37 protein-coding genes, 1 pseudogene and 1 riboswitch (1 of these 39 cut by a window edge) are annotated in these 46,818 nt (G+C 70.2%); of the genes and pseudogenes, 26 read left to right on the top strand and 12 right to left on the bottom strand.

Annotated elements, in window-relative coordinates:
* A protein-coding gene (locus ACFYY2_RS13045) for a terpene cyclase (RefSeq protein WP_388741142.1) crosses the window boundary here: on the bottom strand, positions 1 to 211 show its 5' end (the start). 851 nt of this gene lie to the left of the window's left edge; 211 of the gene's 1,062 nt are visible here — the first part of the coding sequence; it begins with the start codon at positions 209 to 211; the stop codon falls past the left edge of the window.
* A gap of 315 nt (positions 212 to 526) precedes the next feature.
* On the opposite strand from ACFYY2_RS13045, the gene ACFYY2_RS13050 reads away from it, so the two are divergent.
* The 5 genes from ACFYY2_RS13050 (at position 527) to ACFYY2_RS13070 (ending at position 7,134) form a co-directional block, all read left to right on the top strand.
* Positions 527 to 1,993, top strand: coding sequence for a GuaB1 family IMP dehydrogenase-related protein (locus ACFYY2_RS13050; protein ID WP_388741145.1), 1,467 nt, complete (start codon positions 527 to 529; stop codon positions 1,991 to 1,993).
* A 209-nt stretch (positions 1,994 to 2,202) separates the two neighbouring features.
* The gene (locus tag ACFYY2_RS13055) at positions 2,203 to 3,663 is read left to right on the top strand and encodes an aldehyde dehydrogenase family protein (protein WP_388741147.1); all 1,461 of its coding nucleotides are present in this window, start codon (positions 2,203 to 2,205) and stop codon (positions 3,661 to 3,663) included.
* Positions 3,664 to 3,774: 111 nt separating this feature from the next.
* Positions 3,775 to 4,230 carry an Lrp/AsnC family transcriptional regulator gene (locus ACFYY2_RS13060; RefSeq protein ID WP_388741150.1) on the top strand — a complete coding sequence of 152 codons (456 nt, stop codon included), beginning with the start codon at positions 3,775 to 3,777 and terminating at the stop codon, positions 4,228 to 4,230.
* 277 nt (positions 4,231 to 4,507) lie between these two features.
* Positions 4,508 to 5,305, top strand: a complete 798-nt coding sequence (locus ACFYY2_RS13065) for a carbon-nitrogen hydrolase family protein (protein ID WP_388741153.1) — start codon at positions 4,508 to 4,510, stop codon at positions 5,303 to 5,305.
* Between the two features lie 122 nt (positions 5,306 to 5,427).
* The gene (locus tag ACFYY2_RS13070; protein ID WP_388741156.1) at positions 5,428 to 7,134 is read left to right on the top strand and encodes a flavin monoamine oxidase family protein; all 1,707 of its coding nucleotides are present in this window, start codon (positions 5,428 to 5,430) and stop codon (positions 7,132 to 7,134) included.
* A gap of 75 nt (positions 7,135 to 7,209) precedes the next feature.
* On the opposite strand, the gene ACFYY2_RS13075 is transcribed toward ACFYY2_RS13070, so the two are convergent.
* The 3 genes from ACFYY2_RS13075 to ACFYY2_RS13085 form a co-directional block, all read right to left on the bottom strand.
* Positions 7,210 to 8,298 carry an alpha/beta fold hydrolase gene (locus tag ACFYY2_RS13075; RefSeq protein WP_388741158.1) on the bottom strand — a complete coding sequence of 363 codons (1,089 nt, stop codon included), beginning with the start codon at positions 8,296 to 8,298 and terminating at the stop codon, positions 7,210 to 7,212.
* Positions 8,299 to 8,505: 207 nt separating this feature from the next.
* Complete coding sequence (locus ACFYY2_RS13080; protein ID WP_388741160.1) at positions 8,506 to 9,888, bottom strand: uracil-xanthine permease family protein; 1,383 nt, start codon at positions 9,886 to 9,888, stop codon at positions 8,506 to 8,508.
* Between the two features lie 393 nt (positions 9,889 to 10,281).
* Positions 10,282 to 11,511 carry an MFS transporter gene (locus tag ACFYY2_RS13085; protein ID WP_388741163.1) on the bottom strand — a complete coding sequence of 410 codons (1,230 nt, stop codon included), beginning with the start codon at positions 11,509 to 11,511 and terminating at the stop codon, positions 10,282 to 10,284.
* 142 nt (positions 11,512 to 11,653) lie between these two features.
* Here ACFYY2_RS13085 and ACFYY2_RS13090 point away from each other — a divergent pair, with 142 nt between their 5' ends.
* From ACFYY2_RS13090 to ACFYY2_RS13140, 11 genes are all read left to right on the top strand, one after another.
* Positions 11,654 to 12,886 (top strand): ROK family transcriptional regulator, encoded by a 1,233-nt coding sequence (locus tag ACFYY2_RS13090; RefSeq protein ID WP_388741166.1) that lies wholly within the window; start codon positions 11,654 to 11,656, stop codon positions 12,884 to 12,886.
* Positions 12,887 to 12,953: 67 nt separating this feature from the next.
* Positions 12,954 to 13,084: riboswitch (FMN riboswitch) on the top strand.
* A 188-nt stretch (positions 13,085 to 13,272) separates the two neighbouring features.
* The gene (ribD, locus tag ACFYY2_RS13095) at positions 13,273 to 14,346 is read left to right on the top strand and encodes a bifunctional diaminohydroxyphosphoribosylaminopyrimidine deaminase/5-amino-6-(5-phosphoribosylamino)uracil reductase RibD (RefSeq protein ID WP_388741339.1); all 1,074 of its coding nucleotides are present in this window, start codon (positions 13,273 to 13,275) and stop codon (positions 14,344 to 14,346) included.
* Positions 14,347 to 14,967 (top strand): riboflavin synthase, encoded by a 621-nt coding sequence (locus ACFYY2_RS13100; protein ID WP_388741168.1) that lies wholly within the window; start codon positions 14,347 to 14,349, stop codon positions 14,965 to 14,967.
* Complete coding sequence (locus ACFYY2_RS13105; RefSeq protein ID WP_388741173.1) at positions 14,964 to 15,608, top strand: nicotinamide riboside transporter PnuC; 645 nt, start codon at positions 14,964 to 14,966, stop codon at positions 15,606 to 15,608. Before ACFYY2_RS13100 ends, ACFYY2_RS13105 begins: the two co-directional genes overlap by 4 nt.
* A complete protein-coding gene (locus ACFYY2_RS13110) occupies positions 15,605 to 16,894 on the top strand; it encodes a bifunctional 3,4-dihydroxy-2-butanone-4-phosphate synthase/GTP cyclohydrolase II (RefSeq protein ID WP_388741176.1) in 1,290 nt (429 codons plus the stop codon). Before ACFYY2_RS13105 ends, ACFYY2_RS13110 begins: the two co-directional genes overlap by 4 nt.
* Before the next feature lie 28 nt (positions 16,895 to 16,922).
* The gene (ribH, locus tag ACFYY2_RS13115) at positions 16,923 to 17,408 is read left to right on the top strand and encodes a 6,7-dimethyl-8-ribityllumazine synthase (RefSeq protein ID WP_073751806.1); all 486 of its coding nucleotides are present in this window, start codon (positions 16,923 to 16,925) and stop codon (positions 17,406 to 17,408) included.
* 35 nt (positions 17,409 to 17,443) lie between these two features.
* A complete protein-coding gene (locus ACFYY2_RS13120) occupies positions 17,444 to 17,716 on the top strand; it encodes a phosphoribosyl-ATP diphosphatase (protein WP_388741179.1) in 273 nt (90 codons plus the stop codon).
* Between the two features lie 50 nt (positions 17,717 to 17,766).
* On the top strand, positions 17,767 to 18,615 hold the full coding sequence (gene hisG / locus ACFYY2_RS13125) for an ATP phosphoribosyltransferase (RefSeq protein WP_388741182.1): 849 nt from the start codon (positions 17,767 to 17,769) through the stop codon (positions 18,613 to 18,615).
* Positions 18,616 to 18,656: 41 nt separating this feature from the next.
* On the top strand, positions 18,657 to 19,136 hold the full coding sequence (locus ACFYY2_RS13130; protein WP_388741184.1) for a PH domain-containing protein: 480 nt from the start codon (positions 18,657 to 18,659) through the stop codon (positions 19,134 to 19,136).
* A gap of 190 nt (positions 19,137 to 19,326) precedes the next feature.
* Positions 19,327 to 20,691 carry a hemolysin family protein gene (locus ACFYY2_RS13135; RefSeq protein WP_388741186.1) on the top strand — a complete coding sequence of 455 codons (1,365 nt, stop codon included), beginning with the start codon at positions 19,327 to 19,329 and terminating at the stop codon, positions 20,689 to 20,691.
* On the top strand, positions 20,688 to 21,773 hold the full coding sequence (locus ACFYY2_RS13140; protein WP_388741189.1) for a hemolysin family protein: 1,086 nt from the start codon (positions 20,688 to 20,690) through the stop codon (positions 21,771 to 21,773). Before ACFYY2_RS13135 ends, ACFYY2_RS13140 begins: the two co-directional genes overlap by 4 nt.
* Before the next feature lie 57 nt (positions 21,774 to 21,830).
* Here the strand turns inward: ACFYY2_RS13140 and ACFYY2_RS13145 are convergent, their stop codons facing one another.
* Together ACFYY2_RS13145 and ACFYY2_RS13150 are read right to left on the bottom strand one after the other, a co-directional pair.
* On the bottom strand, positions 21,831 to 23,732 hold the full coding sequence (locus ACFYY2_RS13145; RefSeq protein WP_388741192.1) for an AAA family ATPase: 1,902 nt from the start codon (positions 23,730 to 23,732) through the stop codon (positions 21,831 to 21,833).
* Between the two features lie 364 nt (positions 23,733 to 24,096).
* Positions 24,097 to 24,711 (bottom strand): uridine kinase, encoded by a 615-nt coding sequence (locus tag ACFYY2_RS13150; RefSeq protein ID WP_388741194.1) that lies wholly within the window; start codon positions 24,709 to 24,711, stop codon positions 24,097 to 24,099.
* 184 nt (positions 24,712 to 24,895) lie between these two features.
* Here ACFYY2_RS13150 and ACFYY2_RS13155 point away from each other — a divergent pair, with 184 nt between their 5' ends.
* On the top strand, positions 24,896 to 26,251 hold the full coding sequence (locus tag ACFYY2_RS13155; RefSeq protein WP_388741196.1) for a peptidase C39 family protein: 1,356 nt from the start codon (positions 24,896 to 24,898) through the stop codon (positions 26,249 to 26,251).
* Between the two features lie 73 nt (positions 26,252 to 26,324).
* Here ACFYY2_RS13155 and ACFYY2_RS13160 read toward each other — a convergent pair.
* Positions 26,325 to 27,158, bottom strand: a pseudogene (locus tag ACFYY2_RS13160) (hypothetical protein); the annotation flags it as partial.
* Here ACFYY2_RS13160 and ACFYY2_RS13165 point away from each other — a divergent pair.
* Positions 27,154 to 33,252, top strand: a complete 6,099-nt coding sequence (locus ACFYY2_RS13165; RefSeq protein ID WP_388741199.1) for a polymorphic toxin-type HINT domain-containing protein — start codon at positions 27,154 to 27,156, stop codon at positions 33,250 to 33,252. The pseudogene ACFYY2_RS13160 and the gene ACFYY2_RS13165 overlap by 5 nt on opposite strands.
* An 82-nt stretch (positions 33,253 to 33,334) precedes the next feature.
* Complete coding sequence (locus tag ACFYY2_RS13170) at positions 33,335 to 34,012, top strand: DUF6193 family natural product biosynthesis protein (RefSeq protein WP_388741202.1); 678 nt, start codon at positions 33,335 to 33,337, stop codon at positions 34,010 to 34,012.
* A gap of 375 nt (positions 34,013 to 34,387) precedes the next feature.
* On the opposite strand, the gene ACFYY2_RS13175 is transcribed toward ACFYY2_RS13170, so the two are convergent.
* The 3 genes from ACFYY2_RS13175 to ACFYY2_RS13185 all read right to left on the bottom strand — a co-directional run bounded on the left by ACFYY2_RS13175 (position 34,388) and on the right by ACFYY2_RS13185 (position 36,812).
* Positions 34,388 to 34,681 carry a transposase gene (locus ACFYY2_RS13175; RefSeq protein ID WP_388741205.1) on the bottom strand — a complete coding sequence of 98 codons (294 nt, stop codon included), beginning with the start codon at positions 34,679 to 34,681 and terminating at the stop codon, positions 34,388 to 34,390.
* Between the two features lie 60 nt (positions 34,682 to 34,741).
* The gene (locus tag ACFYY2_RS13180; protein WP_388741342.1) at positions 34,742 to 34,915 is read right to left on the bottom strand and encodes a hypothetical protein; all 174 of its coding nucleotides are present in this window, start codon (positions 34,913 to 34,915) and stop codon (positions 34,742 to 34,744) included.
* Positions 34,916 to 35,426: 511 nt separating this feature from the next.
* Positions 35,427 to 36,812 carry an LCP family protein gene (locus ACFYY2_RS13185; RefSeq protein WP_388741208.1) on the bottom strand — a complete coding sequence of 462 codons (1,386 nt, stop codon included), beginning with the start codon at positions 36,810 to 36,812 and terminating at the stop codon, positions 35,427 to 35,429.
* Positions 36,813 to 37,090: 278 nt separating this feature from the next.
* Here ACFYY2_RS13185 and ACFYY2_RS13190 point away from each other — a divergent pair, with 278 nt between their 5' ends.
* Together ACFYY2_RS13190 and ACFYY2_RS13195 are read left to right on the top strand one after the other, a co-directional pair.
* Positions 37,091 to 37,495, top strand: a complete 405-nt coding sequence (locus ACFYY2_RS13190) for a BlaI/MecI/CopY family transcriptional regulator (RefSeq protein ID WP_388741211.1) — start codon at positions 37,091 to 37,093, stop codon at positions 37,493 to 37,495.
* A 4-nt stretch (positions 37,496 to 37,499) separates the two neighbouring features.
* Positions 37,500 to 38,432 carry a M56 family metallopeptidase gene (locus ACFYY2_RS13195; RefSeq protein WP_388741214.1) on the top strand — a complete coding sequence of 311 codons (933 nt, stop codon included), beginning with the start codon at positions 37,500 to 37,502 and terminating at the stop codon, positions 38,430 to 38,432.
* Between the two features lie 190 nt (positions 38,433 to 38,622).
* On the opposite strand, the gene ACFYY2_RS13200 is transcribed toward ACFYY2_RS13195, so the two are convergent.
* Positions 38,623 to 39,885, bottom strand: a complete 1,263-nt coding sequence (locus ACFYY2_RS13200; protein ID WP_388741216.1) for a glycoside hydrolase family 18 protein — start codon at positions 39,883 to 39,885, stop codon at positions 38,623 to 38,625.
* A gap of 342 nt (positions 39,886 to 40,227) precedes the next feature.
* Here ACFYY2_RS13200 and ACFYY2_RS13205 point away from each other — a divergent pair, with 342 nt between their 5' ends.
* Entirely contained in the window at positions 40,228 to 41,400 is a 1,173-nt protein-coding gene (locus ACFYY2_RS13205; protein WP_388741220.1) for an acyl-CoA dehydrogenase family protein, read from the top strand.
* Between the two features lie 408 nt (positions 41,401 to 41,808).
* On the opposite strand, the gene ACFYY2_RS13210 is transcribed toward ACFYY2_RS13205, so the two are convergent.
* Positions 41,809 to 42,219, bottom strand: coding sequence for a hypothetical protein (locus ACFYY2_RS13210; RefSeq protein ID WP_327120708.1), 411 nt, complete (start codon positions 42,217 to 42,219; stop codon positions 41,809 to 41,811).
* Positions 42,220 to 42,421: 202 nt separating this feature from the next.
* Between ACFYY2_RS13210 and ACFYY2_RS13215 the strand changes: the two genes are divergently transcribed.
* The 4 genes from ACFYY2_RS13215 (at position 42,422) to fxsA (ending at position 46,642) form a co-directional block, all read left to right on the top strand.
* Entirely contained in the window at positions 42,422 to 42,862 is a 441-nt protein-coding gene (locus ACFYY2_RS13215) for an Lrp/AsnC family transcriptional regulator (RefSeq protein ID WP_388741230.1), read from the top strand.
* Between the two features lie 147 nt (positions 42,863 to 43,009).
* Positions 43,010 to 44,650 carry an amidohydrolase gene (locus ACFYY2_RS13220; protein WP_388741233.1) on the top strand — a complete coding sequence of 547 codons (1,641 nt, stop codon included), beginning with the start codon at positions 43,010 to 43,012 and terminating at the stop codon, positions 44,648 to 44,650.
* Positions 44,651 to 45,198: 548 nt separating this feature from the next.
* Positions 45,199 to 45,966: a polyprenol monophosphomannose synthase gene (locus tag ACFYY2_RS13225; RefSeq protein ID WP_388741235.1), complete on the top strand. Its 768-nt coding sequence runs from the start codon at positions 45,199 to 45,201 to the stop codon at positions 45,964 to 45,966.
* A gap of 79 nt (positions 45,967 to 46,045) precedes the next feature.
* Complete coding sequence (fxsA, locus tag ACFYY2_RS13230; RefSeq protein WP_388741237.1) at positions 46,046 to 46,642, top strand: FxsA family membrane protein; 597 nt, start codon at positions 46,046 to 46,048, stop codon at positions 46,640 to 46,642.
* Positions 46,643 to 46,818 lie beyond the last annotated feature (176 nt).

Here is a 46,818-nt window from a genome sequence, read left to right on the forward strand (position 1 = left end):
CGACGAGATCGAGGTGTTCGCTGTTCGCCGTGGGATAGACCATCCCCACGAAGGCGCCGAAGTCGGCCTGCTCGAAGCGCTGTCTCGCGGACTCCCGGTGCACCAGGCCGGTGCGCCGGATCCAGGTGTCGAGATGCTCGCGGGTGTGCCCCACATACGGATTGCTCCGCTGGGGGAACGGGCAGAAGATGTCCGGCAGTTCGTTCTCCACAGGCGGATCCCCGTCCTCTCCGGTCAAACACGTGTCAGGTGTTCCGGGCCCATCGGCGGCGTTGCCGCTACCGTAGAGACCTGCGGATTTCAAGCTACCTGACACTCTGTCACCCGGTCTAGCGATAGTGATCGCTCGGAACCGAATCCTGACCGCTCGGCGGCGAAACCTGTTCGGGTAGGGTCCATGGGTAAGGCAGGTTTCCACTTGCCCGACCCTCGGGCGGTCTCCTTGGAGGAACCGACGAACGCGGGGGTCCATTGCTGTGTCTTCGTGGAAGCGACCTGCACCGTTTCGTATGAAAATATGGGTGTTATGCGTTTTCTTGAGCCCGGCACCGGTCGGTACACGGCCGCCCCCTCGGTCCCCCACGACCTCACGTACGACGACGTCTTCATGGTTCCCGGCCGCTCCTCGGTCGGCTCCCGGCAGGCCGTGGACCTCTCCTCGCCGGACGGCAGCGGCACGACCATCCCCCTGGTGGTCGCCAACATGACCGCGATCGCCGGCCGCCGGATGGCCGAGACGGTCGCCCGCCGCGGCGGACTGGTCGTGATCCCCCAGGACATCCCGATCGAGGTCGTCACCGAGGTCATCGGCTGGGTCAAGAAGCGCCACCTCGTGCTCGACACGCCGATCGTGCTCGCCCCCGGCCAGACGGTCGCCGACGCGCTGTCCCTGCTGCACAAGCGGGCGCACGGCGCGGGTGTCGTCGTGGACGCCGAGAACCGGCCCGTCGGGGTCGTCACCGACCACGACCTGACCGGCGTGGACCGCTTCACCCAGCTCTCCGAGGTCATGTCGAAGGACCTGGTCGTGCTCGACGCGGGCATCGACCCGCGCGAGGCGTTCAACAAGCTCGACGGCGCGAACCGCAAGCTCGCTCCCGCCGTCGACGCGGACGGCCGGCTCGTCGGCATCCTCACGCGGAAGGCCGCTCTGCGCGCCACGCTCTACACCCCGGCGACCGACGCCGACGGCAGGCTGCGGATCGCGGCGGCCGTCGGGATCAACGGCGACGTGGCGGGCAAGGCCAAGCAGCTCCTCGACGCGGGGGCCGACACGCTCGTCGTCGACACCGCGCACGGGCACCAGGAATCCATGATCAGCGCGGTCGCGGCCGTGCGGGCGCTCGACCCTGCCGTGCCGATCGTCGCGGGCAACGTGGTGGCCGCCGAGGGCGTCCGCGACCTGATCGAGGCCGGCGCCGACATCGTCAAGGTCGGTGTGGGCCCCGGCGCCATGTGCACCACCCGGATGATGACCGGTGTCGGCAGGCCGCAGTTCTCCGCGGTGCTGGAGTGCGCCGCCGAGGCCAGGAAACACGGCAAGCACGTCTGGGCCGACGGAGGAGTCCGGCACCCGCGCGACGTCGCCATGGCGCTCGCGGCCGGCGCCTCCAACGTGATGATCGGGTCCTGGTTCGCCGGCACGTACGAGTCGCCCGGTGACCTCCAGCAGGCCGCCGACGGGCGGTTCTACAAGGAGTCCTTCGGGATGGCCTCGGCCCGCGCGGTCAAGAACCGGACCTCGGACGAGTCCGCCTACGACCGGGCGCGCAAGGCGCTCTTCGAGGAGGGCATCTCCACCTCGCGGATGTTCCTGGACCCGAGCCGTCCCGGTGTCGAGGACCTGATCGACTCGATCGTCGCCGGTGTGCGTTCCTCCTGCACGTACGCGGGCGCCGCCTCGCTCGACGAGTTCTCCGAGAAGGCCGTCGTGGGTGTGCAGAGCGCCGCCGGTTACGCGGAGGGCAAGCCGCTGCACGCCAGCTGGAGCTGACGCCGACGGGCCCCGGCGGCCCGTCCTGCCACAGGTGCCCCTCCCGGGCGGTCGATTCCCGGGCGGGGCACCTGTGCGTAGGGACCTCCGCACGGCGCGCGTGATCGATGTCTTTCGTGTTCGAGCGTTCTTGTTCGCCTTCAACTCACTTGCAGAATAAGTAATATGAGCTTCCTTCAACTGCCTGCTTCTCTGCGGTAAGGGATCTCATGTCCACCTTCTTCACCGACCTGGCCCAGCAGTACATCGACGGCGAGTGGAGGCCGGGCAAGGGGTCCTGGGACATCATCGACTTCAACCCGTACAGCGGGGAGAAGCTCGCGTCGATCACCGTGGCCACGTCGGGTGAGGTCGACCAGGCCTACCGCGCCGCCGAGCGGGCCCAGCAGGAATGGGCCGACACCAACCCGTACGCCCGCCGGGCCGTGCTGGAGAAGGCGCTGCGGATCGTCGAGGAGCGCGAGGCCGAGATCGGCGAGGCCATCGTCGCGGAGCTCGGCGGAACCCGGCTGAAGGCCGGCTTCGAGCTGCACCTGGCCAAGGAGTTCCTGCGCGAGGCCGTGCACCTGGCCCTGCGGCCGGCCGGCCAGATCCTCCCCTCGCCCACGGACGGCAAGGAGAACCGCGTCTACCGGGTTCCCGTCGGCGTCGTCGGCGTCATCAGCCCCTTCAACTTCCCCTTCCTGCTGTCCCTCAAGTCGGTCGCGCCCGCACTGGCGCTCGGCAACGCGGTCGTCCTCAAGCCGCACCAGAACACCCCGGTCTGCGGCGGCACGCTGATCGCGAAGGTCTTCGAGGAGGCCGGGCTGCCCGCCGGGCTGCTGAACGTCGTGGTCACCGACATCGCCGAGATCGGCGACACACTGCTGGAGCACCCCGTCCCGCGGGTCATCTCCTTCACCGGCTCCGACAGGATCGGCCGCCACGTCGCGACGGTCTGCGCCGCCAACCTCAAGCGCGCGGTGCTCGAACTGGGCGGCAACAGCGCACTGATCGTCCTGGACGACGCCGACGTCGACTACGCCGTCGACGCGGCCGTCTTCAGCCGCTTCGTCCACCAGGGCCAGGTCTGCATGGCGGCCAACCGCATCCTCGTCGACCGCGCGGTCGAGCGGGAGTTCACCGAGAAGTTCGTCGCCAAGGTCGCCTCCCTGCGCGTCGGAGACCCGGCCGACCCCGCCACCCACATCGGCCCGCTGATCAACTCCTCGCAGGCCGACGCCGTGTCCAGGCTCGTCGACGAGACGGTGGAGGCCGGTGCCACCGCGCTCCTGCACGGCCGTGCCGACGGCAACGTCGTCAGCCCCTCCGTGCTGACCGGCCTCGCTCCTGGCTCTCCCGTCCTGCACCAGGAGATCTTCGGTCCCGTCGCCCTGCTCATCCCGTTCGACGGCGAGGACGAGGCCGTGCGCATCGCCAACGACACCCCGTACGGACTGAGCGGCGCCGTCCACACCGGGAACATCGAGCGCGGCGTACGCGTGGGACAGCGGATCCGCACCGGCATGGTCCACATCAACGACGGCACGGTGCACGACGAGCCGATCGTCCCCTTCGGCGGGGAGAAGAACTCCGGCCTCGGGCGGCTGAACGGCGACTCGATGATCGAGGCGTTCACCACCCAGAAGTGGATATCCGTCCAGCACGGGCGCTCGCGTTTCCCCTTCTGACCGGCCGCGTTCCGCGGCGGGCGCGCCCGGCCCGGGTGCGCGCGTGGTCTACTTCGGGGGCGGCACGTGCCGCCCCCGAACCGTCCGCCGCAGAGAAGTGATCCGCCCGACGTGCGCCTGAACGACCTCGACGAACGCATCGTCCACGCCCTCGCCGAGGACGCCCGCCGCTCCTACGCCGACATCGGCGCGCTCATCGGTCTCTCCGCGCCCGCGGTGAAGCGCCGTGTGGACCGACTGCGGGCCGAAGGCGCGATCACCGGCTTCACCGTCCGGGTCGACCCGGCGGCGCTCGGCTGGCAGACCGAGGGCTTCATCGAGATCTACTGCAGCCGCAACACCGCACCCGAGGCGATCAAACAGGGCCTCGCCGCCTATCCGGAGGTCGCGTCCGCGTCCACCGTGACGGGTGACGCGGACGCGATCGTGCAGGTCTTCGCCGCGGACATGCGCCACTTCGAACAGGTGCTGGAGCGGATCGCCGGAGAGCCGTACGTCGAGCGCACGAAGTCCGTGCTCGTCCTGTCCCCGCTCCTGCGGCGGTACTCCTCGGCCCCGCCGGCCTGAGGACCGGGCCACCCCGGCCGGCGTCCGGGCCCGTGCGGTCCGCGCACGGCGGCACGTCTCGGCCGGGCTGCTTCCGGGGGTGCGCCGACGGCCCCCACGGAGACGGAAATCACTCACCTGACCTGCGGCGACGCGGCACGCAACGAATCACCGCCGCAAGGCCTTGCCACGCAACGGATCGACGGTGGACGCGCAACATTCCCGCCTTGTCCGGCGTGATCCCCGCGCCGTACCGTCAATACGTCTCCCCACCCCACCCGCCCCGCCGAGGTCAGCCATGCCGTCGTTGCGCACCGCCCTGCTCCAGAGCTCCGGACGGCCCGGTGCCGTCGCGGAGAACCTGAAGGCGCTGGACGAGGCAGCCGCGCGGGCCGCCGGAGCGGGTGCCCGGCTGATGGCCGCGCCCGAACTGTTCCTCACCGGGTACGCCGTCGGCGACGCGCTCCCCGAGCTGGCGGAACCGGCCGACGGGCCCGGCGCGCGAGCGGTCGCCGAGATCGCCGTACGCCACGGACTCGCCGTCCTGTACGGCTACCCGGAACGCGACGGAGACCTGATCTTCAACAGCGCCCTGCTCATCGGACCCGACGGCGCTCCGCGCGCCAACTACCGCAAGACCCACCTCTTCGGCTCCTTCGAGCGGACGTGGTTCACCCCCGGTGACCTGCCCGTCGTCCAGGCCGAGCTCGACGGCGTCCGGATCGGGCTGCTGATCTGCTACGACGTCGAGTTCCCGGAGAACGTGCGCGCCCACGCACTGGCCGGGACGGAACTGCTGCTCGTGCCGACCGCGCTGATGCACCCCTTCCCGTTCGTCGCCGAATCCCTGGTGCCGGTCCGCGCGTTCGAGAACCAGATGTACATCGCGTACGCCAACAGGACCGGTACGGAGGGCGAGTTCGAGTTCACCGGGCTCAGCTGCCTGGCCGGCCCCGACGGCACGGCCCGCGCCAGGGCGGGCCGGGGCGAGGAACTCGTCGTGGGAGACGTCGATCCCGGGTTCCTGGCCGCCTCGCGGGCCGCCAACCCTTATCTCCACGACCGCCGTCCCGGCCTGTACGGCTCACTCGGCTGACGGACCTCGTCCGGATCAGGCGCCGGGGCACGCGAGCCCAGCCCGATCCGGACGGAAGACCCCAGCCCGTACACCCCGCCCCGAGCCCCAGCCACGCTCATTTCGCAAGGAGTCCGTACCCCATGACGTCCACGGTGCCCAACGCCGTCCAGCACACCGACGCGCAGCCGCCGATCACCATGTTCGGGCCGGACTTCCCCTACGCGTACGACGACTTCCTCGCGCACCCGGCCGGCATCGGCCAGATACCCGCCACGGAGCACGGGGCCGAGGTCGCCGTCATCGGTGGCGGGCTCTCCGGCATCATCGCGGCGTACGAACTGATGAAGATGGGGCTGAAGCCCGTCGTCTACGAGGCGGACCGGATCGGCGGGCGGCTGCGCACCGTCGGCTTCGAGGGCTGCGACCCCTCGCTCACCGCCGAGATGGGCGCCATGCGCTTCCCGCCCTCGTCCACGGCGCTCCAGCACTACATCGACCTGGTGGGCCTGGAGACCCGGCCCTTCCCCAACCCTCTCTCCCCGGCGACCCCCTCGACCGTCGTCGACCTCAAGGGGGAGTCCCACTACGCGGAGACCATCGACGACCTGCCTCCGGTGTACCGCGAAGTGATGGACGCCTGGAACTCCTGCCTGGAGGAGGGCGCCGACTTCTCCGACATGAACCGCGCCATGCGCGAGCGCGACGTGCCGCGCATCCGCGAGATCTGGTCGAAGCTCGTCGAGAAGCTCGACGACCAGACCTTCTACGGCTACCTCTGCGCCTCCGACGCCTTCTCCTCCTTCCGCCACCGCGAGATCTTCGGCCAGGTCGGCTTCGGCACCGGGGGCTGGGACACCGACTTCCCCAACTCGATCCTGGAGATCCTGCGCGTCGTCTACACCGAGGCCGACGACCACCACCGGGGAATCGTCGGCGGCAGCCAGCAGCTGCCGCTGCGCCTGTGGGAGCGGGAGCCGCAGAAGCTCGTGCACTGGGCGCCGGGGACGTCGCTGTCGTCCCTGCACGGGGGAGAGCCGCGCGGGGCGGTCACCCGGCTCGACCGCACGGCCGGGAACCGGATCACCGTCACCGACGCCACGGGCGACATCCGCACCTACCGGGCTGCGGTGTTCACCGGTCAGTCGTGGCTGCTGCTCTCCAAGATCGCCTGCGACGACGCGCTCTTCCCGATCGACCACTGGACGGCGATGGAGCGCACCCACTACATGGAGTCGTCCAAGCTGTTCGTCCCCGTCGACCGGCCGTTCTGGCTCGACGAGGCCGTCGACGGCGAGGGCAACCCCACCGGCCGGGACACGATGTCCATGACGCTGACGGACCGGATGACCCGGGGGACGTACCTCCTCGACGACGGGCCGGACAAGCCGGCCGTCATCTGCCTCTCCTACACCTGGTGCGACGACAGCCTGAAGTGGCTGCCGCTGTCTCCCAGGGAGCGCATGGACGTCATGCTCAAGTCCCTCGGCGAGATCTATCCGGGCGTCGACATCCGCAAGCACGTCATCGGCAACCCGGTCACCGTCTCCTGGGAGAACGAGCCCTACTTCATGGGAGCGTTCAAGGCCAACCTGCCCGGCCACTACCGCTACCAGCGGCGGCTGTTCACCCACTTCATGCAGGACCGGCTGCCCGAGGACAAGCGCGGCCTGTTCCTGGCCGGCGACGACATCTCCTGGACCGCAGGGTGGGCCGAGGGCGCGGTGCAGACCGCGCTGAACGCCGTGTGGGGCGTGATGGCCCAGTTCGGCGGCGCCACCGACCCGGCGAACCCGGGGCCGGGCGACGTCTTCGACGAGATCGCACCCGTCGAACTCCCGGAGGGCTGATGCGGCGGCGCTCCGGGAGCCCGACGGGTCGCCGGACCCGTATCGCCCCGTCGTGTCTTCAGGAGGCCCGGTCGGTCACTTTCCCGTTCCCGTTCCCGTTCCCTTGGCTCCGCCGGCGAGCCCGGCGGCGTCGACGACGGCCTGCGCGAAGGCCTGGGGGGCTTCCTGCGGCACGTTGTGGCCGATGCCCTTGAGCGTTCGATGCGCGTACGGACCGGTGAACTTGTCCCGATAGGCGGAACCGTTGCCCGGGGGAGTGAAGGGATCCTCCGCACCGTCGAGTGTGACCGTCGGGACCGTGATCACGGGGCCTGCCTGAAGCTTCTGTTCGAGGGAGGCATAGCGCGGATCGCTCTTCGACAGGCTGAGCCGCCAGCGGTAGTTGTCGATGACGATCGGAACGTAGTCGGGATTGTCGAAGGCCGCGGCGGTGCGATCGAAGGTCGTCTCGTCGAAGTTCCAAGTCGGCGAGTTGAACGTCCAGATGAGCTTCGCCAGGTCCTTCCTGTTCTGTTCGAGCCCGAGCCGCCCTCGCTCCGTGGAGAAGTAGTACTGGTACCACCATGCCCATTCGTTCTTGGGAGGCAGGGGCTTCTTGTTGGCGGCGAGGTTGGTGATCAGGTAACCCGTCACGGACACCAGGGCCTTCACCCGCTGAGGCCAGAGCGCTGCGATGATGTCGCCCGTCCGCGACCCCCAGTCGAAACCGCCGAGGATCGCCTTGTCGATGTTCAGGGCGTCCATGAGGGCGATGATGTCGAGGGCGAACGCCACCTGCTCCGCTGTCCTGGGTGTCCCGTCCGACAGGAACCGGGTCGTACCGTGCCCGCGGAAGTACGGGACGATGACGCGGTAGCCCTGCTTCGCGAGCAGCGGCGCGACCTTCTCGTAACTGTGGATGTCGTAGGGCCAGCCGTGCAGCAGGATCACGGCCTGCCCGTGCCGGGGCCCCCGCTCCACGTAACCGACGTTCAGTTCGCCCGCCTTGATCTGCTTCAGCGGGCCGAAGGCCGTCGCCTCTCCCGGGGTCTCCTCGCCCGGACCGCCGCCGAGGGCGCGGCCCGCTTCGGACGTGCCACTGGCGCAACCGGTGGTGAGGCCGGCGAGAGCCGCTGCTCCTACTCCCGCCCCGAAGACCGTGCCGAAGGTGCGTCTGTCGATCATGTGATTCTCCGAGGCCGATGCGCGTCGCATGACGGGGGGTTCCGTTCGCTGACGCAGGGTTCCTTGCCCGATTCATCGCCCACTCGTCGCCATCCGGCTCGATGTCAGGCCAACGGACCACATGCGTCAGCTCGCCCCGGGATCCTCACGGTGGAGGCATCTGCCCTCGGTCGTCCCGGGTCCACGGGACTTCACATACGCCCGGGATCAGGATTCGCCCGGACCTCGGTCGTACCCAGGACCGTCCGATTCGGCGAGCGGCGGCTCGGTCTTCATGTGCGCGGGCGCCAAGGCCCGAAGGGCGTGGTAGCCGACGACCACGATCAGCGTTCCCAGAGCGATGCCGCTGAGCTCGAAGTTGTCCGTGAGCGTCAGGCTGACGTTGCCGATCCCCACGATGAGCCCGGCGGCCACGGGCACGAGGTGGAGCGGGTTGGACAGGTCGACGCGGGAGCGGACCCAGATCTGGGCGCCCAGCAGGCCGATCATGCCGTAGAGGATGACGGTGATTCCGCCGAGGACCCCGCCGGGGATGGCGGCCACGACAGCCCCGAACTTGGGGCAGAGACCGAACAGGATCGCGAAACCGGCGGCGCACCAGTAGGCGGCGGTGGAGTAGACGCGGGTGGCGGCCATGACGCCGATGTTCTCGGCGTACGTGGTCGTCGCGGGGCCGCCGACCGACGTCGACAGCACGGTGGCCGCACCATCGGCCATGATCGCCGTGCCGAGTTTGTCGTCCAGCGGGTCGCCGGTCATCTCACCGACGGCCTTCACATGTCCGGCGTTCTCGGCGATGAGCGCGATGACGACCGGGAGCGCGACGAGAACCGCGGAGAGGGAGAAGCTCGGGGCGTGGAAGGCGGGAAAGCCGATCCAGTCGGCCTCGGCCACCCCCGAGAGGTCGAGGCGCCAGTGGTCGACCGACTCGGCGCCTCCGGCGGGGGAGTGGATCCTGCCGAAGACGCGGTCGAAGACCCAGGAGATCAGGTAGCCGAACGCCAGACCGAGGAAGATCGCAATACGGGACCAGAAGCCGCGCAGCACGACGAGGGCGAAGCCCGTGAAGAGCATCGTGAGCAGCGCGGTCCACTGGTCCTGGGGCCAGTACGTGCCGGCGGTGACGGGAGCCAGATTGAACCCGATCAGCATGACCACCGCGCCCGTGACCACCGGCGGCAGGACGGCGTGGATGATGCGGGCGCCCAAGGCGCGGACGACCGCCCCGCAGAGCAGGAGGACCGCGCCGACGACCAGCAGTGCGCCGGTGAGGGTGGCCGCGTCGCCGCCCTGGGTCTTGATGACGGCGGCCACGCCGATGAACGACAGGCTGCTGCCGAGATAGCTGGGGATGCGGCCACGGGTGATGAGCAGGAAGAGAATGGTGGCCGCACCGGATGCCATGATGGCAAGGTTGGCGTCCAGGCCCATCAGGATCGGAGCGACGAAGCAGGCCCCGATCATCGAGACCACGTGCTGCGCACCGAGGCCGGCGGTACGCCCCCAGGTGAGCCGCTCATCCGGTCGTACGACCTCGCCCGGTGCGAGGCTCTTGCCGTCGCCGTGCAGCTTCCAGCCGAAGCCCGCCATGGTCTTGCTCCTTGATGTGTTGCCGGGCGGTGATGAGGTCCGGCCCGCGAGCCCGGACGGTTTCGATCATTGGCGGGACATCCGGTCCAGCGGTACGACGACAGGGCCCGCCGCGTGGGGTGAGCACCGGTCGGCACACCTCATGGTCAGGGGCGCACCACGGCCCCCGGGGCGGGCGTCCTCCCGCCGCTGTGCGACGGCCGGCGCACGCCGAGGGCCATGGCCGCTCCTGACCGGTTGTCCGGTGCGCCCGATGGGTCCACCCGCGGAAAGATCAGAGCCACCCTAGTGCCGCCCGGCCTCGGTCACGCGGCCGGGCCCGCCGCTGCCCCGGCACGGCCGGGGCGGCGCGAGGACCCGTGCCGACGGCGCCGGCGGCCGCCCCGCTGCCGGTCAGCCGCCGGCCGGGCTCTTGGCCGGGGCCGACTGCGTCACTCCGCCCTGCGTGACCTTGCGGTCTCCCGCCCGCAGCACGCCGGCGCCGAGGACCAGCCCGAACGCGAGCACCGTGACCAGGCCGAAGGACACGATCAGCGAGGTCGCCTCGGCGAGCGAGCCGATGGCGGACGGTGCGATGAGTCCCGAGGTGTAGGTGATCGTGGCGACACCCGCGATGGCCCGGCTGGGATTCGTGCCACTGCGGCCGGCCGCGGCGAACGCGAGCGGCACGACGACCGCCACACCGAGACCGATGAGCCCGAAGCCGCAGAGGGCCAGGGCCGGTCCGGACGCCAGGACCACGAGCAGCCCGCCGGCCGTGGCCAGGAAGCCGCCGGCCCGTGCGGTGCGTACCGCCCCGAACCGGTCGACGATCCTGTCCCCGGCGATGCGGGCCACGGCCATGGTCAGGGCGAAGGCCGTCGTGGACGCCGCTCCGAGCCCTGCGGAACTGCCCATGACGTCCCGGAGGTAGACGGCCGACCAGTCCAGGCTGGCCCCCTCGGCGAACACCGCGCAGAAGCCGACGGCGCCGATGACCAGTGCGGACTTGGGCGGCAGGGTGAAACGCGGCGGCGGCTCCTCGTCGGGCCGGCTGCGCAGGTCGAGCACACCCTGGCAGGCGGCCAGGCCGAGCGCGGTGAGGACCAGCGCGGCCAGGGTGTGGTGCAGCCGGGCGTCCGCCCCGATGTGCGCCGCGACCGTGCCGGCCGCCGAGCCGATCAGGGCCCCCATGCTCCACATGCCGTGCAGCCCGGACATGATCGACTTGTCGAGCCGGTTCTCCACCTCCACGCCGAGCGCGTTCATCGCCACGTCCGACATTCCCGCGGTGGCGCCGTAGACGAACAGCGCGGCGCAGAGCGTGAGCAGATTCGGGGCGAGCGCGGGCAGGATCAGGGCAAGGGTCCACAGCGCCAGCAGTCCGCGCAGGGCGGTGCGCGCACCGAAGCGGTGACTGACGCTCCCGGCCAGCGGCATGGCCAGCGAGGCTCCGATCGCGGGGAAGGCGAGGGCGAGGCCGAGCTGGCCCGCGCTCACTCCCGCGTGGTCCTGGATCCACGGGACGCGGGTCGCGAAGCTGCCGGTCACCGCTCCGTGCACGGCGAAGACCGCGGCCACCGCGTATCTGGCCCGCCTGACCCTCTCCGCGTCGAAGACCGGGACCGCTGAATCCTGTGTCATGCGCCGTGCCCCTCCCCTGGGAAATGCGCGGCCGCCGGCCTGCCCGGCGCCCGTCGCGCGGTGCGGCCGTAAACTATCAGGAACCCTGCCTGATAAATAACCCCACGGAGGCGGGGCGGCAGCGATCTGGAAGGATCCCGGCATGCCCGCATCCCCGAGCACCGCCCGGGCCATCAACGACCGGCTCGCCCTGCGACTGCTCCAGCAGGACGGCCCGTTGACGGCCACGCAGCTGAAGGCCATGACCGGCCTCTCCCGTCCCACGGTCGCCGATCTGGTGGAGCGGCTGCAGGACGCCGGTCTGGTCAGGGTCGTCGGGGAGAGCGGCTCCGACCGCCGCGGACCGAACGCCCGGCTGTACGGGATCGTCGCCGACCGGGCCCATCTGGCCGCCCTCGACGTGCGTACGGACAGCGTGGCCGTGGCCGTGGCCGATCTGCTCGGCGTGACGCTCGCCGAGGCCACCCTGCCGATCGGCAGTGACACCGGCACGCAGTCCGCCGTGGAGCTGGCCGCCGCCATGGTCGAACGCGTCGCGAGGACCGCGGGCACCGCACCGCTGCACAGCGTCGGCATCGGCGCCCCCGGCCTCATCGACCCCGCGAGCGGTGAACTCAGGGAGACCGCCGGGCTTCCGGCCTGGCACCGCGGCCTGGTCAAGGAACTCCAGCGGCGGCTGTCCGCGACCGTCCTCGTGGAGAACGAGACCAACCTCGCCGCCGTCGCCGAACACCGCATCGGCGCGGCCCGGGACCGGGACACGTTCGTGCTGCTCTGGCTGGGCCACGGCGTCGGCGCGGCCGTCATGCTCGACGGACGACTGCGCCGGGGCGCCTCGGGCGGAGCCGGGGAGATCGGCTTCATGCCGGTGCCCGGAACCTCTGGGGTCCCCTCCGCCGTCAACTGCGACGGCGGATTCCACTCCTTGGCGGGATCCGGTGCGGTCTGCGCACTCGCCGCCGACCACGGCATCAGGGCGTGGGGCCCTCCGGTGAACGGCGGTCAGGAGCAGGACCCCGCGGCCGCCTTCGCCGTCAGGGCCGCCCTCCGGGCCGGCGGGAAGGACGCCGAGGCGTTCCTCGAAGCGCTCGCCGGCCGCCTCGCGCTCGGCGCCGCCTCCGTCGTGTCCGTGCTCGACCCCGGATGCCTCGTCCTGGCGGGCGAGGTCGGCCGCGCCGGCGGCGAGGCGCTCGCCGCCCGCGTGGAGGACCGCCTGGCCCGGATGTCACCCCTGCGTACGGAGGTGAGGGCCGGGACGCTGGGCGGCGGCGCGGTCCTGCGCGGAGCGCTCTTCGCCGCCCGTGAGGCCGCCCAGGACGCCCTCTTCGCCCCCGGGGAGCAGGACGTCGGGGGAGCCGCCGGCCTCCTCCTGTGAGCTGTTGCACAGAGGGCGCCCGTATGGGTGAAGGTACTTCGTGGCACAATGTGTCGTGTACCAGTAGCAGCGCACTCCGGGGTCGGTGCAATTCCGAACCGGCGGTTATAGTCCGCGACCCGTCCGCATCCAGCGGTCGGTTGACCAGGTGGGATTCCTGGACCGACGGTTAAAGTCCGGATGGGAGGCAGTGCGCGGCGGGCCGTCACAGGTACGCCGCCGTCGGCGGACGCGTTGTCCCGGATCTCCGGGGCTCCCGTGTCCTCGTCCTCGGTTTCCGGCGTTCCCCTGTTGCGTTCCGTCTCTCTGTCGTCATCGACAGGCCCCGGAGTCCGTGCCCCAAGAGGCAGGAGAACCCGGTGGCCACCACGGCCGAACACACCGCCATGCGGCGTGCTGTCGCACTCGCCGCACGCGGACTCGGCGCCACCAGCCCCAACCCGGTCGTCGGGAGCGTCATCCTGGACGCCGCCGGTGAGCAGGTGGGCGAAGGCTTCCACCAGCGCGCCGGAGGGCCGCACGCCGAGATCCACGCCCTGCGCGAGGCCGGCGAGAGGGCCCGTGGCGGTACCGCGTACGTCACCCTCGAACCGTGCAACCACACCGGACGCACCGGCCCCTGTGCCCAGGCGCTCGTCGAGGCCGGCGTCCGGCGCGTCGTGTACGCGGTCGGAGACCCGAATCCGCAGGCCACAGGCGGTGCGGACACCCTGCGCGCCGCAGGGGTCGAGGTGGAGCAGGGGCTCCTCGCCGAAGAGGCGGAGGCCGTCAACATCGCCTGGCTCACCTCGGTGCGCCTGGGCCGCCCCTACGTCCTGTGGAAGTACGCGGCGACGCTCGACGGGCGGGTCGCCGCCGCCGACTCCAGCAGCCGCTGGATCACCTCCCCCGAATCCCGCGCCGACGTCCACCGGCTGCGCGCCGAGGCCGACGCGGTCGTGGTCGGCTCCGGCACCGCGCGGAGCGACGACCCGCAGCTCGCCGTACGCGGCATCGAGGGAGCGGTTCAGCCCCTCCGCGTGGTCGTCGACACCGACGCCACCGCGGTACGGCCCGGAGCCCGCGTCCTCGACGCGACGGCGCCCACCCTCGTCGCCGTCGCCGACGACGCCCGGACGGACCACCTCCCCGCCGAGAACGTGCTGCGCCTGCCCCGTGCCGAAGCCGGCCCCGGCCTCGACGTCGAGGCCCTGCTCGCGGCCCTCCACGCGCGAGGCGTCCGCTCCGTGCTCCTGGAAGGCGGCCCGGTCCTCGCCGGTTCCTTCGTCTCCGCGGGAGCCGTCGACACCGTCGTCGGCTATATCGCCCCGGTGCTCCTCGGCGCGGGCCCCGCCGCTCTCGCCGACGCCGGAATCTCCACCCTCTCCCAGGCGTTGCGCCTCGATGTGACGGACACCGTCCGTCTCGGTCCCGACTTGCGCATCACCGCCGTCCCCGCCCCTGCTCGGAAGGGAAACTGAGTGTTCACCGGAATTGTCGAAGAACTGGGTGAGGTCACCGCCGTCGAGACGCTCGGCGACGCCTCCCGCTTCCGGCTGCGTGGCCCCGTGGTCACCGAAGACGCCAAGCACGGCGACTCCATCGCGGTGAACGGCGTCTGCCTCACCGTCGTGGAGACCGGGGACGGCGAGTTCACCGCCGACGTCATGGCCGAGACGCTGAAGCGCTCCAGCCTCGGTGCGCTGAGCACCGGCTCCCGGGTCAACCTCGAACGTCCCATGGCGCTCGGCGGCCGGCTCGGCGGACACATCGTCCAGGGCCACGTGGACGGCACCGGGCACATCGTCGAGCGGACGCCCTCCGAGCACTGGGAGCTCGTGAAGATCTCCCTGCCCGGCAACCTGACCCGCTACGTGGTGGAGAAGGGCTCGATCACGGTCGACGGCGTCAGCCTCACGGTCGTCGACGCGGGCCCGGACCACTTCACCATCAGCCTCATCCCCACCACCCTCGGACTGACCACGCTCGGCCTCAAGCAGCCCGGCGACCCGGTCAACCTGGAAGTGGACGTCCTCGCGAAGTACGTCGAGCGGCTGCTCGGGACGAGCACACCGCCCCTGCCCGGGGGGCCGGTCTCATGATCACGGTGGACTGGTTGAACTCGGAGGCGTTCACCGCCTTCGGGCAGCGCATCATCTGGTCCGACATGCTCGGCAACACCATCGGCCTGATCGCGCTGGCCCTCGGCTGGCTCCGCTCGGTCTGGACCTGGCCCGCCCAACTCCTGTCCGGTGCTGTGCTGGTCGCCGCCAACGTGTCCGTCCACCAGGCGGGCAGCGTCGGCAAACAGCTGATCGTCGTCGCCGTCGCCGTCTGGGGCTGGCAGCAGTGGACCCGCGGCAGGCAGAAGGCGCAGGACGGTTCCATCGCCGTGCGCTTCGCCACCTGGCGCGAGCGCGCCTACCTGGCCGGCGGAGCCGCCGTCGGCACCCTGGCCGTCGGCGGACTGTTCACGGCCTTCCCGTCCCTCTCCTGGAGTCCGTGGGCCGACGCGTACATCTTCGCCGGCACCCTCGTGGCGATGCTCGCCCAGGCCCGCGGCATGGTCGAGTTCTGGTTCGCCTGGCTGCTCGTCGACCTCGTCGGCGTCCCGCTGAACTTCCACAGCGGACTCGCCTTTTCCGGTCTCATCTACGTCGTCTACGGCGCCCTCGTCCTGTGGGGTCTGCGCGACTGGTGGCTGCGTACGCGGACACCCGCTCTGGAAGGAGCCACGGCATGACTGCCCAGCCCACCTGGTTGCACGACCACACCTTCGAAGACCTCTCGCTGGACCCCGTCGAACAGGCGATCCGCGACATCGCCGCCGGACGGCCCGTCGTGGTCGTCGACGACGAGAACCGCGAGAACGAGGGCGACCTCGTCATCGCCGCCGAGAAGGCGACCCCCGAGATCGTCGCCTTCATGATGAGCGAGTGCCGCGGCCTGATCTGCGCGCCCATGGAGAACGACGAGCTCGAACGCCTCGAACTCCCGCAGATGGTCGCGCGCAACACCGAGTCGATGCAGACGGCCTTCACGGTCTCCGTGGACGCCTCGGCGGCCCACGGGGTGACCACCGGGATCTCCGCGGCCGACCGCGCCACCACCCTCAGGCTGCTCGCGGACGGCAAGGCGGGTCCCGGCGACTTCGTACGCCCCGGTCACGTCTTCCCGCTCCGCGCCAAGGCCGGGGGTGTGCTGGTCCGCAACGGGCACACGGAGGCCGCCGTCGACCTCGCCCGCCTCGCCGGGCTGCGTCCCGCCGGCGCCATCGTGGAGATCGCGGGTGAGGACGGCGTGATGCTGCGCCTGCCCGAACTCGTCCCCTTCGCGCGCAAGCACGGCCTCACGATCATCTCCATCGAGGACCTGGTCGCCTACCGGCGCACCTCCGAGCCGACCGTCCGCCGTGAGGCCGAGGTGCGGCTGCCCACCTCGTTCGGTCCGTTCACCGCGTACGGCTACCGCTCCATCGCCGACGGCGTCGAGCACGTCGCGCTGGTGCACGGCGACATCGGAGACGGCGAGGACGTCCTCGTCCGCGTCCACTCGGAATGCCTGACCGGCGACATCTTCCAGTCCCAGCGCTGCGACTGCGGACCCCAGCTCCACGCCTCCATGGAACGGGTCACGGCCGAGGGCCGCGGGGTCGTCGTCTACCTGCGCGGACACGAGGGCCGCGGCATCGGACTGCTGTCCAAGCTGCGGGCGTACGAACTCCAGGAGCGCGGTTCCGACACGCTCGACGCCAACCTGGAGCTCGGCCTGCCCGCCGACGCCCGGGACTACGCGGCGGGCGCCCAGATCCTCAGCGACCTCGGCGTCCGCAGCCTCCGGCTGATGACGAACAACCCGGACAAGACAGCCGCGCTCGTGCGGCACGGGCTCAGGATCACCGGGCGCGAGCCCATGCCCGTCCAGGCCGGGGAGCACAACCTGCGGTACCTGCGCACCAAGCGGGACCGGATGGGGCACGACCTGCCCTGGCTCGACGCCGGCACGGCGTCGGCCTGCGGCAACCAGTAAGTACCGAACGAGAACACACAGGAGAGACATGAGCGGCAAGGGCGCACCCGAACTGTCCGTACGCAACTGCGGGGACCTCAGGGTGGCGGTGATCGCGGCCCAATGGCACGAGAAGGTGATGGACGGACTCGTGGACGGGGCTCTGCGTGCCCTGCACGACCTCGGGATCGACGAGCCGACGCTGCTCCGGGTCCCCGGCAGCTTCGAGCTCCCGGTGGTCGCCAAGGTGCTCGCCGGGCGGGGCTACGACGCGATCGTCGCCCTCGGCGTCATCATCCGCGGCGGCACCCCCCACTTCGAGTACGTGTCGCAGGGCGTCACCAACGGCCTCACCCAGGTCACCGTCGACACCGGGGTCCCCGTCGGCTTCGGGGTGCTCACGTGTGACAACGAGGAGCAGGCACTGGACCGGGCCGGCCTTGAGGGGTCCAACGAGGACAAGGGGCACGAAGCGGTCACCGCGGCCGTCGCCACCGCTGCCACGCTGCGCACCGTGAGCGAACCCTGGCGCTGAGCAGCGCGCGGGGACCCCGTATTCTAAGGACCATCATGGCGAACAAAACCTTCGAAGAGCTCTTCGCCGAGCTCCAGCTCAAGGCCGCCGACGGCGACCCCACCACCTCCCGCACCGCCGAGCTGGTGGACAAGGGAGTGCATGCCATCGGCAAGAAGGTCGTCGAGGAGGCCGCCGAGGTGTGGATGGCCGCCGAATACGAGGGCAAGGAAGCCGCCGCCGAGGAGATCTCGCAACTGCTGTACCACGTCCAGGTGATGATGGTCGCGCGCGGGATCTCCCTCGACGACGTCTACGCCCACCTCTGAGCACACCCGCACGTCCCGGAACTCCCTCCGCACAAAGGAAACCTGACCTCATGCTGCGCATCGCCGTCCCCAACAAGGGTGCAATCTCCGGGCCTGCGATGGCGATGCTCCATGAGGCGGGCTACCGGCAGCGCAAGGAGTCCAAGGAACTGGTCCTCGTCGACCCCACGAACGAGGTCGAGTTCTTCTACCTGAGGCCGCGGGACATCGCGATCTACGTCAGCTCCGGGCGGCTGGACATCGGCATCACCGGCCGTGACCTGCTGCTGGACTCCGGGGCCGAGGCCGAGGAGATCCTCCAGCTCGGCTTCGCGCGCTCCACGTTCCGCTACGCCACGAAGCCCGGGACGGCCACCGGCCCCCAGGACTTCGACGGCATGACGATCGCCACGTCCTACGAGGGCATCGTGGCGAAGCACCTGTCCGACGAGGGCGTGAACGCCTCGGTCGTCCACCTCGACGGCGCCGTCGAGACCGCCATCGAGCTCGGGGTCGCGCAGATCATCGCGGATGTCGTCGAGACCGGTACGAGCATGCGCAACGCCGGCCTCGAGATCATCGGCGAGCCGATCATGAAGTCGGAAGCCGTCGTGATCCGCCGCAAGGGCGCCCCCGGCGACGACCCCAAGGTGCAGCAGTTCCTGCGCCGTCTGCAGGGCGTCCTGGTGGCCCGCAGCTACGTGATGATGGACTACGACTGCCGTGTCGAGCACCTGGAGCGCGCGGTCGCCCTCACTCCGGGACTGGAGTCGCCGACCATCTCCCCGCTGCACCACGAGGGCTGGGTCGCGGTCCGTTCCATGGTCGCGGCCAAGGAGGCCCAGCGGATCATGGACGATTTGTACGAACTGGGCGCCCGCGCCATCCTCACGACCGCCATCCACGCCTGCCGCCTCTGACGGCCCGCACGACGGCACAACCGAAGGAAGACAGCGCCGCGATGTCCGCCTCCCTGCCCGCTTCTCCCGAACTCCCCGCGCTCCCGGCCACCTTCAGGCCCACCCGCACCCGGGTGGTCCTGTTGTCCGTGGGACTGGCGATGTTCGTCGTCATCACCGCCGTCGCGATGATCCTGGAGAACCTCGGGCCGGGGGAGCGGACCAGCTTCGTCTTCGTCGCGCTGCTCTTCTTCGGCGTCCTGGCCCTGTTGAGCAGGCCCCGCGTCACCGCCGGCGTGGACGGCGTCACGGTCGTCAACATCACCCGCACCCGCAGGCTGGCCTGGGCCGAGATCGTCCGCGTCAACCTGCGTGCCGGTGACCCGTGGGTGTTCCTCGACCTCAGCGACGGCACCAGCATGCCGGCCCTCGGCATCCAGCCCGGGATCGCCAGGGAACAGGCCGTCCGGGACGCCCGAACACTCCGCGCCCTCGTGGAATTCCACGGCAGCGGAGTGAACGATGCCACCCGGAACGGCTGAGCCCCCTGCCCCACGCGGCCGGATCCCGATTATTCTGGATGGCGGCGGCGCACCGGGTGCGCCGCCGCCCCGCACCTGAAGGCCCTCTGGGCCCGCGGGGCACATTCCTGCGACCCAAGGAGTGACTCCCTCCAGCAATGGACGGATCGTCCGGTAGTACCTGCGCCGCCCCCTCCCCGGAGGCGGCGGCATGATCACCCCCCTGTTGCTGCTCCTCGCGGCATTCCTCCTCATCCTCGCCAACGGGTTCTTCGTGGCGGCCGAATTCGGGCTCGTCACCGTGGAACGGCCGGACGCCGAGCGCGCCGCCGCCGAAGGAGACCGCCGGGCGCGCACCGTCGTCGCCGCCCTGCGCGAACTCTCCTTCCAGCTGTCCGGCACCCAGCTCGGCATCACCATCACCTCACTGGTCGTGGGCATGCTGGCCGAACCGGCGCTCGCCCAACTGCTCTCCGGACCCCTCACCGCCACCGGCCTGCCCGCCGGCGCGGTCCCGGGAGTGAGCGTCGTCACCGGCATGATCTTCGCCTCCGCGGTCCAGATGGTGATCGGCGAACTCGTGCCGAAGAACTGGGCGGTCTCGCGGCCGCTCCAGGTCGCACGGTTCGTCGCCGGCCCCCAGCACCGTTTCTCCGCCCTTCTGCGGCCCGTGATCACCGCGCTGAACACCGTCGCGAACCGGCTGGTGCGGCTGCTGGGCGTCGAACCCACCGACGAACTGGCCTCCGCCCGGACCCCCGGCGAACTCGTCTCCCTGGCCCGGCACTCCGCCGAGGCCGGCGCCCTGGAGCAGGACACCGCCGACCTCTTCGTGCGGACCCTGTCCCTCGCCGGTCTCACCGCGCAGCACGTCATGACTCCGCGGGTGAAGGTCAGCGCGCTGCAGTCGACGGCGACCGCGGCGGACGTCCTCAACCTCACCAGGGCCACGGGACTCTCCCGCTTCCCCGTGTACCGGGACCGCATCGACGAGGTCGTCGGCATGGTCCACCTCAAGAACGCCCTTGCCGTCCCCGCACCGGACCGGCTGCGCACCCCCGTCGGCCGTATCGCCGTGCCGCCGCTCCTCGTACCGGAGACACTGCCGGTCGAACAGCTGCTCCAGCGGCTGCGCAGTGAGCAGCCGATCGCGGTCGTGGTCGACGAGTACGGCGGCACCGCGGGCGTCGTCACCCTCGAGGACATCATCGAGGAGCTGGTGGGCGAGGTCCGGGACGAGCACGACGCCGAGGGCGCGGACCAGCCCCAGCTCACCCCCGTCGTGGCAGACGACGGCCGGCCGGGCTGGGACGTGGAGGGCAGCTGCAGGGTTTTGACCCTGCACTCGATAGGCCTCGACGTGCCCGAGGGACCGTACGAGACCGTGGCGGGTCTGATCGCCGACCTGCTGGGGCGCATCCCCGCCCCGGGGGACCGGGCGGAACTGCCCGGCTGGCGGATCTCCGTCCGTCAGGTCGGCCACTACCGTGCCGAGCGCGTCAGGTTCGTCCGGCTGACGGACATACCCCGGACGGCCGAACGGCTCTCCCAGGACATGCTGGAGGCCGTGCGATGAGTCTCGTACAGCTCATGTTCGCGGGGCTGCTGGTGCTGGCGAACGGCTTCTTCGTCGGCGCGGAGTTCGCGCTCGTGTCCGTGCGGCGCAGCCAGGTCGAGCCGCTCGCCGCGGCCGGGTCGAGCCGGGCCAGACAGGTCATGTACGGCCTGGAGAACCTGCCGCAGATGATGGCCGCCGCACAGTTCGGCATCACCGTCTGCTCCCTCACACTCGGCGCCGTCGCCGAGCCGACCGTGGCGCACCTCCTGGAGCCGGTCTTCCACGCGGCACACCTGCCCGAGGGGTTCGTGCACCCGCTCGGCTTCGCGGTCGCCCTCGTCTCCGTGGTCTTCCTCCACCTCGTCATCGGCGAGATGGTCCCGAAGAACCTGGCGATGGCCGCCCCCGAGAAGACCGCCATGTGGCTCAGCCCGGGCCTGGTCGGCTTCGCCCGGCTGTGCCGGCCGGTCACCTCGGCGCTCGGGGCCTGTGCCCGGCTCGTGCTCAGGCTCTTCAAGGTCGAGCCGAAGGACGAGGTCGAGGCGGTGTTCACCAGCGAACAGCTCAACCGTCTCGTCGAGGACTCGGGCCTCGCCGGGCTGCTGGAGCCGGAGGCCCAGGAACGCCTGGAGGACGCCCTGGAGCTGGGCAGCCGGCACGTCACCGACGTCATGCTCGACCGGGCGTCCCTGGTGACGGTGGATCCGTCCGTCACTCCGCGCCGCATCGAGGAGCTGACCGTCAGGACCGGCTACTCGCGCTTCCCCGTGTGCGCCGAGGGCGGTGGCCCCTTCATGGGCTATCTGCACGTCAAGGACGTCCTGGAGCTGGAGGACGGCGAACGTGCCGTCCCGCAGCAGATCTGGCGCCCGATGGCGACCGTGCGGGCCGAACTCCCGCTGGACGACGCCCTGACGGTCATGCGCCGCGCGGCCACGCACCTGGCGCAGGTCGCGGACGCCTCGGGCAGGGTGCTCGGCCTCGTCGCCATGGAGGACGTCCTGGAGATGCTCGTCGGTGAGGTCCGTGACCCGGCCCACCACGTCTCCGTGCCCCGCCGGACCGTCGAGGTGCCGAAGGCCATGGCCCCCACGGGCTGACCGCGTGCGGCGGCGGGCGGCCCCGTGCGGGCCGCCCGCCGCCGCGACCGCCTGTCCCTACAGCGTCCCGGGCTCCTGGGTCCCCCGGTCCACCGGGCCCCGGCCCGAGAGCACCTCGCCGTACGCCTGCATCAGGTCCGGCAACCGCAGGGTCGCCAGGTCGTCCCGGGTCGGCGGGGCCGTGTATCCGGACAGCCGCAGATCACGGTAGGCGCAGCTCTTCTCGTACAGGGTGCGCAGGAAGCGGCCGTTGCCCAGCTCGTCGATCCAGCCCTGGTCGGTCACGTGCCCGCTGATGCTGCGCAGCTCGTCCAGCGACTCCTCGTCCCACGCGTCGCCGTTCTCCGCGGCCAGCACGCCGCCGATCGCGGTGAGTTCGAGGGGGCGGTAGCTCGGGAAGTCGACGCGGGTGGTGAAGCGCGAGGAGAGCCCCGGGTTGGTGGAGAGCAGCCGGTCCATGCCCTCGGGGTAGCCGGCGAGGATGACGACCAGATGGTCCCTGTTGTCCTCGGCGCGTTTGAGGAGGACCTGCAGGGCCTCGTCGCCGTACGCGTCGCCCTTGCTGTAACCCGAGTTGGAGAGGCTGTACGCCTCGTCGACGAACAGCACCCCGCCGAGCGCGGAGTCGATCAGTTCGTTGGCCTTCACGGCCGTCTGGCCCAGGAACTCGCCCACCAGGTCCGAGCGTTGGGCCTCGACCAGATGGTCGCCGCCGAGCAGGCCGAGCGCGTAGAACACCCGGCCCAGGATGCGGGCGACGGTCGTCTTGCCCGTCCCGGACGGTCCGGAGAACACGAAGTGGCGCTTCGGCGGCTGGACGGGCAGCCCCTGCTCGGCCCGCAGCCGTGCCATGTTCAGTTGCGCGGACAGGGCCTTGACCTGGCGTTTCACGGGTTCCAGCCCGACCATGCGCTCCAGCTCCGCGAGTGCCTCGGCGAGCAGGGCAGGGTCGCTGGGACCGGCCGGGAACACGGTGGTCCGTGCCGACCCCGTCTTGCGCCGCGTACCACCGGAGCCCGGCACGGGCGCCGGGGCCCCGGACAGCGGCTGCGGGTCCCCGCCGAGCCAGGACTCCCGCCCCTCGGACAGGTCCGTGTCGAGCACCATGTCCCCGTCCCGCCGGCCCTCCACGGCGGTGCCGTCCGAACCGAAGCCGGCCAGGGAGACGGCGGCGAGATCCACGGCCTCGTCGTAGCCGTCCCCCTCGGAGATGGCCGCGAGCCTGGCCGAGGTGTCCATGAAGGCCGGGTCGACCCGGTGGACCGCCCGGTAGAGCGGGAGGGCCGCCGCGCTGCGTCCGGTGCCCTCGTGGGCCCGCGCCAGCCAGTAGCGCAGTTCCTTGCGCTGCGGCTGTTCGCTGCGGCACCGCATCAGGGCCGCCGACAGGAGGGGTTCCGCCTGCCCGTACATCTCCAGACGCACCCGCGCCATGCCGCCGAAGAGTCCCGACTCGATCCCCAGCAGCGGGTCGTCGACCAGCTGCTCGGTGGTCCGTACGAGCTGTTCCCAGTCCTTGACCAGATAGGACCGGCAGGCGTGCAGGAACCGCACCTGGGGATCCGCGTCGACGGGCGGAAGTCCGGCCAGCGCGCGGTCCAGCTCCGGGACATGACGGCCGTCCAGCCAGTGCGACGCGTGCGCGAGCAGCAGGTCGCGGGCGCTCTCCAGCACGGGCTGAACCCACCACCCCAGCCAGTACCAGGAGTTGAGGGTCCGACGGTGACGCGTGCGCTGCTCGCCGAAGCGCTCCCGGTGGCGGTACATGCGTAAGAGCGCCGTCGTGGTGTCGATCCGCAGAGCGTGCAGGCCGAGCCAGCCGTCCGCCATGCCGGGATCGAGGCGCACCGCGGTGCGGAACTCCTCCTCGGCCTGGGGATACGCGCCCATCGTGTAGGCGTCCACCCCACGCAGCCATGCGAGGTCGGCCGGGGCCTGCATCCCCTGCGCGCCGATGTCCATCAGGTCCCCCACAAACCGTGCCCCCAGAATGTCCCGCTCGCACAGCATGCCCAGCGCAGCGCGCCTAATCACCGTGTCGGGGACGGGAATTGACCACACCCAGACGCATCGTACCTGCGCGGTGAGTAAGCAGTTAAGGGCGTTACCGGCGCTCCGGTGTTGTGACCGAGGGTGATCGCGTGGCGCCGTACGGCGGTGTCCGCGGGCAGGACGAAGCCCCCGGTCACGGGGGAACGGCCGGGGGCTTCGCATCTGCGGGGGCTCCGAGGAGCCGACATCGAGAACGTATGACCTGTACGGGCCCACGGTCAAGCGGTGTCGGCGCAGTTCGCGGGGCTTTCCGGGCGCGCCGGACAGGCCGCCCTCAGTCCTCACTCTCCGTCATGATCCGACTCGTCACCGCAGTCGCCCGAGGCCCTTCCAGCCACGCGTACCCCGTGGGTGTCCGTCGGACCACCGCACTCGCGAAGGGATATGAGGGGTCGTCGGCGAAGTGCCGTCGCTCCGCGGCGGTCCAGCCGTCCCAGAACGCGGCGAGCCCGGGCCCGTCGCGCAGCCGGCCCTGCTCCCAGGACGCCTCGGGGTCCCCTTCGATCCACAGCAGCCCCGCGAGGAACGGGCGCACCGCCGCGCGGCCCGCCCCCACGCCCTCGACCAGCACCACGGGGGCGGGGGCCAGTGTCCTCGGCGCCCCGAACCGGCGGGCCGTCCAGTCGTAGGGGGCGTATCGCGCGGACTCGCCCCGCGAGAGCGGTTCGAGCACCTGCGCCCTCAGGCGGTCCGTCCAGGCGAAGAGCTCCTCGTGGCTGGCCAGGTCGTCCAGGTGGAGCACGGGAGCGCCCCCCAGGGCCTCCGCGAGCCGGCCGGCGAACGTGCTCTTGCCGGAGCCCGCGTGTCCGTCGACCGCGATCAGCCGCACGGGCCCGCAGGACGGCGGGAGGGAGCGCAGCCGTCGCGCGCGGTCCGCCAGATCGTTCATGCCCCCACCCTACGAGGGCCGCCCGCGCGACCCCGGGCATGCGCAGGTCACGCCAGTGGACCAGACCAATATTGCTTACGCGGCACGGGCCGAATCACTGGCCGTATCCGGTCCCGACCGGCGATAGTTGGCCCACCGATCGGCACCCGCAGCCCCAATCCGCCCACGACCGGGGGTCTCGCCCATGACCAGACCGACTTCACGCAGGACCGTGCTCACCGCCGCGCTCGCGGCCGGGGCGGGCGCCGTCGCCTCCGCCGCCCCGGCGAGCGCCGCCGCCTCCCGTACCTCCTCCTCCCCGGCGGCGGCCTCGCTCGTGGACAACCGTTTCTGGACGACGTACACCGACTGGCGCTCCGGCACCCGGGCCGGCACCCGGGCCGTCGCCGGCCGCCGGGCGGGCCTGGAGATCTCGACCCCCGTCGGACGTACGGACTACGCCGACCCGCACACCGGCACCACCGGCAGCTGGGAGTACGCGACCTGGACCTCCCCGCTCCACCGTTCCGACGTCCCCGCCACCGAGGTGATCGCGTCCTGGAACGCCCACACCCCCGAGGGCACCTGGATCCAGACCGAGCTGCGGGGGCGCTACTCCGACGGCACCGACACCCCCTGGTACGTCATGGGACGGTGGGCCTCGGCCGACACCGACATCCGGCGGACCTCCGTCGACGACCAGACGGACGGGAAGAGCACCGTCTGGACCGACACCTTCTCGGTGGACGACGCGGCGAGCGGACTCCGTCTCGTCTCCTACCGTCTGCGGCTCACCCTGTACCGGACCCCCGGTACCCGCCTCACACCCACGGTCCACCGCATCGGCGCCATGGCCTCGGACGTCCCGGACCGCTTCACCGTCCCCGCCACGGCACCCGGCGTCGTCCGCGAACTGGCGGTGCCCCGCTACTCGCAGAACGTCCACGTCGGCCAGTACCCCGAGTACGACAACGGCGGCGAGGCATGGTGCAGCCCCACCTCCTCGCAGATGATCATCGAGTACTGGGGGCGGCGTCCCACCGCCGAGGACCTCGCCTGGGTCAAGCCCGGTCTGGAGGATCCGCAGGTCTGCCACGCGGCCCGCTACACCTTCGACTACCAGTACGACGGATGCGGCAACTGGCCCTTCAACGCCGCCTACGCGTCGACGTACAAGGACATGAGCGCCGCCGTCACGCGCCTCGACTCGCTGGCCGACCTGGAGAGGCTGGTCGACGCGGGCATCCCGGTCATAACGTCACAGTCCTTCCTCAAGGGCGAGCTGACGGGCGCCGGTTACGGGACGTCGGGCCACCTGATGACGGTCATCGGCTTCACGGCCGACGGCGACATCATCGCCAACGACCCGGCGTCCCCGGACAACGACGCGGTGCGCCATGTCTACGTCCGGCGCGAGTGGGAGAACATCTGGTTGAGGACGAAGCGCTACGACGCGAACGGCGCCGTCAGGGGCGGCACGGGCGGTGTCTGCTACGTCTACTGGCCGGTGTCGCCGTCCGCGCGTCAGCGGCGCGTACTGAGGTCGCTCGGCCTGGCGTGAGCGGGTAGCACAACCAGAAGAAGGCTTGTCCCGCCCAACAGGTTGGGACAAGCCTTCGTTCGCACACGCGGCATCAGCCGATTCCGATGCGCGTCTTCCAGTAGCTGGCGGCGCCGATGATCTCCTTGCCGGAACCTGACAGTGCGGTCCGGGAACCCGGGTAAAGACGGACTGAGCCGTTGGAGTGCACGGTCCAGATGTCGGGGATGGCGTCTCCAGTGACGTCGGGGGTGCCGATCAGGTGCGGGATGTTCGTACTGGACCAGCCGGAGGCGCCGTACTCGGTGTCGAGGCCGCCGTCCGAGTTGGCTGCCGCAGCGAGTGAGTTCAGGTCGACGCCGCCACCGGACGCGGCGATGCCCTTGCGGAGCAGGAGCCTGCCGGTAACGTCCGTGCGGTAGACCAGGTCGGTGATGCCGTCCCCCGTGACGTCCTGGACGGTGACGATGTCACGATCCTTCCAGGGGGCAGAGGACAGCCGGATGGCCTGGTCGATGGACGCGCCGTTGTAGCCGATGAAGGCCCAGAGCGCGTCGCCGACTGTTGCGAAGAAGTCGGTTTTCTTGTCTCCCGTGGCGTCGCCTGCCGCGACGATCTGGGTGAGGGTGGATGGGTCCGGGGCGCCGTCGGGGAGGAGGATTTCCCGCCGCTTGTCGATGTTGACCGCGCCGTATCCGTCTCCGGGGTAGACCCAGAGTTTTCCGCCGACTCGGGCTACGAGGTCCTGGAGTCCGTCGCCGCCGTACACGTCACCGTTATGGGTGATGAGAGCACCCTTGAAGTGACCCGAAGGCGCCGGGAGGAAGGGCGGTGCGCTGTCTCCCAGCGGGTCCGTATCGGGGTTGTTCCGGTAGGCGGCGGACATGGAGTAGTCCAGATCACCCGAGCCCTTGGTGAGATCGGTGGTCGTTACGGGCCTGGACGGCGCCCGCGGGCAGCCCCGCGAAGTCACCGCTCCCCGCGCCCGCCGGGAGTTCCGTGGCGGTGGAGCCAACGGGGACAACAACGGTGAGCACTGGGTCGTCACCACCAAGGACGGCACCACCTATTACTACGGCCTGAACAAGGTCGGGGGCGGTCACGCCGACACCGACTCGGTCTCCACGGTGCCGGTGTTCGGCAACCATCCCGAGGAGCCGTGCTACGCCGCCACCTTCGCGGACTCCCGATGCGGAGAGGGCAAGCAGCAGGCCTGGAGCTGGGGCCTGGACAAGGTCGTCGACCTCCACGGCAACGTGATGGTGATCGACTGGCACCAGTCCACCAACTACTACGCCGTCCGAGAGAAGCGCAAGACCCCCGAGGCCTACGACCGCGCCGCGTATCCCGACCTCATCGAGTACGGGATGCGATCGCCCGACCTCACCAAACCATCCGCGAGGGTCAACCTTGTGGCCGCCCAGCGATGCCTCGCCACGGGCACCGCCTGCGACAGCGCCAACTTCGACAAGACCGACGACCCGGGCGCGTACCGCCCGTGGTGGGACACCCCCGGCAACCTCAACTGCAAGTCCACGTCGAAGTTCTGCCCCACCTTCCCTTCGTTCTGGACCTCACTGCGCCTGTCCTCCATTTCCACCGAAGCACAGCGCCCGGGCTCCAGCGCGATGCAGAAGGTCGACACCTACACACTCCATCAGTCGTTCCCTCAGGACTGGTACGACACTTCTCCCGGCCTGTGGCTCGGCTCCATCACCCGCACAGGCTTCGGCCCCGGCGACACCACCGGTACTTCCCAGTCCAAGGACGGCGTCAGTTTCGCCCAGTACACGGTCGGCGCATCATCCCCGCTCAGAGCACGCCTCAAGGACCGGCAGCTCCCCAACCTCGTTCCCACCGGCCCCAGTGATCAGCGGCCGGGCTTCACCCGTCCGCGCATCGGCACGGTGGCCACCGAGAACGGTGGCGACATCGAAGTCGAATACGACGGCGGCTGCGATGTCGAACCCGAGACCGACAAGGGCAAGGACAACAAAACCTGTTATCCGGTGCGTTGGTCCCCGGACGGCGAGGTGAAGACACCGGCCAAGGCGTGGTTCAACAAGTATGTCGTCTCATCCGTCACCGAGACTGACAAGGTCACCACACACGGCAAGCCCATCGTCACCAGCTACACGTACACCTCTCCGGCCTGGGCCAAGAGCGACGACGAGTTCACGCGCCCCTCCCTGCGTACCTACAGCAAGTGGCGCGGCTACCGCCAGGTCGCCACCACCAAGGGCAGTAAGAGCACCTCCCAGAACGGCGACGACTCCTCCCAGTCGTACTCCGTCACGCGCTACTTCCAGGGCACGGGCGGACCTCTCAAGGATTCCAAGGGGGCGGTGGAGCTTGTCGCCGACGATGCGGACCAGTACGCCGGCATGTCCGCGGAGACGCTGACCTACGAGCACTCGCAAGGCCGGCTGCTCAAGCGGTCCCTGACTTTCCCCGAATCCAAGGAGACCGCCTCCCGCACCCGTGAGGCCGAGGACGGGACCGACCTCGACCCTCTCGCCGCTCACCGCACCTGGGTCGCGCGTACCGATGCCATCCAGAGCGTCGACAGCAGCTGGCAGACGGTACGCACCGAAACGACCGTCGACGACACCTACGGGCTGCCCACACAGTTGGAGATGTCTGTCGTCAAGCCCAACGGCACGGGCGGTGAGACCCTCAGTAACCAGGTGTGCATGCGGACGAGTTACGTCCACAACACCACCGACTGGGTCATCGGCAAAACGAAGGAAGCCCGCTCCACCGCGACCCCTTGCTCCGCGTTCGCAACTGCAGACCCTGCGACAGAGCTCCTGAGCTCGGTGCGTACGTCGTACGACGGGCTGGCCTACGGAGCCGACCCCACCAAGGGCCTCGTGACGTCGGTCGAAGACATCAACGGCGAAGGCACGTCCCATTCCATAGTCACAAGGACGACTTACGACCCCCTGGGCAGGGTCCGGACAGTCACCGCCCCCGAGACCGGCACGACTGAGACCGTGTACACCCCTGGTGACGAGGGTGGGCCGGTCACATCCGTCAAAAGCATCGACCCGACGCAGCACGCGTCCATCACGACCTACGATCCGGGCCGCGCCTTGCCGCTTTCGGTCACGGACACCAATGGCCGGGTCACCCGAAACGAGTACGACGCGCTGGGTCGCCTGCTCAAGGGCTGGTCGCCCTCGCGCTCCGCCGGTGGCAAGACTCCCGACGTCGAGATCAGCTATCGAACCGCCGTGGCAACCGATGAGGAAACCACACCGGCATCCGTCCTCGTCAAAACGCTCAAGGACGACGGAACCTACAGCTCGCAGGTGACGATCTACGACGGGTTGATGCGCGAGGTCCAGACCCAGTCGGAAGCTCACGGTGCAGGCCGCGTCATCGTCGACACGAAGTATGACGACCACGGGCTGGCCCGGGAGAAGACGGGCGGCTACCTGGCCAAGGGCTCACCTACTATCACGATGTTCGCCCGTCGGTCTGAGACGCTTGTCCCGAACAAGAGTCTGACCACCTACGACGGCCTCGAGCGTCCCGTACGCACCTCCGTCTACCACGGCCAGGATTTCCAGCACTCTTCGGTCGTCAAGTACGGAGACACGACGGTCTTCACCGACCCCGCCGGCTCGACCACCCCGTCCACTAAGTCCTTCACCGACGCCCTGGGCCGGGTCACCGCCATTCAGCACTACACCGCCGGTACGAACGAGTGGCGGACCACCAGGTACGAATACGACGCCCGAGGCGACCGGACCAAGGTCACCGACCCGGCCGGCAACGTCTGGACCTCTACCTTCGACACGCGCGGCCGTCTGAAGGAATCCACGGATCCTGATACCGGTGACGCCTCCTTCACCTACGACGACGCCGACCGCAAGATCAGCAGCACCAACAAGGCCCTCAAAAAGACCACCTTCACCACCTATGACAAGCTCGACCGACCCCTCGCCATACGCGAAGGATCGGCGACGGCTACCCCGGTCAAGGAGTTCACCTACGATCTTCCCGGCGCGGTCGGCCTGCCCGCGGCCTCGATCCGACACACCGCCGGTGGCGACTACATCAGCCGTGTGACCGGCTACGACACCGACTACCGGCCCACCGGCCGGGAAACGGTCATCCCGTCAAACGCGATGACCACGGGCCTGTCAGGGACCTACCAGTACCAGTACGCCTACACCCCTACCGGCAAGCCCTTGTCCGTAACTCTGCCGGCGAAGGGCGGTCTGGCCGCCGAGAAGGTCATCACCCGCTACGACACAGAAGGCGCACCTGAGTCCACCTCCGGCCTCAACTGGTACACCTCCGACGTCACCTACTCGCCCTACGGCGAGGTGCTGCGCACGGTCAGTGGTCCACAGCCCTACCGCGTCTGGTCGACCAACTTCGTCGACCAGCACACCGGACGCCTCCAGCGCACGGTCACCGACCGGGAAACCGCGAACAGTAACCGGATCGCCGACAGCTACTACTCGTACGACGCTTCGGGCACCATCACCTCCAACGCCAGGAAACTGACCGACTCCACGGGCTCGACCTGGGACAACCAGTGCTACACCTACGACGCACTCGGTGAACTGGTCCACGCCTGGACGTCTAACATCACCCCCAACGGTTCCGGCACCGGATGCAGATCCTCCACGGGCACCGACTGGGGCTACCGTACGGACGGCCTGCCCTCCGGCGGCCCCGTTGCCAATGCCCCCGACAAGGCCGAGGACACGGTCAGCCCCGACACGGCGCTGACTGACTCCCTCAACGCGGCTGCCCCCGCCACCGGCACTGTTTCCACCGGGACCACCGCCTACCGCCAGTCCTTCACCTTCGACTGGATCGGCAACCGCGCCGGCCTCACCGAGCACAACACAGCCGACGCCACGAAGAACGTCACCCTCACCTACGGGCACGGCACCACGGGTGATGTCCCGCAACCACACGTCCTTGCGTCGATCACCTCGAACCCCGCGGGTCAAGGCAGCACCTACACCAGCGACCCCGCAGGCAACACCGACACCCGCACACTGCCCTCCACCACCCAGGACCTCGACTGGACCCTGGAGAACAAGCTCGACGCGATCACCAGCAACGGTGTGAAGACGACGTACGTCTACGACGCCGACGGCAACCGCCTCCTCGAGAACTCGCCCACAGGTTCCACGCTCTACCTCGGCGAAACCGAACTCACCACCGATGCGACCGGCAAGATCACCCGAGCCTCGCGCGCTTACAGTCACCCCGGGGCACCGACCGTCGTCCGCACGACCACCAACGGCGCCACCACCGGCCACAAGCTGAACGTCCTCATATCCGACCACCTCGGCACGGCCAACACCACGGTCGAGCTCGGCGGTACCCAGGCCGTCGCCCGACGCGCGTTCAAGCCGTACGGAGAAGCACGCGGCCCCAAGCCCTCCACCTGGCCCAACAAGCGCAGCTACCTCGGCGTCGGCATCGACGACACCACCACGGGCCTGACCCGCATCGGCGCACGCGAATACGACCAGGCAGCCGGTCGCTTCCTGTCCGCCGACCCCGTCATCGACATGGCCGACCCACTTCAGATGAACGGGTACGCCTACAGCAACAACAGCCCCGTCAGCAAGAGCGACCCCACCGGCCTGTGCATGGACCCAGGCACCGGTCACTGCGCACCGCAGCCCGGCGGCCAGCCCACCGGCGGCGACACCGATGACAAGCCGAGCTCCGGAGGTCCCTCCGGGCCTACGACGGTCACCTACACCATCACCAAGACCGTCACGGTGACCAAGCCCGCTCCCTGTGACTGGTGGTGCAAGGCCAAGGGCTGGATGCGGGACCACGCCGACGTCATCACCATCGTCACCGAGATCACGGTCGGTGTGGCCTGCGGAGTAGCGGCCGGTGCTGCCGGAGCAGCCACCGCGGGAGTGGGCGCGGTAGTCGTCGGGGCATCTTGCGGAGCCATCGCAGGTGCCACCGCGGCGTGGGTCGGCAACGGCCTTGATGCCAAGGCTGACCACAGCCTCGGCGGCTTCGCCAAGGCTGCCGTCAAGGGGGCCTCCAGCGGAATCGTCGCCGGAGCCATAGGTGGAGCTGCCGGCGCGGGCATGGCTAAGGGCGCGGTTGCCATCGCCAAGAGCCTCGTCGGCAACGCAGCCAAAACCACGGCTGCCAGCGGGGCGAAGTCCAGTCTCTCCGCTGCGACAAAGGGGCTGTGTTTCCTCGCCGGCACTGCAGTCCTCATGGCCGACGGCACCAAGAAGAACATCGAGGACATCAAGGTCGGCGACGACGTCCTGGCCACCGATCCGACGACCGGGCAGACGGGCGCACGGCCCGTTACAGCGCTGATCAGCACCAAGGGTGTCAAGCAGCTTCACGAACTCAGCATCAAGACCAAAACCGGCGTCAAGAAGATCACGGCTACCGCCGAGCACCCCTTCTGGATCCCGGCCAAGCGAGCTTGGATCAGGGCCGGATCGCTCGTACCCGGCACGACTCTGGCCACTGTTGACGGCGCCCCAGCGCAGATCACTGACAACCACGCATATACCAAGCGCGTCCGCACGTATAACTTCACTGTCGCGGACCTGCACACGTACTACGTACTGGCGGGCGGTACGCCGGTCCTCGCGCACAACAGCTGCGGGACCGATGTCGGACTCGGGTATCAAAAAGCCAGGGCAGCGGAATGGGCGGACGGCAACAAGTTCACGCATTACATGAAGCCGAAGTACATCGACACCTGGAGTACTCATGTCCGAGGTGCCATCGATAATCCCAATACAAGAATCCACGTATATACGGAACAGTTCGATGGAGACTTCGAGGACATGGCCACTACAGGCCTTGCGGGTGGTGCGGGCGTCCATGCGACTCAGCAGGAAATGGGATGGCTTGCAAGGGCTGTAATCGGTGAGCGGAGATCCTGGGATTCAATTACTTTCCACGATCGGAACGGACCGATAGAGAACTATCCCGAGCCCAAGTGGCTGGAGGGTAAGTGGTATACTGCTTGGACTCTCGAATGGGCTGATTAGTCGAATCTCGCACTGTTCATTTTCCATCCGGTGGGGCAATGTATTTCGTGCTGCCCCATCGGGATTTCACTGAGGATATTCCGTGGATGGCTACGGGCAATATGTAGATCTCATTGAACGCGTAGGGCTCCGCTCTGCTATTATTTCGATCGCCAATCAATATCGGATCGACTTGGGTGCTCAATTGGGGGCTCCTGGATCGGATGATCGGGTGCAGAGTTTGGCAAAATTCGAGTCGATACGCGGGCGAATGCGAGTAAGTTTCGCGAGTCGCGCAAACCGGTTCACTGTCACCATGGACAGCGGTCGAGGTTATGTTTGGGCAAGTGGGAGCACCGCCGACCTGTTCGAAGTGGTCGGCGCGATGGGTCACTGGAGGCGGGGAGCCAAGCTGGAGCAGTTGAGCGAGAAGTTTCCCTTCATGGAGTTCGACAGGCTGAGCAAGGCCTATGAGGACGGTAATCCCGTCGAAACACAGTGGGATATCGTCATCGGCGGCGGCGAATTCATCGGATATCGTGACCTTCTTTTGGCGCTGCATGCGGACCCCGGCTTGCGCACGATGTTCCCGTTCTTCTCGCACTGGACTCTGAGGATGGCGAAAGACTGCTACGACGCCCAGGCCGGAGAGATCCTGATCAAGCCAAGTGCTGACGTGGGCTATGTCATATGGTCTTCGGCGGCTCCCGAACAGAGGAAAGAGCTTCGTCGCCTGGGCGACGTCGTGCGCGAGGCTGCACGCATGCTCGGCGACATCTGAAACCCGGATCTTCCTCTCCGAATAACCCCGGTCGGCGATTCAGCCGTCGAGGTGGGGGCGTTCCGGTGATCTTGTGCCCGAGTCGGGTGAGTGAGCCGTGGATACGGCGATGGCCCCAACCGGTGGTTCTCTTTGGGTGTGGCTCTTCTGCAGTAAGTCGTCTGGACCTGTGTGATGCTGGCCGGGGTGTGGTTGAGTGAAGTTGAAGGCGCGCAGGTAGTGGGTGGTGAGCTCAGTCGGCTCAATCACCGTCTTGATCAGAAACTCATGGGGTTCTCGTCCAGGACGAAACGGACGTGTGGGCCGCCGAAGTATCCGCGGACCATGTGGGACTGTCGCTGGCGCCTGCGGAAGAAGCGGCGAGTTCGGCCTGGTTCAGGCCCGGTGCTGTTTGGGCAGGCTGTGCTTGAGGTCCGCGTTGACCAGCTCGTCGGGGTTCAACTCGGGCGAGTACGGCGGCAGGAAGTGCAGTTCGACGTCATCGGGATGCGCGGCGAGCCAGTCGCGGACCTTCCTGGAGCGGTGGGCGGAGTGCCCGTCGACCACGAGGTGGACCTTGTGGTCGAAGTGGCCGGCGAGCCGGTTCAGGAGGCGGCACATCGTCTCGGCGGTGAAGTCCTCGGTGAAGACCATGAAGTGCATCCGGCCCTTGGTACTGATCGCAGACATCGCGTTCACCGAGAACTGGCTCCCACTCCGCCGCACCACGTGAGTCTTCCCCTTCTGGCCTCAGGTGCGGCCGCTGACCTGGTCCGAGCGGATACCGGCCTGGTCCGCGAACAGGACCTCGCCACCGCCCTTCCTTGCCTTTGCCCGGATTGCCGGCCAGGTCTCCTCGTGCCAGCGCCGCACGGCTCCCGGGTCCTGCTCGACGGCCCGCTTGACCGGCCTCTGGAACGACAGCCCCCACCGCTTGAGGTACTTGCCCCCCGGGCTCGGCCAGCCTCACCCGGTACAGCTTCGCGATCAGGTCACCGATCAGCCGCCGCGTCCACAACTGCCCGGAAAACCCCACGTCACAAAGCCGGTGTTCGAGCTTCGCCTGCCGCACCGCACCCTGCTCGGCATCCCGAAGCACCTGGTGCACACCGACCGGCTTGCCACGCGGACGCATGGCCAGCGCCTCCCGCCCACCGGCCTGCCACCTCGCCCGCCACCCGTCGAACCGCCTTCAGCGACACCCCGAACACCGCCGCCCACGTCCTCACGGCCCCGCCCCGCCGCCAAGGCAGCGACCGCCCGCAACCGCAGGGCCTCCTGCGCCGACGGCGACAGATGCCGCGGCCCCCACCAGACCGCTCCCACACGACCATCGACCCAGAACCCAAACCGTTTCGGATCAACAACGTCGCCGGTGGGTGAAGGGCGTTGGCCGCTATCGAGGGCGCCTCGCGATTGCCCTCCCACACCCCAGTCAGCCGCGTACCCCTTCGAAGTCCGCGCCGATCGTGAGCGTGACCACCCCGGGCGCCGCTTCGGCGTCCGCCCGGGGCTTCACGGGATTGCGCAGCCGCTGCGCCACCGCGCGCGCCTGCTCCTCAAGGCCCGGGGGGCAGGTGACCGAGGTCTTCCCGCCCGTCTCACCGGCGTTGGCGGTCCCGGCGACCGAGTAGCCCGCGAGACGCAGTTGCTCGGCTGCCGCGGCGGCCGCGCCGGCCTTCCCCGTGCCGTTGAGCGCCTGCACGCTGATCGTCCGCGCCGCCAGGGGTGCCGGTGTCGTCAGCCGTTTCTTGTCGACCTCCTCGTCCCGCGCGAGAGCGGTGAACAGGTCCTGCGCCTGGGGGTACTGCCAGGAGACGTTCGCCTTGTCCGCCGGGACGTCGAGCTCGCGCGGATAGCTCGGCACGGTGAGGAAGACCAGCCGGTCGGAGGCGATGCCCCGGATGTCCGACGCGAGCGAGGTCAGGGGCTTGATCCCGGCGAGCTTCGGATCCGTCGTCACGGACTTGGTCGCCGAGTCCAGGACGCCGTACATGGCGCCCGGACTGGTCAGCTTCTTCCGCGCCTTCGCGGCCAGCGCCTCCATGAACTCCTGCTGACGCCCTATCCGGCCGATGTCGGAGCCGTCGCCCACGCTGTACCTGGTGCGGACGTAGCCGAGCGCCTCCTCGTCCTTCACCGTCTGGCAGCCCGCCGCCAGGTCGAGGTGCGCCTTCTCGTCCCGCATCGCCTGCTCGGGGCAGACCTCGATCCCGTCGACCGCGTTGACCATGCCCTTGAAGCCCTGGAAGTCGACCGACATGAAGTGGTCGATGCGCAGCCCGGTGTTCTGCTCGATGGTCCTGATGGTGCAGGCGGCGGCGCCCCCGACGTCGCCCTTCAAGCCCCCGATGGCGAACGCCTCGTTGATCTTCGCCCGGTGCGGGGCCGACGTGGTGCCGTCGCCCCGGTCGCAGGCGGCTATCGGCACCCAGGAGTCCCGCGGCATCGAGACGACCGTGCCCCACTTCCGGTCGGCCGACAGGTGCAGGACCATCAGCGTGTCGGACTGCATGGTGTCCAGGTCCTTGCCGTACTTCGCGTTGGCGCCGTCACGGCTGTCCGAGCCCACGACGAGGATGTTCAGCGCCCCGGGGCTGAGATTGTCCGGCCGGTCCCCGCCGATCTTGCCGTCGATGTCGCCGGCGTGGATGTTGCCGTCCAGGCTCCGGTAGATCCACGCGCCCGCGCCGCCCGTACCGGCCAGCAGGACGGCCAGGACGCCGACCGTCCAGACGAGGAACTTCCCGCGCCGCGTGAGGCGGACCGGCGTGCTGCCCCCGCCGCGCCCACGGCGCCCCCGCCCCTGTGCCCCTTGCATGCGCTTTCCCTCCGGTCATGGACGTGCATGTGACCCACGCGCCCCGACGCATTCTCGCGCGGCCCGGCGCGGCGTATCCGCGTACTCGCTGAAGTCGCTCGCCAGGCCGTCTTTCCGTCCCTGGTGCCCACATTGTTCCTTGTGCCCGATCAGGGCCGTCACCACCCGGGTCCGGACGGGCGCGGCCGGGACGCAGTGCGGACGACCGGTCGCATCTCAGTACGATGAGCGGCCCAGGCGCCGGACATCTCCGGGCACCGCGGCAGGAGGGAGACGGCATGACCGGCCAGAACCAGGGCGGTGCCGCCCGGCAGCCCCGCCGCAGAGGGCAGGGAGAGCTCGAGAGCCAGGTGCTGGCGGAGCTGCGCCGCGCCCCGCACCCCGTGAACGCCGGATGGGTGCAGGAGCGGCTCGGCAGCGGTCTCGCCTACACGACGGTCATCACCATCCTCACCCGGCTGCACGTCAAGGGCGTGGTGGAGCGCGAGCGTTCGGGCCGTTCCTTCGAGTGGACCGCGACCGCGGACGAGTCGGGTCTGGCCGCCCTGCGCATGCGCAAGGTGCTCGACGCCGAGGCGGACCGTGAGGCGGTGCTGGCGAGTTTCGTGACCGCGCTGCCCCCCGGCGACGAACGGCTGCTCAGGGATCTGCTCGCGGCGGCGGCCGACGAAGGGGAAGACTGACCGCATGGGCATCTTCGTGTTCCTGCCGATGGTGCTGCCCCTGAGTGCCTGGCCGGTCGCCCGCCTGGCCGAGCAGCACCTGCACCCGCGCACCGCGACCTGGCTCCTGTCAGGTGTCGCGTCCGTCCTCGCCGTGTGCAGCACGCTGTCACTCGTCCTGATGGTCGTGGTCGGGACCGCGCAGCTGCCCGGCAACCCCCTGCCCGACGGGTGGTCCGACCCCGAGGTGCGGGAGGCCGTGCCCTACGACGAGGTCGCCGGAAGGGTGGCCATCCCGCTGCTGCTCGCCGTGTTCGCGGCCTGCGGCTGGACGGCCGCGCGCCACTTCCTGGTACGCCGACGGGCGCATCTCGCGCTGGCGGGGCTGCCGCCGAGGCAGGTGGCACTCCTGCCGGACACGGCACCGTACGCGTACGCCCTTCCCGGCGGGCCGCGCGGCCGGGTCGTCGTCACCACCGGCATGCTCGCCGCCCTCGGCGCGGCGGAGCGGCGCGCGCTGTTCGCCCATGAGCGGGCGCACCTGGCCGGCGCGCACCACCGCTTCCTGCTGACGGTGCAACTGGCCGCGCGCGCGAACCCGTTCCTGCGCCCGCTGCGGACGGCGGTCGGCTACACGAGCGAGCGCTGGGCCGACGAGGAGGCGGCCCTCGCCGTGGGGGACCGGCGCAGCGTGGCCCGGGCGATCGGCAAGGCCGCCCTGCTGTCCCCGGGCGCCCCGCTCTCCACCCTCGCGGCGCTGGCGGCGCCGGGTCCCGTCCCGCGCCGGGTGGCCGCGCTGCTCGGCCCGGCACCCGCGGCTCGGGCGTGGCCCCCGCTGTCCACGACCGTGGGGCTGGCGGTGTGGGGTGCGGCGGCCGGCGCGGCGTTCTCCGCCCTCGCGTCGGCGAACTCGGCCGTCACCCTGTTCTTCATCCTGAAGGCCGCGACGCCTCTCTGACGCCTGTCCCGTGATCCTCGCCCGGGTCCCCTCGTCAAGGTTGTCGCCGTCCTGGACCGGGCCACGGCGCGCGCCGCTGACGTCTCTCCCCGCGCTCTCCACCGTGGCAGGGCTTCACGACGGGTGGGGTGGGGCGCCCGCCCGGCACCCCACCCCTGACCCGCCCTGTCGTGCGTGTACCCCGTCCGGGCTAGTTGATGGCCCTGATGAGCTCACCGTCGGCCGTGTCGCCGCTGAGCTCCCAGAAGAAGGTGCCTCCCAGGCCCTGTTCGGCCTTGTAGTCCATCTTCGTGCCGATGGTGGCCGGGGTGTCGTAGCTCCACCAGTTCGTGCCGCAGTGGGCGTACGCCGTGCCCGCGACCGTGCCGGTGGCGGGGCAGCTGTTCTTCAGGACCTTGTAGTCCTCGATGCCCGCCTCGTACGTCCCCGGGGCCGCCCCGGTCGCCGTGCCGCCCGGTTCGGACTGCGTGACGCCGGTCCAGCCGCGCCCGTAGAAGCCGATGCCCAGCAGCAGCTTCCCGGCGGGCACGCCCAGTTCCTTGAGCTTGGAGATGGCCGCGTCCGTGTTGAAGCCCTCCGTCGGGATGCCCGGGTAGGAGGTCAGCGGTGAGTGCGGGGCCGTCGGGCCCTGCGCCGCGAAGGCTCCGAAGAAGTCGTACGTCATCGGGTTGTACCAGTCGAGGTATTTGGCGGCGCCCGCGTAGTCCACCGCGTCGATCTTTCCGCCGTCGGAGCCGTCGGCCGTGATCGCCGAGGTGACCAGGCTGTCGCTCCCGAACTCCGTGCGAAGCGCCGACAGGAGGTTGCCGTAGGCGTCGCGGCCGCTGGTGTCGCAGGTCAGCCCGCAGGCGTTCGGGTACTCCCAGTCGATGTCGATCCCGTCGAAGACGTCGGCCCAGCGCGGGTCCTCGACCAGGCCGTGGCAGGACTCCGCGAAGGCCGCGGGATTCACGGCCGCCTCGCCGAAGCCGCCCGACCAGCTCCAGCCGCCGAAGGACCAGATGACCTTCAGGCCGGGGTGGAGCTTCTTCAGCTTGCGCAACTGGTTGAAGTTGCCCCGCAGTTCCTGGTCCCAGGTGTCCGCGACACCGTCGACCGACTGGTCCGCGGTGTAGGCCTTCTCGTAGTCGGCGTAGCTGTCACCGATGGTGCACTTGCCGCCCTGGACGTTGCCGAAGGCGTAGTTGATGTGGGTGAGCCGGTCGGCCGAACCGGAGGTCTCGATGTTCTTGACGTGGTAATTGCGGTCGTAGACACCCCAGTTGGTGAAGTATCCGACCACCTTGTCCCCGGCGGCGGTGGGGGCCGCCTCGGCGGCGGGTGCGGTGGAGGTGGGGGACGCGCCCGCCGGGGCCGTGACGGCGACGCCGAGAAGGGCGGCTCCGAGCGCGGCGGTGCAGACGCGTACGGCGAGCGCCCGGAGGCGTGCGCGGGGGCGGTGAAGTCCGTTCATTGTGGCTCCTCGTGGGGGAGGACGTGGGGATGCCCGCCGGTCCGCTGCTTTTGGCATGGACGCGATGAGGCGGTGAGGAAGACCGTAGGAGGACTAGACCAGTTGGGTCAATGGTTCGGACCAATTTCGCTGATCAAGGCCGCAGGCCCCCGGTGACGGAAGCGCTCCGATCGGGCATACTCGACGCGCCACAGCCGCTGGCCAGCGCCTCCCGTGATCCGGGAAGGCAGGATCGGCTGGGGAGCCGTAGATTTCCGGGCATCGCCCGGGACCGTCCGGCGGAGCCGCTCACACCCCGCGCGCGCGACCGTCGTAACCCCCGACAGGGAGGAGAGCGCCGTCATGTCCGACCGTGCCCCGCAGCCCGTGGAACGCAGACTGCCCACCGAGGAGTCCCGGGAGCTCGTCGAGCTCGTCCGCGACATCGTGTCGAAGGAGATCGCTCCGCGGGCGGCCGACGAGGAGGAGGCGGGGGTCTTCCCGCGCGAGGTCTTCACCCTGCTGTCGGAGGCCGGACTGCTCGGCCTTCCCTACGACTCCGCGCACGGCGGCGGCGACCAGCCCTACGAGGTCTACCTCCAGGTCCTGGAGGAGCTGGCCGCGGCCAGGCTGACCGTCGGTCTCGGCGTCAGCGTCCACTCGCTGGCCTGCCACGCACTCGCCGGATTCGGCACCGACGAGCAACGGACCGCCCACCTCCCGGCGATGCTCGCGGGCGGACTGCTCGGCGCCTACTGCCTCTCCGAGCCCTCCTCGGGCTCCGACGCGGCCTCGCTCCGCACGAAGGCCGTGCGCGACGCCGACGGCTGGGTGCTCACCGGGACCAAGGCGTGGATCACGCACGGCGGGGTGGCCGACTTCTACACCGTGCTGGCCCGGACCGGTGTGGAAGGTCCGCGCGGGATCACCGCCTTCCTGGTTCCCGGCGACGCCGCGGGCCTCGACGCGGCCCTGCCCGAGAAGAAGATGGGCATGAAGGGGTCACCCACCGCCCAGATGCACTTCGACGGAGTGAGGATCGCGGACGACCGGCGGATCGGGGAGGAGGGCCAGGGCTTCGCCATCGCCTTGTCCGCCCTCGACTCGGGACGCCTCGGGATCGCCGCGTGCGCCGTCGGCGTCGCCCAGGCGGCCCTGGACCAGGCCGTCGGATACGCCACCGGCCGCCACCAGTTCGGCCGGCCCGTCGCGGACTTCCAGGGGCTGCGCTTCATGCTCGCCGACATGGCCACCCAGATCGAGGCCGGCCGGGCGCTGTACCTGGAGGCGGCGCGCCTCCGTGACGCGGGTCTGCCCTTCTCCCGGCAGGCGGCGATGGCGAAGCTGTTCTGCACCGACGCGGCCATGCGGGTGACCACCGACGCCGTGCAGGTGCTCGGAGGATACGGCTACACGCTGGACTTCCCGGTCGAGCGGCTCATGCGCGAGGCCAAGGTGCTGCAGATCGTCGAGGGCACCAACCAGATCCAGCGCATGGTCATCGCCCGTCACCTCGCGGGTCCCGAGACGCGCTGAACCCGCCCGGCCGGTCCGACCAGACAGGGGTCGTCATGATCCGGTTCCACTCCTGGTCATGACGCCCCGGCAGTGTCCTGCCGGTGCTCTCCCAGTGGCGCAGCATCGCGCGGAAGATGGGTGGATCGGTGGGGTGCGGCGCGGGCTGCCGCACGGACTCCCGGGGCGGCTGCCCGGGCTGCGGAACCGATTCGCCGGTCGGCGGTGCGGCGAGACGGCGACGTACGGGGCCGGCCGTTGGATGCAGCGTGGTCATACAGAACCAACGCCGTCACCGGCCCCGGGTCACTGTCCCGCCGAATCGCGCGCCCGTTCCTCGGGTGCCGCTCCGGCCGCGGTGTGGAGGCCGTCCGCACCGCGGCCCGGCGAAAACCGTCGTGGTGCGTCCGGCCGTGGGCCGTGCCGCCGTCAGGCGGCGTGACGCCGGGTCAGCGGCACGTAGCGCACCGGCCGCGACCCCGGGCCTCCGGCGTGCGAGAAGGGCTGCATCCGCCAGTCCAGGCCCTGAGGAAGCGTCAGCAGCAGCGCCGTCTCCTGCTCCTGGACCTCCAGGGACTCGTCGGCGGGGCGGGCGAGGGAGGCGTCACGGTTCGTCCCGGGGCACACGGTGAGGACGAAGGGGTTCCACGGCGAGGGGCACAGGGCGTGCTCGGGAAGCACGTCCTCGTCCGCCAGCAGGGCGATCGGCTGGGCACAGTCCGGGCAGACGACCCGGTACATCTCGAATGTGTCGTACGCGTCGGGAGCGCTGTCCTCGTCACGTGCGGCGTACTCGTCGGGATCCGGTTCGATACGTCCGGTGAGCTTCAGGCTCTGCATGGGATCTTCCCCCTCAGGTGGACCGGCCAGGCGCCACGGCCTCGGCCACAGCAAGCACTTCCCCCCGCGCGTCCGCCGTAACCGCGAGCCCGACCGCTACCCACCCGGAAACTTGTGGCATTCGTCACATGTCCATGGAACGAGCCCTTCCGTGCCTCCCACGGCTGTGCCTGGAGGGACTCGGGGCCATAGGTTGATCCGCATGGAGGAGCTGGACCGTCAGATCGTGGAGTTGCTCGTCAAGGACGGGCGGATGAGCTACACCGACCTGGGCAAGGCCACGGGCCTGTCCACCTCGGCCGTTCATCAGCGTGTCCGCAGGCTGGAGCAGCGCGGGGTGATCCGCGGTTACGCCGCGGTCGTCGACCCCGAGGCACTCGGTCTGCCCCTCACCGCGTTCATCTCGGTGAAACCCTTCGACCCGAGCGCTCCCGACGACATCGCCGAACGGCTGGCGGGCGTGCCGGAGCTGGAGGCGTGCCACAGTGTCGCGGGGGACGAGAACTACATCCTCAAGGTGCGGGTCTCCGCCCCCCTGGAGCTGGAGCACCTGCTCACGCGCATCCGTACGCTGGCCGGCGTCTCCACCCGTACGACCGTCGTCCTCTCCACCCCGTACGAGGCGCGCCCGCCGCGCATCTGAGACGGGCCGGAGGGGCCCGTCCCCCTGTTCACCGCTGTCTGGCCGCTGGGAGAGGGCCGCCGGGAGGGGGGCCCTTGCCCGGCCCGCGGGCCGCTCGGGGGAGGGGGCGCGGGCGGCGCCGCTCCGGGCAGGCGCGAGACTGGTCCCATGACCGAGAGCACCGCCCCCCAGAGCGAACACCGCACCGTGCTTCTGCGCGGTGGAGACGTCCACAGCCCCGCCGACCCGTTCGCCACCGCGATGGTCGTCGAACGCGGCCATGTCGCCTGGGTCGGGTCCGAGGGGGCCGCCGACGCCTTCGCGAGCGGCGTCGACGAGGTGATCGACCTGGAAGGGGCGCTGGTCACCCCGGCCTTCACCGACTCCCACGTCCACACCACGTCGACCGGACTCGCCCTCACCGGGCTGGACCTCTCCGGCGCCCGCACCCTGTCCGACGCCCTCGGGCTGGTCCGCGCGTTCGCGAACAGCCGCACGGGGGACCGGGTGATCCTGGGCCACGGGTGGGACGAGGCGCGCTGGCCCGAACAGCGGCCCCCGTCCCGCGCCGAACTCGACGAGGCGGCGGGCGGACGGTCCCTCTACCTGCCCCGCGTGGACGTCCACTCCGCCGTCGTGAGCACGGCGCTCCTCGACCTCGTCCCCGGTGTCACCTCGATGCCCGGATACCATCCCGAGGCGCCCCTGACGGGGGACGCCCACCACGCCGTCCGCGCGGCTGCCCACGGCGCCGTCACGCCCGCCCAGCGCAGGGAGGCCCAGCGGGCAGCCCTCGCGCACGCCGCGTCGCTCGGGATCGGCACCGTCCACGAGTGCGCCGGGCCCGACATCTCGGACGAGGACGACTTCACCGGGCTGCTGGCGCTCGCCGCCGAGCAGCCCGGCCCCCGGGTGTTCGGCTACTGGGCGGAGCGGATCGAGGACGCGAAGGGTGCCCGTCGCGTCCGTGAGCTCGGTGCCGTGGGCGCCGCCGGTGACCTCTTCGTCGACGGTTCGCTCGGTTCGCACACCGCCCTGCTGCACGAGCCGTACGCCGACGCCCCGCACACCGGCACCGGGCGGCTCGACGCCGCCGGAATCGCCGCGCACGTGACGGCGTGCACCGAGGCGGGGCTGCAGGCCGGTTTCCACGCCATCGGAGACGCGGCGGTCACCGCCGTCGTGGACGGGGTCCGGGCCGCCGCCGAGACCCTCGGGCTCGCCCGCGTCAGGGCCGCACGGCACCGGGTCGAGCACGCGGAGATGCTGACCCCGCAGACCATCGCCGCCTTCGCCGAACTGGGCCTCACCGCCTCGGTCCAGCCCGCCTTCGACGCGGCGTGGGGAGGCACCGACGGCATGTACGCCGCGCGCCTGGGTGCCGAGCGGGCCGCGACCCTCAACCCGTACGCGGCGATGCTGCGCGCCGGCGTGCCCCTCGCCTTCGGCTCGGACAGTCCCGTGACCCCTCTGGACCCCTGGGGAACGGTGCGGGCCGCCGCGCACCACCGCACGCCGGAGCACCGGATCTCCGTACGCGCCGGTTTCACCGCCCACACCCGGGGAGGGTGGCGGGCCGTCGGCCGGGACGACGCGGGGGTGCTCGTGCCGGGGGCCCCGGCCGACTACGCCGTCTGGCGTACCGGTGAACTGCTCGTCCAGGCCCCCGACGACCGGGTGGCGCGCTGGTCGACCGATCCCCGTTCCGGCACCCCCGGCCTGCCCGATCTCACGCCCGGCGCCGACCTCCCGGTCTGCCTCCGCACGGTCGTGTTCGGACACACGGTCTACGTAAGGCCGAACGAGTGACGTCCTGAGATTTCGTACCGCCGATCGATGGCGCGGGCTGTCCGCCGCAGCCGGTGAGCCCGCGCCACTGACCAGGTGTTTTCAAAAGGAACCGCAGGTCGCGAGGCTGTTGACAGAAAGCGCCCGGAGGCCGGTAGGTTCGGCCGGGTCCACCACTGGACGTCCGACCGGTCGAACCTCCACGCAGTCGTCGAACGCCGCTGGGTCATGAGGTGGTGTGCCGCACCGGCGCACCACCACCGACAGCCAGGTTCAGCGCCCGCGCCTCGGGGGCGAGGGAAGGTTTCGTCCGGACGGCAGGTGCGACCCGGGTGGGGCCCGGAGTTCAGTAGACAACGGCTTTCGGTCGACCCGCAGCCAGCGGGTCCCAGGTCGGCCCGAAGGACACCGGGCCCCGATCCGCAGGGCTGTTCTCCGTGCCGCGACTTCTGTCCGCAGTTCCACGCATCTGTCCGCACGCCCCGCTCTATCCCCGTGACCGCGTCGGAGTGACGCCCCCCGCGCGCTGGATATGGTGTGCACCTGCGTACGGACTTTAAGGGGCAGTAGTGAACGACGGCGGTCAGAGGCAGTTCGGCCCGCTCGGCAGAGTCTTGGTGATCATTCCGACCTACAACGAGGCCGAGAACATCAAGCTCATCGTCGCCCGGGTGCGCGCCGCCGTTCCGGAAGCGGACATCCTCGTCGCCGACGACAACAGCCCCGACGGCACGGGCAAGGCCGCCGACGAACTCGCGGCCGGCGACGCTCACGTGCACGTCCTGCACCGCAAGGGCAAGGAGGGGCTCGGCGCCGCCTACCTCGCCGGCTTCCGCTGGGGCTCCGAGCACGGGTACGGCGTCCTGGTCGAGATGGACGCCGACGGATCCCACCAGCCCGAGGAACTGCCCCGTCTCCTCACCGCCCTCAAGGGTGCCGACCTGGTCCTCGGCTCGCGCTGGGTTCCCGGCGGACGGGTGGTCAACTGGCCGCGGCACCGCGAGATGATCTCGCGCGGCGGCAGCCTCTACTCCCGCATGCTGCTGGGTCTCTCGGTGCGCGACGTCACCGGCGGCTACCGGGCCTTCCGTACGCCGACACTGGACGGCCTGGGCCTGGACGAGGTCGCCTCGCAGGGCTACTGCTTCCAGGTCGACCTCGCCCGGCGCGCCGTAGAGGCGGGGTACCACGTCGTCGAGGTGCCGATCACCTTCATGGAACGCGAGATCGGTGACTCCAAGATGAGCAGGGACATCCTCGTGGAGGCCCTGTGGCGGGTCACCGGCTGGGGCATCACCGGCCGCGCCAACAAGGTCCTGGGGCGCAGGACGTCCTGACGCTCCGGTCCGCGACCGCCACGGCCCCCAAGATCACCCCCTTACGCCGCTTGCACGCCCGTACAGGCACACTGGGGGCATGACGACCGGCACACCGCCTCCGAACCGTCCACGGCGCTCACGCGCCCGCACCCTCCTGCCGCTGGGCGTCGCCGCCTGGATCGTGCTGGAGATCTGGCTGCTGATCCTGGTGGCGGGCGCGACGAACGGCTTCACGGTGCTGCTGATCCTGGTCGCCGGAGCGGTGCTCGGCGCCGTGGTGATCAAGAGGGCGGGCCGGCGGGCCTTCCGCAACCTCACCGAGACCCTCCAGCAGATGCCCGGACAGCCCGGCGCCGCCGACGCGCCCACCGGCCGGACCGGGAGCAAGGGCAACGGTCTGCTGATGCTCGGCGGACTGCTTCTGATGATCCCCGGCATGCTCTCCGACGCGGCGGGGCTCCTGCTCCTGCTGCCGCCGGTCCGCGCCGTGCTCGGCCGCTACGCGGAGCGCTCACTGGAACGCCGCATGCGCACGGTGGCCCCGGGCGGCTTCTCCGACGCCTTCCAGCAGGCCCGCATCCACCGGCCCGACGGCAAGGTGGTGCAGGGCGAGGTCATCCGTGAGGACGGGGCGACCGGCCGGCCGCGTCCCGACGACGGCCCGGACGCGGACCGTCCGCCGCTGAGCCGCTGAGCCGCTGAGCCGCTGAGCCGCTGAGCCGCTGAGCCGCTGAGCCGCTGAGCCGGCCCGGGCGGGCAGAGAGCCCCCCGGAGAGACGAAGAGCCGCGGGGGGGGGGCCCCGGGGGGGGGGGGGGCCCCCCGGGGGGGGGGGGGGGGGGGGGGGGGGCGGGGCGGGGGGCGGTCAGCGG

It is taken from the genome of Streptomyces sp. NPDC001822 (assembly GCF_042892135.1).
GTDB lineage: Bacteria > Actinomycetota > Actinomycetes > Streptomycetales > Streptomycetaceae > Streptomyces.

Excerpts from the sequence above, each read along its gene's own strand:
- ACFYY2_RS13050 (WP_388741145.1), top strand. The coding sequence starts at position 527 with ATGCGTTTTCTTGAGCCCGGCACCGGTCGGTACACGGCCGCCCCCTCG.
- ACFYY2_RS13055 (WP_388741147.1), top strand. The coding sequence starts at position 2,203 with ATGTCCACCTTCTTCACCGACCTGGCCCAGCAGTACATCGACGGCGAG.
- ACFYY2_RS13065 (WP_388741153.1), top strand. The coding sequence starts at position 4,508 with ATGCCGTCGTTGCGCACCGCCCTGCTCCAGAGCTCCGGACGGCCCGGT.
- ACFYY2_RS13070 (WP_388741156.1), top strand. The coding sequence starts at position 5,428 with ATGACGTCCACGGTGCCCAACGCCGTCCAGCACACCGACGCGCAGCCG.
- ACFYY2_RS13075 (WP_388741158.1), bottom strand. The coding sequence starts at position 8,298 with ATGATCGACAGACGCACCTTCGGCACGGTCTTCGGGGCGGGAGTAGGA.
- ACFYY2_RS13080 (WP_388741160.1), bottom strand. The coding sequence starts at position 9,888 with ATGGCGGGCTTCGGCTGGAAGCTGCACGGCGACGGCAAGAGCCTCGCA.
- ACFYY2_RS13085 (WP_388741163.1), bottom strand. The coding sequence starts at position 11,511 with ATGACACAGGATTCAGCGGTCCCGGTCTTCGACGCGGAGAGGGTCAGG.
- ACFYY2_RS13090 (WP_388741166.1), top strand. The coding sequence starts at position 11,654 with ATGCCCGCATCCCCGAGCACCGCCCGGGCCATCAACGACCGGCTCGCC.
- ribD (WP_388741339.1), top strand. The coding sequence starts at position 13,273 with ATGCGGCGTGCTGTCGCACTCGCCGCACGCGGACTCGGCGCCACCAGC.
- ACFYY2_RS13105 (WP_388741173.1), top strand. The coding sequence starts at position 14,964 with ATGATCACGGTGGACTGGTTGAACTCGGAGGCGTTCACCGCCTTCGGG.
- ACFYY2_RS13110 (WP_388741176.1), top strand. The coding sequence starts at position 15,605 with ATGACTGCCCAGCCCACCTGGTTGCACGACCACACCTTCGAAGACCTC.
- ribH (WP_073751806.1), top strand. The coding sequence starts at position 16,923 with ATGAGCGGCAAGGGCGCACCCGAACTGTCCGTACGCAACTGCGGGGAC.
- ACFYY2_RS13120 (WP_388741179.1), top strand. The coding sequence starts at position 17,444 with ATGGCGAACAAAACCTTCGAAGAGCTCTTCGCCGAGCTCCAGCTCAAG.
- hisG (WP_388741182.1), top strand. The coding sequence starts at position 17,767 with ATGCTGCGCATCGCCGTCCCCAACAAGGGTGCAATCTCCGGGCCTGCG.
- ACFYY2_RS13130 (WP_388741184.1), top strand. The coding sequence starts at position 18,657 with ATGTCCGCCTCCCTGCCCGCTTCTCCCGAACTCCCCGCGCTCCCGGCC.
- ACFYY2_RS13135 (WP_388741186.1), top strand. The coding sequence starts at position 19,327 with ATGATCACCCCCCTGTTGCTGCTCCTCGCGGCATTCCTCCTCATCCTC.
- ACFYY2_RS13140 (WP_388741189.1), top strand. The coding sequence starts at position 20,688 with ATGAGTCTCGTACAGCTCATGTTCGCGGGGCTGCTGGTGCTGGCGAAC.
- ACFYY2_RS13145 (WP_388741192.1), bottom strand. The coding sequence starts at position 23,732 with ATGGACATCGGCGCGCAGGGGATGCAGGCCCCGGCCGACCTCGCATGG.
- ACFYY2_RS13150 (WP_388741194.1), bottom strand. The coding sequence starts at position 24,711 with ATGAACGATCTGGCGGACCGCGCGCGACGGCTGCGCTCCCTCCCGCCG.
- ACFYY2_RS13155 (WP_388741196.1), top strand. The coding sequence starts at position 24,896 with ATGACCAGACCGACTTCACGCAGGACCGTGCTCACCGCCGCGCTCGCG.
- ACFYY2_RS13175 (WP_388741205.1), bottom strand. The coding sequence starts at position 34,681 with ATGTCTGCGATCAGTACCAAGGGCCGGATGCACTTCATGGTCTTCACC.
- ACFYY2_RS13185 (WP_388741208.1), bottom strand. The coding sequence starts at position 36,812 with ATGCAAGGGGCACAGGGGCGGGGGCGCCGTGGGCGCGGCGGGGGCAGC.
- ACFYY2_RS13190 (WP_388741211.1), top strand. The coding sequence starts at position 37,091 with ATGACCGGCCAGAACCAGGGCGGTGCCGCCCGGCAGCCCCGCCGCAGA.
- ACFYY2_RS13195 (WP_388741214.1), top strand. The coding sequence starts at position 37,500 with ATGGGCATCTTCGTGTTCCTGCCGATGGTGCTGCCCCTGAGTGCCTGG.
- ACFYY2_RS13200 (WP_388741216.1), bottom strand. The coding sequence starts at position 39,885 with ATGAACGGACTTCACCGCCCCCGCGCACGCCTCCGGGCGCTCGCCGTA.
- ACFYY2_RS13205 (WP_388741220.1), top strand. The coding sequence starts at position 40,228 with ATGTCCGACCGTGCCCCGCAGCCCGTGGAACGCAGACTGCCCACCGAG.
- ACFYY2_RS13210 (WP_327120708.1), bottom strand. The coding sequence starts at position 42,219 with ATGCAGAGCCTGAAGCTCACCGGACGTATCGAACCGGATCCCGACGAG.
- ACFYY2_RS13215 (WP_388741230.1), top strand. The coding sequence starts at position 42,422 with ATGGAGGAGCTGGACCGTCAGATCGTGGAGTTGCTCGTCAAGGACGGG.
- ACFYY2_RS13220 (WP_388741233.1), top strand. The coding sequence starts at position 43,010 with ATGACCGAGAGCACCGCCCCCCAGAGCGAACACCGCACCGTGCTTCTG.
- fxsA (WP_388741237.1), top strand. The coding sequence starts at position 46,046 with ATGACGACCGGCACACCGCCTCCGAACCGTCCACGGCGCTCACGCGCC.